This is a genomic window from Bacillus sp. LSHTCR4 (genome assembly GCF_057197025.1).
This window is the reverse complement of record NZ_JBXUNO010000004.1, coordinates 1-57,671: the sequence shown is the minus strand read 5'-3', so window position 1 is coordinate 57,671 and position 57,671 is coordinate 1. Positions and strand designations below refer to the sequence as shown.

Genomic DNA, 57,671 nt, shown 5'->3' with positions numbered 1-57,671 from the left:
AGTTATGATACAAAATTCCAAAATTATTCTCGTTATTTATTACAATATAAAAATGATTCGGTCAAACTAACAGCTTTGCTTACAAAGTTGAATGGTGAAATTTCACAGAATAAAGATCAAGTGACCAAATTAGTGGAGGACTTAAAAAGCTTTCGCGGCAAATTAGAAAAAGATACACAAAATTTAAAAGGGAATTCTGAAGACATTGTAAATATTTTAACTGGTCAAGAAGCTGGAATTCCACTGTTTCAGAAGCAAATCGAAACAAATAAAGCATTAATCGATGAGAATAACAAAATTTATATTGCATCGTCGGTTGCAACTGCTGCTGGTGCATATTTAGTTCTTTCACCTTTTGCGCCCATTGGTGCACCTATATTAGGAGGTGGGATATACGGAGTAGTTTCATCGCAGCAGCAGATAATCAAGGCACAAGAAGAAATTATAACGCTAACACAAAATATTTCAATGGCGCAACTACAGTCAGCTAGGTTAACGATAGTACAAAGTGATATTAAAAATTTAACAGATACAATTGATAAAGCTATTGTTTCTCTTGAAAATATAAAGACTGCGTGGGATGGAATGGGAACAAAATATGACTCATTGATTAAGAGTGCTAAAGCTGTTGACCCAGAATTCCTTGCTATGGATATAACAGCAGATCTGGATACAGCGAATGATCATTGGGAGCAGATTAGAAAGTATGCTGAAAATATTCAAAGTAGTGAGATTTCTTTCTTGAAATAATAATATTACTTCAAGAAATTGCCGAAGTAATGAAAAATATAATATACTGAGTTTCTCTTTTGAAGAACACATAATGTGAGTCTCCTGTTCAAGTTTGAGCAGGAGACTTCCTATATAGTTATGAAACTTAAATAAAGATTATAGAATAAGAAAGTACGAGAATCTCTATTTTAATATGTTGTTTTATTTGCAATAATCGTAATTCATTTGAAGTAAAGAATGGAAGCTTATGAATTTAATAAAATATGTGATGCATGTGAAAGAGTAGGTGAAAAAGATGAATAAGAATTTATATAAGAAAATTATTTTGTCAACAATCATTACGGGAATGGCAGCGAGTAATGTAATTCCACTTCATACTTTGGCAGCAGAACAAACTGTGTCCCAACAGCAAGAAAGTTTGAAGAACTATTCCCTTGGTCCTGGTGAATTTAAAGAAGTAATGGGAAAAATGGTGGCAAATATCCTTACAATGGATTCATATGCCAATACAATCAGTAATCAACAGCTGACAGATTTAAGTAAAATAAGTTCTATTAATGGTGATTTACAAGCAAACATGATTAAACATCAACGAGATGCAATAGAGAATGCCGACTTTTGGTTCATGTATTTTAAAACTCGTATTATGTACACGCATCAGAATATTGTAAGTTATAATGATACGTTTCAAGCAAGTTATAAGCTTTTACTAACTGCTATAGAGCAAAAAGATACAGAGAAATTAAAATATGAACTAGAAAATTTGTACAATAGTATTTTGTACAATAGTCAAAAATTAGATGTACTGTTAGAAAAATTGAAAAATTTTCAAGGTGAAATAGCAGAAAATACAAGAAATTTCAAAGAAGATTTCAATCAATTGGAGAATATTCTAGAAAGTACGAACGCTGGTATTCCGCTTCTACAACAACGAATTGAGAATTGTAATAATACAATTAAAGAAAACTATGATAAACGTGGTGGCTATATAGCTTTATCTGTATTTATGCCACCGATTGGTATACCATTGATTGTCACTACTGACAAGAATATCGCATCTGCACAACAAGAAATAGAACAATTAAAGTCCAGAATTTCTGGAGCAGAGGCAGAAGTAGTTATTTTGACTGATGCCAAAAATAAAACGGAACATATGGCTGCAACAGTTGGTACAGCTGTTACTGCTCTTGAAAATATAAAGACTCAGTGGGGGACAGTGGAGAAAAAATATAAATCATTGATTGACAGTGTTGACAACATTAATCTGGACTTGTTTGATGAGATTATAAGAGCAGATCTGAATACAGCAAAGGATAATTGGCAGGACCTTAAAAATTATACGGATAAATTATATGAAGGTGCTAAGATTGCACAAAATAAATAGATTGTACAAATAGGAAAACCGCAAATAGGACCGGATTGCAACTGAATACGTGTAAAATAACAAAATTAAAATTAAATAATAAAAGCTTATCGTAAACTAAAAGAAGCATAAGATGGACATTTTGGTCATCTTATGCTTCTTGTTACAGCAATATTGTCGTACCCCAACAGATTATTGACTCGTGCAACTTCAATATATTATTCATATAATTTGTTTGAGTATTTATTCCATGATTTTATAATTTTAAAGCTGCCATCATAATAATAATTTCCCCCGAGTTTCATAACCGCTACATAAATTTAGTTAATAACCAGAGTCTTCTGAAGTAAGATTATCTATCATTTTATAATCGTATTTTTGTAATGGTTCTTCAGCAGGCCCTTCAAGTACTTCCCCTGTATACAAGAATCGCGAACCATGGCATGGGCAATCCCAAGAACGTTCTCCTTTGAGGAAGGAGTCTTCTTGACTAAAATGATAAGAATGCACTATTTAATACAATGCGTACAGCAATTTAGATCCAATAATTTCGAAAGCGTTCGCACATATAAATAGTCAAAGAAAAGGCACTCCTAGGAGTGCCTTTTCTTTGACTTGAACCACGTTCCTATATATATTCCCCATCCCATAAAAACACTTCCTATAAAACAGAATCTTAGACATCAATAGACTTTATTTGAAAAATAGTTTACATATGTATGGGTATTAACAGTAACGCCACATCATAAATATGAGATGCGTTACGCCTTCTGGCCTAAGAACCTACTTTATAGAAAATACCTTTCTCATATATTTTACCACATGTAACATTGAGTTTGTTAAGTATTTAATTAATATGCACAATTACATAGTAAATACCGTTTAAATAGGAGAATAAAAAAATGAAAAATAAGTGTCTCTAAACATATTTCAGATAATCCCTAATTTTTTATTAAGTATTTATTTTGCGCTCAATCATCGAAGGAAGTACTGCTTGCATTCCATTTAACAAACCTGAAACATTCGCATCATATATTTATTTCCATAACCTTCACTAGGAGTTTGCGTTAATACGTGTTGCTAACACGGACTTGCAAACAAATAATGTATGTTTTCATACAGGCACAGCAGGCAACTATGATAGGGGTAATTAACGTTCCTCTGCAGCAACCTCTACCAGTACTAAATCATAACGTATAAAAAAAGGATAGTGAAGATTATAAATCTGCATTTGATTTAATCTCAAGGTCATTACAGAAAATAATATCCGAAGAAATGTCTCAATTAATATAGATACAAATGGAAAATCTAAAAATATGCGTAATATCATTAAGCGTTAGAGTGATTAGAGATGAAAGAGAAGGATAAATATCGACCATAAATAAATGATTCGAAATGAAATAGATACTTTACATGTTAGTCACTCCTTTAGGTGGAGGAGTTATTATACAAACTCTAGGGGGACAATGACGTAAATTGAATGTTATAACTATAACGCAAACTATAAGAGGTGTTTTTTACCTGTTACTACTAGGCCGCAAGCAAATGTCAGTATACCTATTATAGAGTTAGCATAAATGTAAATTGGGGCTTGATAAAATAGTTATTGTATGATGAATAAATAAAAGAATCCGTTTGCTATAAATGGGTTCTTTCCACACGGTGTGCAAGAAATTCAAGGAAATTGGACCTTAGAAATCTGTGGGTTCCTTGAGATAATAATGTACGGAATAGAATCAAAAAGGTGTATGAGAATAAAATAAAATCTGTATTTAAACAAAAAGAGCTCTAATCGAGAGCGTTCCTTATAGCTAATCATAAAACGAATTGAAGAACTGATATTATGTAGAAAGTAAGTATTATTTTTTGAGAAACTTGACAACAAGATTGAGATCAATTCAGCTACATGAATTATCTAATGTTATTGAACATAATAAATTCTTTTGCAATGATACATATTATTCTTATATAAGATGTTATTATTCAAACCCCCAAACGTAAAAGGAGGAGCTATTTGTGTCTCAACATATAGAGATTATTTTGAGAACTTTGTTATCTTTCTCGATTTTATTTATCGGAGCTAAAATATTAGGAAAACAAATTATCGCTGAAATGAATACCTTTGATTTTATTGGTGCTATCTCTATTGGAAGTATTATTGCAAATTTGGCATTTAATTTGAATGTAAAAACTCATCATGCAGTTATTGCTTTTCTTATTTTAGTATTTATCATTTTAATGGTAAGTTACATATCCATGAAAAGTCGAATAGGCAGAAAAATATTTGCAGGAAATCCAACAGTCATTATTGAAAATGGAAAAATTTTAGAAAATAATATGCGAAAAATGCGCTATTCTCTAGATTATTTAAATCAACAATTAAGAGAGAATGGTATTTTTAACATTGAAGAAGTTCTTTATGTCGTAGTTGAAACAAATGGTAAAATATCTGTTTTGAAAAAAACTGAATACCGTACTGTTACAAAACAAGATTTAAATATACCGACAAAAAAAGAGTGTAAGCTTCCCATCGAGCTAATCATGGATGGGGAAATTATGACAGAAAACCTAAAGCAAAACAATCATACGGGGTTAGAATTACAATGCGAACTAAAAAAACGTAACCTCAACTACACAGATGTTACGTATGCTGTACGTGCTGCAAATGGAAATATCTATATTGATACCTATAAAGATAATATAACGTCTCCAATGGACCAAGAATAGGCTATTTCTACTAAAAATACAGGTGAACATATCGTTGTGATTCTTCCGCAAATGCTTATAGTTCATTTTAAAAGATCTATAAGAAAACATCATTTTTTAATCAAACTTGTTTAGGGGGATTAAAGTTACTTAAGTTAATGGACACGTGGTGCCTCCCAGAATAACAAATGAATACGACCAAAACATTGATTAATGTTCTTCGTTATTAGCGACAGGATAGCTGTTTAAGGACAAAAAGGAATTCGCCAATTTTTTTGCAAAATGTAACGGGGGCTCTACCGATTGGATATGAACATACATAATTAAGGGATTCATGTATAACCAGTGATTATGTAAAGCACTGACAATAATCCCTTGTTGTACAATTGAATTCATAAATGCAGGGATCTCTTCCTGTAGAACCGCGATTTCACCTAGATTTAATGCATTACCATTTTGATCTAATGATTCAAAACTTACTCCGACGGGTACCACATAGGCACTTGGTTTTCCTTGAATAAACACCTTGAAATTGCGGTGAAAAGACACCGAACAACCACCTTGATTTATTTTACACTTGCCTTTAAGAATTGTAGCAAATTGATCAGAAATAAAATTAAAATTGGACATAAATTCAATTCCTTTCCCGTGCTAAATTTATTCATTTAGATATTTAATTTAAAAATTATATTTCCTCTTTTTAAAGAAAGGAACTACTTATAAACAACCTTGCTCTAAAATAAACAGACCGCGATATGTAATATGTACCCTATATATTTTAGAAGAGATATTAATGATATTCCCCAACGATCATAACTTAATAAACACTTTCTATATATCATTAAAGAATTCATAAAGTAGGCGATTGTACATTATTAGTTTATGTAGGTTAGATAAATATGTGCCTTAATAAGTCCATTTGTCTCTAATGGTACTAATTCATTTGATAGATTAGCATTATTTTTATATTTTTTAGTGCACAAAATTAATACTTACTTTTTCACATTGTTAGGATACTAAAAAGAATGGAGATTCTAAACTTATGAAATTAAAATCATCAAAATCTAAAGGGGTATGGAAGAAAAGAATGTTTATATCACTTACGATTGTTTTCGGACTAATTGTTGCAGGGATTAGTTATTGGAATCTTTCTCCTAATCCAAAAGCATTTCTTATAAAAAAGGCGTTTGAAGGTGGAATGTTTGTTCAATCCGATAATTATAAAAATGCTATAAACGAAACACAAATTGTTAGGGATATCAATTATAATTCTAAATTTCCTGATGGTACATTAGATATTATTTATCCAAAAATCCATAATGAAAAAACACCTGTTATCTTTTGGGTGCATGGGGGTGGATTTGTGGGTGGAGATAAGTCTGACATTACTGGCTATGCAGTAGAATTAGCAGCTAAGGGGTATACAGTGGTTAATATAAATTATGCTCTGGCTCCTAAAAGGAAGTATCCTACACCAGTACGCCAATTTGGTGAAGCTTACGAATATATAAAAGAAAATACGAAAAAATATCATTTAAAATTAGATCGCGTATATTTTGCAGGAGATTCTGCTGGAGCACAAATATCTGGACAATTCGTTAATATTCAAACCTCTCCTAGGTATGCAAATTTAACTAAAATTGATCCTATTGTTGAACCTTCAACAATTAAAGGTATATTACTATTTTGTGGTCCGTATGATATGCCTGCATTAGCTAAAATGGAAACAACTAAAGAAGTGCAAGACTTTATGCGTACCACTGGCTGGGCTTATTTTGGGAAAAGGGATTTTGAAAGCTTACCTGAAATAGAAATTGCTTCAATCTTTAAACATATAACAAAAGATTATCCACCAACGTTTATTACAGATGGAAATACAGCATCATTTGAAGAACAAGGCAAAGCAATGGCTTCTGCATTAGAAAGTAAGGGGGTACCTGTAGAAAAACTCTTTTTTGATAAAAATATTTCTGGAGAGTTAGCGCATGAATTTCAATTTAAAATGAATACACCTGCAGGTCAAGAAACTTTTAACAAAGCTCTTGAGTTTTTAAATACATACAAATAATATTTCTAACGTTGGTTAACAAATAAATAAGTTAAGCCTTTCTTTAAAAAATAAAGTGGATTTGTATGTCTATGTCTGTATTTGATGAATTACAATTAATTGTACAAGGGATTTATAATTTTTCATCCTAAAATTCCTTACTAAACCTAGCTGAAAATGTTGTTTTTTTCAATGAAGAAGTAAATTTGGAGCAAAAGACTTATTGGTTATATTATGTTTTTGTTAATTTCAAACATAACTCATATCTCGTAATCGCCATTATTTAAGGCTGTGTTCGACTGGCCAATCGAGTTAAATAATTCATCTGTTAGAGCTATCCTTAAAGAGGGATGGCTCTTTTCTAGTATATATTTCATTCTACTAACAGAACCTAGCTACAACCTATTGAAAGGAAAGTTAAGTGAGTGGAATTGTTAAAGTTGAAATTAGACCTCTGAAATCGATGGGACAAACAGTTGGACTTGTAATTAGAGAAGTGGCGGTGAATATAGGGATTGTAGATTCACTCTTAGTATTATTGTTTTACTTATTCCGATTAGTTTTGGACTGTATGGAATTATTTTATATCCTATTGCACTTACGATTTATATAACAAATTTAAAAAGTGTTGGTATTTCTTATATAACTCTTATTGCAAATACAATTTTTTAGATTGAAAAGAAGAATTTATCCGTCTGTCAAAATCTATGTTAACTGGCAAAACAGATTAATTTTAGATGTAAGATTTTATAAAAAATCTAGAGAAGCAAAAATAATTGAAATCATTTAAGCATGGAGATGAAAAACTTAGATAATGGGGACTTGGTTTTGCGCATATTCAACTAACATTGATGTAGGTACATTGTCTATGCCTAGAGATATTACTATGCAAGTTATATTTTCAGACAGTGGGATTATTTTGATTTTGATTGTATTGATATGAACTTTGTTGTGTTAACGCCTTTACTAGTTTTGATTGTATATAAGCTAAAATAAAGGAATGGTAGAAATGAAATGTCTTCGTGAACTACTCGCCACTTAGCAAAGCTTGAAGTGGGAGCTTCTCAGTTCCCCGACGAAAGTAACCTTTCGTCTCCCTGAGCGTTACTTCGGGGTGTTCCACCCCTAGTCCAACGCATGGATGCTCTTTTGGTACGGTTGATATTTTACGCAGGAACCGAATGGCTTGGTTTTCGCACTCTATTTTCTTCCTGCAACCTTCTATATCAAGTTATCAAAGAACTTCATATAGCTAGTTTATCAAAAGTTTTTGGCTATGCCAAACCGAAATTCATCTCCCACCTATCGTAGGGCTACGCCCTTCACACGCTTGAGGAAGGAGAATTCTTTCGGGGAATACGTTAAAATTATATCAATTGGCCTTATAGCTGGGGCTATCAGCGGTTGCTCTGAGTTAGCAGAGATAGAAGAAAGAGGATTTGTAGTAGGTGCGGCTTACGATATTGTTAAGGAAACGAAATCAAATCCAATTATGAAAGGGACCTATCAGATGGTACTTCCCAGTAAGTTAACGCAGCAAGGTGGAAAAGGTGCAGGAAATAATTATATTAATGTGAGTGCAAAAGCAGATAGTGTACTTGAACAAATACGAACTATCGCTAAAAAAATTAGTCGCGAATTATTTTTTCCGCATATACAAGTAATCATTTTTTCTGAAAAATTACTCACGAATCCTAATGTTTTACAAAATACGCTTGATCTATATATTCGTGATCATGAAATGAGAAGAAACATCCGTCTATTTGTTTCTGAAAAAAATGCAGAAGCTATCTTGAAACAAAGTGCAAAACCAGAAAATTTACCGGCACAGTATATTGATATGCTAGCTGAACATCCCCCGAAAAATGCTCAAATGATTGAGGCAGCAAGAATTGGTGACGTGCAGGAAAAGATAATTTCAAAACAAAGTTTTGTATTACCTGTCTTAAGGCCAACAAAACAAGGGATAGAAATGAATGGTGCTGCGTTGTTTCGCGGGAAGGATAACAAGTATGTTGGAATGTTAAACGGAGAACAGACAGTGGGAATGAACTTTGTAATTGGTGAAAAATTAGGAGGTTATTTTACCATACGTAAAAAGAATCAGCTTATTACATATGAAATTCATAAGCTACACCGAAAAATAAAGGTGTTTACTAAAAATACTACAAAACCGAAGTTTGATATTCATCTATTTCTCGAAGGTACTTTGGCGGAGTTGCATTTTAGTGATCATAAAAAATTTATGAATGAAAAACGCTTAACGAAGGATATTTCAAAAGAGATGGAGCAAAGGATTCAAAAATCAATAAAGCTTGTTCAAAAAAAATATAAGGTGGATGTATTAGCGTTAGGAGAAGTATATAAGCGGAATAATTATAAAGAATGGAAGAAAATAAGTAAGAATTGGGATCAAGGTGAAAATTATTTTAGTAATGCTGAATTTAATGTTCATGTTCATCCAGTAATTGAACATTCAGGCTCAGCTTTACCGAAGAGAGTAAAATAAGGTGACTCGAATAGTTAGCCAAAGCTCACTGTTATAATCAGGGATGTTTCTCTAGATGTAATTATTAATCGACTATCGTACTATAAATAGTATAGGTGGAGTTTGTTTTGGCTTATGTACATATGGATATAGCAAGTATAAAAGTGAAAAATTTGAATTATTTTTATTGATGTAGCGATAGACCCGATTGCATTTTTTCTTTAATAATCAGTACATGCTGTATAAGGGGTACCGCCACATACCCATCAACCTAAGATTTTAAAATATCCTCTACTTAAGGAATTTGTAAGTATCAAGTAAGAAAAAAGAGAGCTTTGTTTCCTATAATCAAAATATAAAGTGAAGGAAGAAAGATTATTTCTGAAGTTTATATGCATGTAGAAAAAGATAAATCTACGGTTTTTAGATTAATAATATCAGTGTGTCCAAGTTTTGGAGATTACTTGCAAATATTTTGAAGTTTTTGCACCAGAATTCTAATTACCATACCTGTTTTTTACCATCACATATTGGAGGTTAGAACATGAATAAAAAAAAGAAAATACAAAGATCAGTACTTACCTTTACCCTACTCTTTTCTTTTGGCATTGCATCTTTCCCGCTTACAACAGCTATTCACGCAGATACACGCGATGAACAATCTGTTGAAAAAAAACTAGTCTCTTTAACGGAGCGTACATCATTATTTTTTGAATATCTCCAGCAAGGTAAGTATGCAGAGGCACTCCAGTTGACATCTACTGCTTTTCAATCCAAGTTTACAGCAGCCACATTACAAAACTGGTGGACACAAAGTGGCTGGAGCGGGATAAAAAGCATGGGAACCCCCGTGATAAAAGAACGAAACTTGGTCCATCAGACGGTAGAAATTCCAGCAGCTACCGAAGGAACTACCATACCGCTACTCCTTAAATTCACACCTGGCGGGAAAGTAGATGAAATTGGAGAAAGGCCACCCGAGGAATCTTTTACCATCCCCCATCCTAGCTATGATCAACCTGACTCCTATCAAGATCGTGAAATCGTCATTGGAAATTCTACCTATCCGTTACCAGCGACATTAACAGTTCCGAAACATAAGCCTGGTGAAAAACTGCCCGTAGTTGTTCTTGTTCATGGTTCTGGTATCCATGATCGCGATAGCACATATATGGGAACAAAAATCTTACGCGATCTTGCGGTGGGCCTTTCCTCCAACGGAATTGCAGTGTTGCGCTATGAAAAACGTACCTTAGAACATGCATTAAAGATGGGTGCAGAACCAAGTACGTTAGACCGTGATACTACAGATGATGCCATCTATGCAGCAAAATCAGCAGCGCAGCAGGAAGGCATTGATCCAAGTAATATTTTCATTCTTGGACATAGTCTAGGAGCCGGTACAATGCCACGTATACTAAGCAAAGCGCCTTCCTCACTTGTCCGAGGAAGCATCTTACTCGCACCACCTGCACGCTCTTTGACTGACATTTTCATTGATCAGTATGAATACCTTGGGGCGTCAAAGGAAAAAATCACTGAACTAAAAAGACAGGTCGCTTTTATTAAGGATCCTACTTTCAATCCTGATTATCCTCCAGTTGGCTACAATTTGGGGTCACCTCATTTTATGTATGATGTTTCTAGGTGGCGTCCAGTTGAAGAGGCAAAATCACGAAAAGAGCCTTTACTCATTTTGCAAGGGGCACGCGATTATCAAGTAACAGTAAAAGGTGATTATACAAAATGGCAAGAAGGACTTTCAAACCGTGGAAATGTTCAGTTCAAAAAATACCCGAAATTGAATCATTTCTTCACGGAGGGTGACGGGGAATTAAGTCTTCCTAGTGAATACGAAATCCCTGCTAATGTTCCCGAGTACGTCATCCAGGACATTATTACATGGGTCAACGAAACAAAAAAATAAGAAAACATCAAAAGCCTTCATGCAATCATCATTGCGTGAAGGCTTTTTAGAAACTAGTGATTCAGACATACCTATTATGTTCGATATCATTTTATATAATATTTGCCCCAAAACAAAAAATTAGAGTCTATTATAGTAATGAAGTTCATGTAGAATTTCCCCTATTTTCTAAAATATAAGTGTAATTTCTTTAATAATCTGCACAAAAATTAAATTCTATACGTATATTTAAATTAGAACGACTGTACTAATTAAAGGGAGGAGAATGTATTTGAATAAAAGGCATTATGATAGTGAGATTACAAAAAAAGAAATCATGGAGCATGCATCACTTTTGTTTTCTCAAAAAGGATATAACCAAACATCTGTCGGAGATATCTCCAAATCCTCTGGTTACAGTAAAGGACATATATATTATCATTTTACAAACAAAGAACAGCTATTTGTTCTCTTAGCGCAAGAAACTATGCAAAATTGGTATGAAAAATGGATAGCAAAAGAATCTACTTATTCAACCGCAACTGAAAAACTATACGGCATGGCAATTCATGTCCTTTATAATTACCAAACGCCGTTATTAAAATCAGGTCAAGAGCTCGCTTCAAACCCAAAATCTAGTCCTGAATCGGTCCAGAAATTATTCGATTTATCAATTGTACCAATGAATACTTATCAAACAATTTTCAAAGAGGGGGTAGAAAAAAAGGAGTTCAAAGATGGTAATCTAGACGAATGGACTATATTGCTAGGAACTTGGCTTGGGGGATTATGTCAGCTCACGAATACACATGAGCTGACAACACTAGAACCGCTGTTTAACCAAGCGATTACAATCTTTTTAGAATCCATAAAAGACGGGGGAAATGAAAATGAAGATTGGATTAATCGGTGATAGTTTAACTGAAGGTCGTCCAGGAGTGTCCTTTGTGAACATATTAAAACGAAAATATCCAAGTATCACATTTTTAAACCTTGGTAAACCAGGGGAAACAGTTAAAAGTTTGCATACACGATTAACGAAAATCAAGTTGGAATCAAATTTTGATTTAATCTTCCTTTGGATTGGTACTAATGATGTTTATTCAAAACTGTTAAAAGTGCAAGCTCAACCAATTGTAGAAGACCATCGAGAATTTAATAATTATTTCAACAAAATACTAAATATAGTCATTCCTTTTTCAAAGTACGTTGTTGTGGTTTCACCAGCAATAGTGGGAGAAAACTTAAAAAATCAATCAAATTATGAGTTAAAGGGTTTGTCTTCTATTATTGAAAATATCTCGAGTCAATTTTTAAATGTTAGTTTTCTGGATATGCAATCAGTTTTTGAGAAACGGTTGGCTAACGTGAACAGTTCAGACTATATCAGCACAAGTGTGATGACAGTAATGAAGGATGTGTTTCTTTATAAGAATCCGATTCGAATTGATCGATTATCCAGTAAGCGAGGTCTCCATTTGACTTTAGATGGTATTCATTTAAATAGCAATGGTGCTTTGTGTGTGGCAGAAGAATATGCATCTATGATAAATCAACTTTTATTCGATAGCAGTGGTACCATTCAGTCACAAAAATAGATTAATTTATGGGGGGAACTGTAATGGGAGAAAATAAAAAGATTGCTATTGTAACAGGCGGTGCCTCAGGGATCGGCAGAGCTATTTGCAATGAATTATCGTCTCGAAATGTATTTGTAGTTATCGCTGATATTAATGAGAGCGAAGGAAAAGCGTTTGAAGAAAGGCTTAACCAAGACGTTTTAAATTCTAGGTTTACGTATTTAGATGTTACTGATTACAATTGTGTAGAACATGTAATCAAAGAGATATATGAAGAATTTGGCAGGCTAGACTATCTATTTAATAATGCTGGAATCTCTATGTACGGTGAATTGTATGATATGTCGTTAGAAAACTGGAAAGAAATTGTTGATATCAATTTATGGGGAGTCATTCATGGTACTCAAATGGGATATAAAATAATGAAAGAACAAGGGTTTGGACATATTGTCAACACGGCATCTGCTGCAGGGCTAGGTCCATCCCCAATAGCTTCGGCCTACTCCACAACTAAACATGCTATTGTAGGTTTAACAACCTCTCTTCATTATGAAGCGGAAGAGTTTGGTATTAAAGTAAGTACCCTTTGCCCGTCCTTCGTTGATACTCCAATATTTGATGCTGCAAAAGCAATAAATATCGATAAGTCTGCTATAACTAAACAAATGAAAAAAAACAAGATGATGTCTCCTCAAAAACTTGCGAAAATTGCTATTAATGGAGTTCATAAAAATAAACCTATAATATGCCCAATGCCACTACGTAAAACAATGGATGTCATATTTACAATATTCCCCCCAATGCATAATGCATTAGCGAGGTTTGTTTGTAAAGTGGTTAGAGAGGCCAAAGGTTCAACTGGCTAATTTTTATGATTCCTCGCAAAATAATCCAACAAAACTGGTTAAACAAAGTTAGTTCAAATGTTAATTGATTGGATAAATGATTTTTCTGAAATAGAATTATTTCAACCAGAACAAAGAAAATGGGCCACAACAAAAGCAAAGTAGCCTATTTGGAAATGGGTGCATATCAATACAGTTGCTCCATTCACGAATTTCAGAACTAAAATACGAAAATGGAAAAAAACAGTCTTATAAGTGATTTAAAAAAAGTAGATATCCAGACATTTAGACGAAAGATAATAAAGTCTATTTCTTATATATAGGTTAGCTTCAGAAAAATGTGGATTTACAACGTTAAGGAAATTCCAATATAAAAAAGCCTAACTTCTCAATTTAATGTGAAGAAATTAGGCTTTTTTATTTAGTGATGAAACCCATTATCACATTTTGTATCATGTGGCATAGGCCCATCCAGGGAATCCAGAAAAGCAACAGTCTGTTTGAGATTTCTCAAAAATAAATGCGCAAGATCCATGGAAAATCCATTTCGAACCACAACTCGCATAATTGTCACCTCTTCCATATCTGGAGGCAATGGATAGGCGGGTACTTGCCAACCGAACACACGCAATTGTCGAGATAAATCATAAAGGTTCCAGTTTGATGTGTAGCCATCTTTCAGTCGCCAAGCGAAAACCGGAATATCCGACCCATCGGACAAAAGTTCAAACGGTTCCATCTTCTGAATGGCCTTACTTAGAAAAAGAGCGACTTTCTGAGAAGCCTTTTGGACATCATAGTACCCACTTTTCCCTAAACGCAAGTAATTGTAATATTGCAGGAGCACTTGTGCACCGGGACGAGAGAAATTCAGGGCAAAGGTCGGCATATTCCCGCCCAAATAGGAAACGCGAAAGATTAGATCCTCAGGGAGATCTTCAGCTTCCCGCCAAATTATCCAACCCAATCCAGGATAGACTAATCCATATTTATGTCCGGATACATTGATAGACTTCACCCTTGGTAATTGAAAATCCCAGACTAAATCTGGTTGAAGAAACGGTGCTATAAATCCTCCCGAAGCTGCATCTACATGCATGGGAATGTCAAGACCAGTCTTCGCCTGTAAATCATCCAACGCTTTCGCAATGGCGGCAACCGGTTCGTAAAGACCGGTATAAGTCTCACCGAGAATCGGTACCACACCAATCGTATTTTCATCCACGGCTGCGAGGACCCCCTGAGGATCCAATTGAGGATGTTCAGGGCTAATCTTCACATAGCGTGGTTCAACCTCCCAATAATTCGCGAATTTTTCCCAAACGACCTGAACAGCAGAACTAAACACAATATTGGGACGATCTACCGGCTTTCCTTCGCTTTTACGTGCATTTTGCCAGCGTCGCTTTAAAGCAAGCCCACCGAGCATACATGCTTCCGACGATCCAGTTGTTGAAACGCCCATAGTCGTAAGGGGGCTGGGCGAATGCCAGAGGTTGGCTAAGATACGGACACACCGCTCTTCAATTTCAGCTGTCTGTGGATATTCGTCCTTGTCAATCATGTTCTTGTCAAATGATTTTGCATATAATTGCTCTGCGGCAGGCTCCATCCATGTGCTAACGAATGTTGCAAGATTCAGGCGTGCATTGCCATCAAGAGTAATTTCATCATGGACAATCTGATACGCTGTTTCTGGTAACATGCCTTCATCAGACATATGAAAGCGTGGAACGACGGATTCTCCTTCGCGGGCAAACAGAGGATTTACAGAAAATTCGTGAGGCAGCTCTTTTTGCATGTGATGCGGTAGAGACTGTGGATTATCTGGCATGTTCTCTTTTCCTTCATATGCATCGTTTTGAACCTCTGCTTTTCGATCCTGTGGCATATAAGCCCCCCTTAATTAATTGTTTAATAAACATATTATTTACAAAAAATCATTTGTTAAACAAAGGGGACGATTCTATTGAACGACCTAACACAATACCTACTTTAGCTTGGTTTTCGCAATTTCGGAAAATGAGGGGCGATAAAACGTTAAAGATTTTACGGTTGCAACGTTTTTCTGCAACCAACCTCATATCAATACTTTTATCTTCATTATATTAGTGATAGGTAGATTAAAAATATTGATATCTGTGCATAATTCAGCACCTGCTACACTTAGTGATTTTTTATTATACATGAGAGAAATAGAGAGAAGAAATTACGTAATTTCTTATATCAACTTTGTTTCTTAATTGTTTATTCCATTTAATAACACAAGTGATTTTATTAAAATAAGAGGAGAAAGACCCTTGAATAGAAAGGATATGTAGTAGAAAAATATTTAAAGAGAAAATATTTATCTTTAATTCAAATATCAGTACATGATTGATATTAGCAATACAGGAATAGTTATTTAATTCTAAGGGGAGGAACAATACTATGGCAAAAGTTCTAATATTTAATTTTCCAGGAGAAGGACATATTAATCCAACAATTGCACTTGTCGAAGAACTAATAAAAAGAGGCGAGGAAGTTATTTACTATTGCGTAGAAGAGTATAGAAGTAAAATAGAAAATACAGGAGCTTTGTTTCGACCTTATGAAAATTTCATATTACAAATAGACATGGTAAAAAGGATGAGTGGGCAAATAAATCCTCAAGAAATATTATTACACATAGTAAAATCTATGGATAAAATAATAGAGATAATTTTAAAAGAAATAAAAGGGGAAAAATACGATTATGTTATATATGATAATAATTTCGCTGTTGGATGGATCATAGCAGACATATTACAATTACCTAAAATTTCTTCATGTACAACATTTGCCATTACTAAAAAGATAGCTTCTACTCTTATGAAAAATCATGGAGAAGAAAATAAAAAATCTCCTTTATATCAGGAAGTCATGGGTATTTTTAAAAAATGGGAAGATATTTATGGCATTAAGCTTAATGAAAAACAAAATGTGATGACATGCCCAGGAGAAATTACTATTGTATATACATCAAAATTGTATCAACCAAATGTAGAGGAATTTGATGATTCTTATATATTTGTCGGGACTTCTATTGAACAACGTAAGGATGTAAATTCTGTTTCCTTAGAACAGGAAAAGGGAAACAAGTTAATTTTTATTTCTATGGGAACAGTATTTAACCAGCAACCAGACTTTTATCACACATGTTTTGAAGCATTTCGGGATAGCCAGGTTACTGTCATATTAGCTGTAGGGGAACAAAATGATATTAATCAACTAGAAAATATTCCTTCTAATTTTAAGCTATATAATTACGTTCCTCAATTAGACATTTTACAGCATACTGATCTATTTATTACACATGGGGGAATGAATAGTGTCAGTGAAAGCTTATATTTTGGTGTTCCTATGCTAGTTATTCCAGTTATGGGAGATCAACCTATAGTTGCTCAAAGAATAGAAGAATTAGAAGCTGGAGTGCAGTTAAATCGTAATTTGCTTACTCCAGAAATATTACGGAATACAACAATGCATGTGTTATCAAATGATATTTATACAAAAAACAGCCATAGAATTGGGAAATCTTTAAAAAATGCTGGGGGGTATAAGAAAGCAGTCGATGAAATTGAAACCTTTAAATTTAAAATGGGTATTAATTAAAGCAAAACTACTGTGACTTTAAAAATGAACTATGAAAATGAGCTATGTGGAGGGGACTAAAATGAAGCATTTAGAACAAAAATATCAAGAAACTAATTATCTACAATCTTATGAAAAAAGTCTAAAATTATGGCCAACTAGTTTTTCATCTTATTTTGTGGAAACATCTCAAGGAAAGACCCATATTATTGAAAGTGGTACTAAATTAGCACAACCTCTCGTATTACTCCATGGAGCGAAAATGAGTTCGACAATGTGGTATCCAAATATTTTACACTGGAGTAACCATTATAGAATAATATGTATTGACATTTTAGGCGATAAAAATAAAAGTGTTCCCCAAAAAGGCTTTACAGATCGCTTAAGTTACGCACTGTGGTTAAAAGAAGTACTACATACATTAGAAATTAATAACACAAACATTGTAGGGTTGTCATATGGTGCTTTGCATACTGTTAACTTCTTGACATTTTTTCCAGAGAAGGTAAATAAAGCTGTAATAATGAGTCCTGCAGCAACTTATATTCCTTTTCATCCATTGTTTTTTTCCTATGCTTCAGGAATGATGAATAGTAGGGAAGGTGTAGTAGAATTTTTAGATTGGATTTTTGATAATCGATACACTATTCATCCGTTTATTCAAGAACAATTAATAGCAGGAATGATGTGGAATAATTCAGTAAAAAAAGAAACAAAAATAGAACAGGGATTCCCATATGTTTTTACAAATCAAGAATTATCCGAAATTAAAACTCCTATGCTATTAATGTTAGGAGAGAATGAAGTAATGTATAATCCAATAGAAGCTTTCAAATATGCTGAAAATTCATCACCCAATCTAACTATAGAATTGGTGAGGGATGTAGGTCATTTGATGTCTATGGAGAATCCCCAATATATAAATAACCGTGTATTAGACTTTTTTAATAATTAAGGCGTTTCTAGTATCACATTGCAGATGCTACATTAGCTGCAACACTATAAGAACTGTAGTAGCTACACTAAAAATAGGTTTTTAGTTAATATAGGATGCTTGATCTTTCTAAAGCAACAATTAATGACATAGCAATCAAACTTGCTATGGTACTGTTTATACCGATATTCTTAGCATTACTTGTCAAAGTCATACTTATGAGATTTATAAGAGAATCGATTGCTGGCAGGCTAGCATATCTATCTTGTCTATTTTTTATACACTATGTATTTAAATCTGTTACAGAGCAGAAAGACATCTTTGGATGTCTTTTCTTTATAAATAAAAGTAACGTGGTATGTAAAGCTATACGTTCACACAAGATTACATGTATTTAGTTATGTAAATCTATAGAACTTCAGTTTGGATTTTCTTGTCCAATTAAGTTTTAAAAATGAAAGTAGGAACCTATTTTATATTGTAAAATGCTGAACTATTAACGGATACAGTTCATTTAGTACCCATTTTCTTGTCCACATATCAAGACAAGAAAATGGGTACTTCTTTAAACTAAGACACCAAAGTGGGAACTTTTTAAAAATAGCAAAACAGGCAACTTAATTTGTTATAATAAATATTACATTTGAATATTTGGAGGAAATAAATTTTGAACAAGAAATTATTAGCAGCTTTAACATGTAGCTCTTTATTAATGGGGATGACAGCGTGTGAATCTAATGATACTGCTAGCACAGCGGAAAAATCAAAGCAAGAGAGCACAAAAAAAACAAACGATAAACAGAAAAAAGATACAAAAGAAGATGTGCTGGTGAAAGAAATAAATACAACTATTAATGCGGGTTCCTATAGATATAGTCCTAATGGTCATAATGCCACAAATAATGAGCATTTCATAATTTATGATAATGCAAAATTCGAAGATAACTTTGACGGACTTAAAGTATCAATGAACCAACTATTTTTAAGTAATAAGAAAGCCGTTTATAAGGGGAAAGATGTTGGCTCTATTAGTATAGCCTTTACAATTGATAACACATCTAATTCCACTTTTATTCTTAATACTAGTAAGATACAGGCCACAACTGATCAAGGGCATCAAATGACACCAGATAAACCTATGAAAAGCGATAGGTTAAATCCAACTATGAAAATTGAGAATCCACAAGAAGATACACCCGAACTTGCACAGGATAATAGGGTTATATATGAGGTAAACGACACAAATTTTGAAGCTTTAAACTGGGTTGATTTTACTTTTGAAATCCATAAACAAAGCCCAGAAATGAAAATTGCAAAAACTAGAAAATATAAAATTAGATTTAATATAGATCAGCATTATACAGGGACTACCAATAAACAAGAACAACCTCAATCTTCTTCAGATAAGGATACTGTTACATACAAAAATGAAATTAAACCTAAAATTGATTCCATGATAAAAGAGTATAATGATATATGGAATCAAGAAGTAAAATCAGTTTTCAACAAAGAAGGGGAGACTCCAGCAACTGTAGACCAAAATACTTTACAAAAACAAATGGAGATTGTATCAACTAAATACAGGGAATTGTCAAAAGTGAATATCAATTTTAATGCTGCTGATAAAATAAATGACCCTGTTCTAAAAGAAAAAATAAATAAATTTAGAGAAGAGTTTGGTCTTGCGGCAAATTATAGAGAAAATGCAGCAAATGCTATATTGCAAGGAATACGAGGTGTAGCTCCAATGGAAGACAGAATGAAAGAAGCACGAAAATCCCGTCAACTTTCTGAACAAAAGTTTAGTAATGCTTCAACTAATTTAACTGAATTTGAAACAATTTTAACTAGTAAATAGCATAAAAAAGAGAGCATAGCTCTCTTTTTACCTCACAGTAAAACCTAATTAACCGTGAAGTTCGACTAAAATTTAATTCTAGATAAGTAACAAAAGACATTCATGAAGGATCTACTTTCTTGTCTAAAAGGTATCAATTTTCATATTCTCGTACAGTTATTCCTTTTATTGTTAAAAATATAGTTATCTAAATAGAATTCCTATTTGTATTTCATAAAAAAACATCATCACTTCCTTATTGTATTATATTAGGTTATTATAATAACTGGAGTAGTAATATTTACTAAGTTAATTATTGTAGGGAGAGAACTTAATAGTATGGACATTTTGATAACAATTTTAGTATTTGCTTCAATCGGTTTATTAGTATACTCACTAATACAGAAAATAAGAAAAAAACCAGCTATCATATGGCTTAAAATTGCTGCTATACCATTCGGTCTTGCTTTAATTGTATCTGGATTTTCTGTTGGAGTAAGAGGTGGATTTGCTGCAATAACGTTTATTATTGGAGCATGCGCTACAGTAAAACTAATTATACAATTTGTAAAAAAACAGTCGGGAAAATTAAAAACTTTCATTGTGGTTCTTATTGCATTTACCACATATACCATACTAGACAATGTAATTCCATATAGTACAAGTGTTGAAAGTAGCGATGGAAATGTTACAAGTCAAAAGAAACCTGCTGTAGATGTGGAGAAAGTAGATACAAAAGAAGAATCTAGAGAACCTACTCGCAAACAGTATAGTACGGAAGAAATTAAATCAATGTTTACTATCGGGATGAGTATAAAGGAATTTGAAGAAAAAAAAGAAGACAGTAAGATAAAAGTTCGAAACTATAACAATTACAACCCAGCCGGATTATACTCATTTGATACTAAAGATGGGCAAATTGTAGTAGTAGTATTAAATGCAAAAGAAGTTACTAAAATAGAAACATTAACTGATGAAGCTTCTTTAGGAAATTTCATTAAAGAAGAAGAAAATAGAATGAACGAAGAAAAAAGAATTGCTAAAGAAGAAGCTGATAAAAAACTAAAAGAAGCATACGAAAATAATAAACAAAAATTAGAAGGATCTGGTGATTCTGTCACAAATAAAGTCAATCTAAAGTCAGGTTTGGCATTTTTTGATTTTAATAATACAGGTTCAAGAAACTTTATTGTACATTTAAAAAATGCTAGTGGCAATGACGCTGGATTGTTAGTAAATACAATTGGTAGCTATAAAGGAGAAGTATCAACTACAATTCCGGCTAGTGGAGAATATTATTTAGAAGTGAAATCGAGTGGCAATTGGAATGTAGCAATAACGCAAGAAACACCACTTGTATCAGAATCGGTTCCAGGGACAATTAACGGGCATGGTGATGATGTAGTATTCATTAATATCCCAAGCGGAAATCATATTGTTAAGTTAAAACATACAGGTTCAAGAAACTTTATTATTAAAGTGAATGATCAGAATTTATTAGTGAATAAAATAGGTTCTTATGAAGGTTCTTCTTCTCACGTTTTCAAAGATTCAGGGATGTATAGTTTTGGAGTAAAAGCAGATGGAGATTGGAGCATTACAATAGAATAGTACTATAAGGGTGGACACAAATATAGTTATAGCTTTAAAATGAGGTTTAAATTAAAAACCTTCGTGAAATTTAATGAAATATTGATTTAAGAAGTTTTTTGGGAGTCTTAGATTAAACCCTTGTATAAAAAATAATTTTATATGACTAACACGAGAATCTATTTTGATTAATCTTTTTTCAAAATGGATTCTTTTTCTTTATCGTAAAATATGTTTTTATGCAGAAGGAAATGAAACTGGATACTAATTAATAACGTAAAATATCTAATTACCAATAAAGAAGATTCGTTTAATACTTGTTTTCTTGTCCAAAGAGTATCCATTTTCATGTCCTTATACATTTATGGAGTAAGAGGGGAAGTCTACTTCCCACAATGCAAGAGTTCGTTAAATTCACATTTAACGAACTCATGAATGATGGGAAATATATGATATAATCTATTTACTGAGATTTGGATGGGAGTGTTATTTTTTGACAAAAACCATTAATCCTCAAGAATACTCATACGCTTTTGAATTAGGAATATATGATTGTTTTAAAGTACGAACAGGTATTTGTTCTTTGCAATTAACCAATGAGCAGTATCATGAAATAAAAAAACGTGAACTAAATCAACATTTCAGTGAAGGATCAGTTGACTATTGTAAACTCTTAGCTGCACACATGACTAAACAAGATTGGTTCAATAAAAATACCAATATAAATGCCTATCTTTATAATTGCGGACATATATCATTTGGAGATGGCCAGCATCGCACTTGCATCGCAAAAAAATTAGGAAAAGAAAAACTAGTATTAAATAAATTTGAAACTAATGATACGATTTGTAGAGTTTGTTACTCTAGAGAAGTTGATAGCAAAAAGTCATTTATGAGGAAAATAATGAATATTTTTAAAAATAAAAAATATAATGATGAATTTATAGATGATGAACTCTGATTTATACGAAACTGAAGCATTATGCTGGATAGATCGAATTATGGCCCTAACAAACTGTTATTTAATATTATCCTATTAATATAGAGTTTAAATTCTAATTAAAGTAGAATTTAAACTCTATATTTTTTACATAATAAATTTCGAAATTAAGTAAATTTACCATAGATTTTAAATCTCTTCTCTTATCAAGGGAAATAATAAAAGTTCAGCAATGCAAAATTGCTGAACTTTTATTATTTATTCTTTCCTATTCTTCCTAGACTATCTTTAATAGTTGTTTCCCCAAGTTGAGTGTATAACAAAGCTGTATCTTGACTGGTATGCCCAAGTTGCTGCATCACTTGTAATGAATCTTTTTCTTCCATATATAATTTATTTGCCAATGTATGTCTTAATTTATGAGGAGACATTCTTTTTCCATAGGCCTTAGTATACTTTTCTACTATATCTTGGATAGCTCTAACTGAAAGAGGTTGTGCAGTATGTTTATATTTCGATAAAAACACATTTTTCAATTCTTTCCCTGGAGCATATTTGTTATCTCTGATTTCCATATACTTTTCAAGATCATTCAATGCAATTGGGGTAATCCATACAGAATCTTCTTTGTTTCCTTTTCGGATTACATCAATTAGTCTTTCTTTTAAGTTTATATCTTCCATACGAAGATCGGCCAATTCGCTTACTCGAATACCACTACCAAGAAAGAGGGAGAGAATAGCTACATCACGATCTTTATCTCTTAGGAAATAGAACAACTGATGTTTTGTTAAAGATTTTTCATGTTCATATTTAACATAATTCAAAAATTCTTGATCGTCATCATTATGGAATATTTTAGATCTCATACGCTTTGCACGAGCATTTAATGTTTCTTTATCTTTATGTATTTCTATTTTAGCCATTACATTTCTATAAAAATAACATTCTCCATCTTCATTCTCTGAAAGGGAGGTAAGATACTTAAATAAAGACTTTAAGGCCGAAATTTTTCTGTTAACAGAGGAATTCTGCATGTTTTGTTGTAATTTTAAGAATCTCATAAAGTTTTCAACATCTTTTTTCTTTAAATTCTCCAGATCAGAGAAGGATATGTCTTTAATAGGTTTTAATTCAATAATTTGTTCGGATAATAACCAATTAAAGAAGACTCTAAAATCATATACATAATTCAGTAGGGTGGAGGGAGAGGCATCATGCAATTCTTTGTACTCCACAAATTCTTCTATGTAAAAGGGCATTTCATTTAGATTCTCGTATAATTTTTTACGATGTACGGATTTTTGACGTTGCTTGCTGTAATCCATAAAAATCACCTCATATATACTATAACAGAAAATGAATGCGAACACAAGTTCGCATAAAATTCAATTTTTACACAAACTTATTTACATAATTAAATTATGAAATACTAAAGTATGCTCAAAACTGAATGGTATAGTGTAGTTAATCAAATGAAAATTATGGCTAACTAAGTGATAAATTTGTATAAAACCATAAAAATTAGTGCAAAAACTACATATAAATGTATGTAAAATAAACAATTTTTATATATAAATTCATGCAAAAAATCAATATATGAAAACAGTTTAAAATTCGTTATCTAACATGAATTGGTTAATTTAATCATAATTATGAGGAGTTAATTAGATCAACATAAGAAAAAATCTTATATAGTAAAAGGTAATTTACTATGAATAATTTCAATAAATTGTTCAGTATTTAATGATTCCTATATAAAATATGAATTATATAGACAGATGCCAATATACTAAGATTCATGTAATTGAGCTAGAAATCCCTAAATACTGTATTTGATTTTTATTTATACATCTTATTGTTCGTAAAATTGGTATTTCGTGCGAAGTTGTCATTTGTTTTTTTAGATTAAATAATCACACCCTTCTATTTACAAACTTCACTGTATTCATTTTGTAAAAATTTAAACACTCTATAATGTTCTATTATTAACTAATGGCTTGGAGTGTTTAAATTTTTATAACTTAAGCTTATCACTTAACATTTCCTAGTATTATTCATACGTTAATTTTGAAAAGCTCATTATTTGCACAAAAAGTTTATTTCAGAAACAACCAACTTTTTGTTTTTAATATAAAGAGAGAATAGATTATTCTATAGGGTATTTTTTCATATGAATTCTCTTATCTCATATTGATTCTGCCTTATACGAAATAAAAAAGAATTTATATAGTATAAATTCTTTTTTATTAAGATATTTTATTAAAGATCGCCATTAGTTCTAACTAGTTTGTCTTCAGCGATTCTAACCATTGAACCATTTGCAACTTCATTTCTTATGTGACTACTATATTGATTAATGCTCCATGAATAATTGTTGTAAGCAATCGTTCTACCAACTTCATTATTATACAGGTCCATTTCCTTATCAACGCCACTAGAATATTGCTCATGGGCATCTGTCCAAACTTTTGCTCTTGCAACACCCACATCACGACCTTTAATAGCACCTAATTCTTTAGAAAGGACTGCATTCCAAAAAGAGTGCCTAAAAGCATCACCATTTCCTTGATAAAGTGTTGAGTTGCTGTAGTATTTCTCTGAAGTTGTTTTCGCTAAAACGGAACAAGCCCCATAAGTTACAAATTCGAATGGATTTTTCTTGGCCAAATCAACTTCAGCATCAGTTAATGTTCCAAATCCAGGTATTTGAAATGAATATGCGGAGCGAAGTGATACTGATTGATTATTTTTAATCTTTTCAGCTACAATTCGATTTAGTTCGTCTTCGGATTTACTGACAGTAATGTTTTTCACTTCTTGATATATAGCATTTAAAGCAGATAGATTAATTGATTTAACTTCCTTATCAGTCAGAAATTCATTACTTTCTTTGGCATCAATATAATTCAATACTCGTCCTTCTGTAGGTTTGTTAGACGAAATTGATTGTACTTGAGTAATATCCCCTTCATCTGCATAAGAATTACTTGGTAGAATCCCTGCACCTAATAATCCCATAGTTAATGCCGTGACTCCTAAACGTTTTAAGCTTTGATTTTTTCTCATATTATCCCCAAAACCTTCCTTACATTCAGATTCATATAAATTCTAATATTGAACTGAAAAAATTTTAATATTGTTTGTAAAACTTTATTTCAAAAGTTACAAAATTAAGCAAGAAAAAAATACAAGAATTTTATATTTAATAAAATCCTGTCATTCTTATATTTAATTTTAACATTTATGCAACTTGTTTCCAATTGTTTTTATGGAATATTTCAAATATTTAAGACCAACAGAATCTCCATAACTACTTTTATACTTTCACGTTATTTTTGATGTGTAAATATGCTATAGAAAGCGATTAAAATGTAATTAACAATCACCCTAAACCTTCAATGGATTTAGTGAGAATCTTTATATATCTACTTTTCTCTCGATACTCTATTAAAATAGGGTCAAGATCAACTCCTCCTGATATTTCTGTAGATGCAACGTATGCACTGATTGTTGATAAACCTAGGCATGCTGCAAATGTTGCAACTAGCTTCTTCATAATTAAAAACTCTTTTTTATGTCTTTTTATCGTTTTCCTACAGAAGACTCCTTCCGTATTGGAAAGAGTCTATATAATAACTTATACATTTTTAAAACACGCCACTTTTAATAATTTATTTGGAAATTTGATACAACCATTCCCCTTGCAAACAATTCATTTCAATCTGCTTTTCTTTCTCTAATAAATCTAGTATTCCTACCGTTTCAGATAATGCTAAAAGAAACTGAATTTCGTAAAAACCTACAAATAATTTGGTGCATATTTCAAAAACTGTTTGAGGTTTATCATTTAGTATCCTAATTACTCTTTTCATTCTTTTTTTCTGTTTTTTCAATTGTTGTTCAATTAATGCATGCATATCAAGAATTTCCTCTCCATGTCCTGGAAGAATACTCTTTATTGGAAGTTGTTTTAGTTTTTCGACGGATTCATTATATTGAACAAGTAACTTAGGTCTTTCTGTTTCCGCTAAACCAGGCGGTTCAAGCATCGTATTTAAAAATACATTTTGGATTAGTATATCTCCACCAATTAATATTCCATCTTTTTCTCTATATAAACAAATGTGCGTAGACGAATGACCCGGTGTTTCTATAATTTTAAAATCCGGAATACTTGGTATTTCATCTCCCTCTGAAATAAAATTAGTGAGAGAACGATTACATGATAATGAAAGACTATCATTTATATGTAACAGTTTACTTTGAAAATTCTCAGGAATACCATATATACTTTTATAAGTATTAATAAAAGACTCAAATTGTTGATATAAAATAGTATCTCGATTAATCCAAGGATCGGTTTTAAAATGCCCATAAATTTTAATACCCTCTGGAAAATAATCTAACAAGCCGACATGGTCGGCATGATGATGCGTAAGAACAATATGTTTTATGTCAGAAGGACTATATCCTAGTTCCTCTAATTTTACCGTTAAAACTTCCCATGATTCTTTAGTATTAATCCCTACATCTATTAATGTAAGTTCTTTACCCTCTATTAAATAAATATGTACACTACCAATAGCCCCTGGAACTGGGAGAGTTATTCTATGAATTTTACTTATTTTACTCCTATATGTCATATCCAATTCATCCTTATCAATATCTATTAATCCTTTAGTTATTTTAAATATAATAAATATTATATTACAAATTATTGATTTTCTTTTTTCTTTCATAGAAAAGAAAACTAATAAACCCTAAAATTAATATAATCGGTGCACTTATTTTATATAAATCGGTAAAACTTTCTGCCATTTTATTTTCAGTATAATGATTCACATCATCAGAAAATTCATTGACCTGTTCTTTCATTATTTCCATTTTATTTTCTACTTCTTGAGTTACTTGTTTTGTTATTTCCTCTTTTTTAGCTTCTTGATACTGCACTGGTATTGTATTTAAAGTTGCAATCACTTTTTGTTCAATTAATTTAGACTTTTCTTCTTGGTTTAAAATTGTATCGTCTCTTTGCGACTCTTTTTGATCCCCTTGTTTAACACTTTTACTCTCGATTTTAGCTTTAGCTATTTCTAAAATTCTTCTTTGCTCTTCTTTGTCTACCTGTATCTTTTGTACTCGCTCATCTGCATACTTATATACCTTATCAGTATTAATTGAGATATTATGAGTTAAAGTTGATACAAAAACTGCAACAGCTAATACAATTCCAAATTGTCTTAACATTGAAACCACACTCTGTGAGACTGTTAACATCTCTCCTTCAAAAGAAGATGCCGCTAAAATAGTAATTGGCCCTACCACTAATCCGTAGCCAATTCCTAATAACATACAAGGAATAATTATTTCTTCATTAGTAGAATACACCCCAATAGTTTGTAACCAATAATAAGACATACTCATTATAAGAAAACCAGCAAAAACAACAGCAACCTTACCAAACCTTTTTAAAAGTAAAGGTGCTAATGGTGAAACAATAAAAATCATCCCTGAAATTGGTGTTACAAGAAAAGCCGCCTCTAATTCCGTCTTATTTTGTAATCTTGTTAAAAATGTTGGTAATAAAACAGTTACTCCTACTAAAAACATATTACTCAAAATTACTGCAAAAGAAGCGCCTACAAAAATGCGATCTTTAAATAATTGTAAATTTACCATTGGCTCTAAAACTTTCCGTTCAACTGTAATAAACAAGATAAGAGAAATAATACTAATTCCATAACAAATCAACGCTATATTACTTAACCAACCCCAGTCATTACCTTTAACCAAGATAAGGGTCAAAGAAAAGATAGTTGAACTACATAATACTAACCCAATCCAATCGATTTTTGCTTGAACACGTTCTTCATGTTTTATATTCAACATAATAAAGCATAAAACGATAGCTACTATACTAATTGGCACATTAACAAGAAATACCCATCTCCATCCTAATTGTTCTGTTATTACACCACCTACAGCGGGACCAATTGCTGCTGATAGCCCCTGCGTTACTCCTAAAATAGTAAGTGCCTTGTTTCTTTTTGTTAAAGGTACTGCTGAAACCCCAATGACCATGGCTGTAGGAAATAATATCGCTGCCCCTATGCTTTGTATAAAACGAAATAGAATTAAAAGTTCTCCACTATTTGCAAAAGCACATAACATAGATCCTAATCCAAAAATAAATAAACCAATTATATAAATTTTTGCTTTACCAAAAATATCAGCAATACGTCCCAACGGAATAGCAAATACAGCGATAGACATAGTATATACATTTAGAATCCACGACATTTTTTCTAAAGATGTATTAAGGTCTGACTGAATTGCAGGCAATGCAATATTCATAATTGTAGTGTCTATCATGCAAAGAAAAATCCCTAGACACATTAAAAAAACAATTTTAAACCCCTTTTTTTGTTCCATAAACAATCCACCTTTTTTATTCAAAAACGCTTTCTAGTTTTTTTTCATTACACTTTCTTCTAACAAATCGAGTTGTGCTAATTTTTCTTTTAAAGTTATAACCTGGGCTTGATATTGTGAAATTCCAACATCTAAACAAATTTCTTGAGCAAAAGTTAATCCTTTTTGCCATGTGCTATATTTAGTACGAAGATCCTCTATATTTTTTTCCTTTCTTTCTATCTCTTCCTCAATCCATTTTCTAATCTCTAATAAATTTTTATATTCTCCAAAATACATACGCATTAGAAAGTCAGAACATAAAATATCCTTTTCCACATTTGTTTCTAAATACTGATGAAACTCTTTTATCCCTTCCTCAGTAATAGAGTATAATTTCTTATTGGGCTTATCTTCTTGAGCTACAATCTCTTTTTTTATTTTTCCTTCTTTCTCTAATTGTCTTAAAGTAGGATAAATCATACCGAAGCTTCCATCAAAAAAATGAGAGAAAACATCTTCAAAAACAAGTTTTATATCATACCCTGACATTTTCTTTTTCATTAAAACACCTAAAACAACATCTCTTCCTTTCACATCAAACGCTCCTTATTAATAAATGTAATAGTACTAATTAACTCGATATTAACAACATTAATATTAACATTGTTTATATCGAGTTAATTATAACAACTTTTTTTGAATTTGTAAATCAAGTTATAGTAATTTAATTATAATAAATAAAACCCCATTCTTATACGTATGAATGAGGTTTAGTGATAATAAAAGATTTGATATGACCTATATTACAAGACTCATCCCTATTTGTTCAAAGGCATGACTTTCTTGCATTAGAATAACAGCCATAGAAAGGACCTGTACGTTATCATCAGTTAATAGTCCATATTCTTGCGTTAAAATTGAATAAAAAGCATTTAAATATTCATCTGTTAGACATTCATTCTTAAATGCTGTTATATAAACCCAAAGTAGCGCTTGAAATTTTTGTTCTTTAGACACTATTTGATTTATAAAAATTGAATTAAAAGGTTCTTGTAGTGTTTTTGTAATTTCTTTTTTTATTTCTCGCTCATTTAAAATATACATTTCTATTACCATATATATAATCCCCTTGCTATCATAGTATTTTTTCAATAATGACAAAGGCACCCGCAGTGGTTTTCGTATGAGTAATCGATAAATTCCAATTTACCCGAAATAACAACTTACTTTGAATCTCATCTGTTAAACATATAGTAGGTCTTCCTAGTTCATCATATAGTATTTCAATATCTGTAAATTTAACCAAAATTCCCAATCCTGAAGAAATCGCTTTTATAGCAGCTTCTTTCGCACTAAATCTTCCTGACAGCCATTCAAATTTCCTGTGTTCATTCATAATCTGATCAAAATAAACTTTTTCTTTGTTCGTAAGAAAAGTTTGTAATATTCTTGGTGATCGTTTATATATTCGCGAAACTCTCTCTATCTCAACTAAATCAAAACCAACTCCTAATATCATGATACCTTAAAGCCCCTTTATTCTGAAATGGTAAGAACTAATTCACCTTTTGCTACTATTTTACTTGAAGAAATAGAAACAACTTCAATCTTTGTTGTCATAAAACTCCCGATTGTTTTAACCATAGTTGCACGAACATTTAAACAATCACCAGGATACACAGGATTAATAAAGCTAAATTTATTCGTCCTCACTAAATAGCCAACTTGTGGTTCTTCCTCGTTCATCATCCCAAGAATTAACAACATACTTGCTTGTGCCGCCATCTCTATAATAAGAACTCCTGGAAGAATGGGCTTACCAGGGAAATGCCCGCTAAAATACGGTTCATTATAAGCTAAATACTTTGCACATAAAATTGATTCTGTATCACTCTCAAATTCTAAAACTTTATCAATAAATAAAAAAGGTGGTGCTTGTAACAACAGTTCATGTGGTCTCTTTGTTAGAACGCTATTCATCATTGTTTGTTCCATATATTTTTCCTCTTTCGAAATAATTAATATTTTATAAAACATATTAGAATTAGATAGTCGTTTCTATTCCAGGCGTAATATGTATGTTTTGACCGCTAATAAAAGTATCATCTAAAACGAGTACGTCGATCCCTTTTATTAACTCATTCATTTTTTGAATTTTTGGTTTCAAACCGAAGATTTCTAAACTTTTTTGTTTTTCTTTCTTTTCTAATCTACTAAATTCATTATCTGAATATCCTAAAGTCAAAGCGTTTATTTTAAGTTTAAACGCAGATATTTCCTTCGCTAAGCATTTCATCATGGATATTTTGGCATGATTTAAAATTGGAGAAGTAGGATAACCCACATATGCTAAAGTATCAAAAATTAATGGATAAATAATTTGTCCTCTTTTTTTAATCATCATATACGATACCGCGCACTGGTTAAACAAAAAGATTCGTCTCAAATGTTCAGAAATAACTTCACCAAATAAAATTGGTGCTTCGGCAAAAAATTGCGATTCATCTATTTCTTCGTTTCCATGAATTAATATATCCAATCCATCTAACTTTCCTTTAACTTCTTCAAACAAAAAATTAACTGTTTCTTCTGTAAATTCATTACAAATTAGCGGATAAAATTCTCCGTTCACTTGAATACTTTTTTGATAGCATTCACTAGTTTCTTGATTAGAAAATACCATTGCTACTGAATGACCTTTTTCCAATAAATGATTAGATAACAATTGGTTAAAATGAATATCTCCATTTGTTATAAGGAATTTCTTAATCATTTTACTTTACCTCCCTATCTACAAAAACCACCATCAACTTTTAATACAACGTCAGATACATAATCTGATAATTCACTTGATAAATATACTGCTGCATTTGCTACTTCCTTTGTTGTACCTACTCTTTTCAAATTCGTATATTGTAAAAAATTATCGATTTTATGTTCTGGAACAGTATCTATCATCTCAGTTTGAATTAAGCCAGGAGCAATTGTATTAAAATAAATACCTTCTTGTGCATAACGTCTAGATAATAACCTTGTTAATCCAATCATCGCTCCTTTGGAAGTCCCATAGTTTACTTGAGCTTCTCTCCCTACTACACCTGTAACAGATACCATGTTAATAACTTTCCCGTATTTTTGAGCCAACATATAAGGTATTACTTCTGTACAACATGTATATGTTCCTAAAAAATTTGTTTCTATAACTTTTTTCCAATCTTCTTCATTCATTTGAGTAATAAAATTATCTCTAGTAATCCCTGCGTTATTAATTAATATATCAATTTTCCCATATTTCTCTTTAACCTCATTAAAAACAAAATTAATATAAGAACGTTCCACTACTGATCCCTTATAAAAATCTACTGATAAACCTCTTTTTATAAAATCATTTTGGATTTTTTTTGCTTCCGTATCATTATTTGCATAGAGTCCAATAACCTTTGCACCTTCCTCAGCTAGGCGATACAAAATCTCTCTACCGATTCCTCTCGTTGCTCCAGTTATTATTGCTACTTTATCTTTCAATAACATATATTACCCCCCAATTCATACACAATTATTTTATAAAAGCCTAGGGTTCACAAATACCCCTAGACTTTTATTCAATTATTGTAAATTTATGCTGTTACAACCTCTTTTAATTGTGACTCAATAAATAAAGATAACTTTTCAACAGAATGAAAATGTTCTTGAATATCTTCATGGCTCATTCCTTGCATCTTCACACCAAACTCTTCCTCTACTCCTGCAACAACATCTAACGCTTCAATAGAGTCGAGACCTAAACCATCACCAAATAATGCCATATTATCATCAATTTCATCAGGTGTAATATCATCTAACTCTAATCTCTCTACTAAAACTTTTTCCTTAATAACTTTTTTAATTTCTAAGATTCCCATGATTTCCATACCTCCGAATATTATAAAAATAAAATATATATCAACTGCTTCAGAAAACTTGTTTATACTGCGCTCACTATCGCTGCAATACAATTCCCATTAGCAGATGTACCTATAACCAATCCTGTTTCTAGTTTATTAAACAACATCATTTCACTAGATGGTTCAATTAATTTATCTAAACATTCTATTTCACTTGTATATATAAGATCACTTGCTAAGCAAAGATGAGTTAAAGCACTTGATGATTCCCTATAACCCATAATATTATTTATACAAATTATAGGAGTTTCATTTTGATTAAACATATTTTTTAATACTGATTCATGATGCTCAACATCCTGCTGCCTTGGTGGTGCTGAATACATGACAAAATTAATATCTGTAATAGATAGCTTTGCATTCTGTAATGCTGCATCTATTGCTCGGAAAATAAAGTCTGATTCATCACATTCTTGACCATTTCTCATCACGGATCCAAAACCTTTTATCTCTGAATAAATTTTACGATTTTCTTTTTTTGCCTTTTCTAAATCTGCTAATACGGCAAAAGTGCTTCCTTCAGAAATCATAAAGGTATCGTTATCATATAAAAGTGCTTTATCTATTTCCTCAGATAAAGCTGAACATTCATCACCAGCTCCAACTAGACAATATGGTTGATTTCTATTTTTAATAGTTTCATAACCATACAAAGCACTCATCATTCCATCATTACCACCTGTACTAAGAGAACTTGAAAAGCCTTTTAGTTTCATAACTTTTGAAAGTTTTCCAGAAACAGAATTCAATACTAAATCCGGAAAATGAATTCCACTTGCAAATTCATGTCCTTTTTCTAATATTCCAGATAAATATTTTGTTGTGCTTTCAAGACTGCCTCTTGAAGTTCCATATATTAAACCAATACTAGTACCATTTGTAGTATCTACCTCTAGATTTGAATCTTTTAATGCAAGATCTGCTGCTCCAATGCTAAATTGGGTGATTTTATTTAATCTTCTTTCATATAAAGAAGAATCGTATTCCTTTAAATTAAAACTAGAATTTTCTTCATACGATTCACTTAATTTATGATTTAAAAACGAAGAAATATTCCCACTGCTATGTCCCTGATTATCAACGGTACCTAAACCGATAATTCCTACTCTTGCTTGTTTGTTGTCCTTCAAACCTACTGCAATTTCTTTTTCGTCCCAATATTTTGAAACAATTGATGCATTATGTCCTCCAAACGCTGAATTATTACATAAAAAATAATCTGGTAATTTTTCATGCATATTTTCTTGAATTAAATTAGCATCATTACATCCTTCGCGTACTGTCTCTACTCTAAGATTAGATGGCAAAAAACCTTCTTGTACTGATAACAACGTTGTAACATATTCAATAATCGCCGCAGCTCCTAGATTATGACCAAAATATGATTTCGTAGAACTAATAGGAATATTAGAAAATTCCTCTTTACCAAAAACATTTCGTAGACCCTTAATTTCAGCAGCATCATTTGCTTTGGTTCCTGTTCCATGAGTATTTATATATTGAATTTGACTTTTTGAAATTCCTGCATCTTTTATTGCTTGTTCTACAGCTAAGGAAATGCCTTTTCCATCTGGCTCAGGTGCTGTAATATGATGTCCATCATTACTTAAAGAATAGCCACAAATCTCGCTATAAATATGTGCTCCTCTTTTTAAAGCGTTGCTTAAAGATTCTAAAATAACAAATGCAGATCCTTCTCCTAAATTCAAACCGTACTTTTCACTGTAAGGTCCACACAATTCAGCATTCAAGGCTTTTAGTGCATTAAAACCTGCAAACACTGTCGGTGACATAGAATCAGTCCCTCCAACGAACATTAAATCAGCATGTCCATTTACAATCATATCCCTAGCAAAACCTAAAGCATTTCCACTAGCGGCACAAGCTGTATTTAACGTGTTCACAGGCCCCCCAAGTTCGAAGTACTTTGCAACCGAATCCGCTGGCTGAAAGAAAGGATACCTAGATAACATTTTAGAATCTAAATTTGTTAATTTCCCTTGATTTTCAAGGGAACTAATCCCAGCATTACATGTTCCCAAAGCTACTCCTATCCGATTTCTGTTTACGTCTACTAAGTTTAAAGCACTATCTTCTAATGCCTCTTTTGCAGCAATAATTGCATATTGGGTACAAACATCATACTGTTTTTGTTCTTCTGATGAAAAATATTTTGCAGGATTGTAATCTTTGACCTCTGCTCCAAGACTACTTATAAATTTTTCTGTAGGAAAACCTTCTATTTTAGTAATTCCTGTTTTTCCATCCCGCATATTAACTAATACTTCATCTTTATTGTGACCGATTCCACAAATAATCCCCATACCAGTTACAACAATTCTTTCACTCACTCATACTCACTCTCCAAAGTCACTCTTTTTAAGTTGTATATACAAATAAATGAATTATTTAATATCAACAACTCAAAATTCATATAGTTAATATTAACAAAATGAATATTATCATAATTAAACGATAGACGTCAAACATTAAATTCCAAATTTAATAAAAAAATCTAGTAAACTTTATATGCTAATTAAAAACATATATTAATAGGATATAAACCATATTTTTATCTTATATTTCTCTATGTCACTTAGTTTTAAAACAACCCTAAAAAATATATCAATATATTTTTGATCGTACTTATTTTGAAAAGTGATTATCATCAAATAAATCTTAAAATTTCAAGTAAGTATATCCCTTTTAAATTAATAAAATCTTTTATATAAGCACTATAAATAATTTAATATGAAGTGTTAGTAAATATAATGAAATGAATTTCTCCACATAAGATATTCCAGTTTATACTACTCCCTACATTCCCACACAAAATTATATTAATATATTTTATAAAAGCGGTATATCCTTATATCTGACAAAAAAACTTCCATTGTAGAATACAAAGATTGGATTATCACTAATAACCTTGAAACATAGACAAATTTAAAGAGCAAGTTTTGAAAAAGTTTAATCAAAACTTGCTCTTATCTAATTTAAGTAATTCATTTTTTATAAACATCCACACAATGAATGTATATTTGTTTACAACTATTTATAAACAAATATATTATTAATATTCCCCCAGTGTAAGCTATATAAAGCCTCCTTAATCTACCTTTATTTAAAGAAATTACGGACCGAATCAATCTTAAACTAACAAAAAAACTTACAACAGAACCACTACAATTATAATCTAATCATCACACTTCGATTCATAACCCTGTAATTCCTTGATAAAGCGATTAAACCCTGCTCTACCCTCTTTATTCACCTTATAAACACCAGCATCTTCTAACACACGTTCAAATTTCTTTGCAACTTCAGTTTGAAGAAATCTTTGGATGTTTTCCTCTGTATATCCACCTTGTTTTTTTAATTCATCTGCCCATTTTTGATGGATTTCTGGAACGTATTCCCCCTTATCTAACAAGTACAGCTCAATTTCATGAAGTTCCTTAATCAAACGTGGCGGAAGAATCGCAAGTCCCATGACTTCAATAAGTCCGATATTTTCTTTCTTAATATGCTGTACATCTTGATGTGGATGAAAAATTCCATCAGGATATTCTTCACTCACATTATTATCACGAAGTACAAGATCAATTTCATATTTCTCTTCACGGCGCCTTACAATTGGTGTAATCGTATGATGTTTTGTTCCATCTTTTGATTGTGCACAAATTTGTAAGGATTCATCCGAATAATTCTTCCAACTTTCATGGATATAGGTACTGGCATTAATGAGTTCTTCTTTATTTAGGGAAGAGAGACGAATCACACTCATTGGCCAGTTGACAATACCACAAGAAGTATTTGGATAAGCAGGTAATTCAAATGTTTTAAGAACGTTCGCCTTTGCCATTGGAAAGATATGGCGTCCGGCTTGATAATGATCATGGCTTAAGATAGAACCTCCTACAATAGGTAAATCCGCATTTGAACCAATGAAGTAATGTGGCATCGTTTCTACAAAACTGAACAAACGAGAAAATGTCTCACGAGAAATTTTCATTGGACGATGCTTTTTAGATAATACGATGGAGTGTTCGTTAAAGTATGCATATGGTGAATATTGAAACCCCCACTCTTCTCCATCTAGCTCAATATCAATGATTCGGTGATTACTTCTACCTGGGTGGTTCAAACGACCGAAATACCCTTCATTTTCAATACAAAGTAAACATTTGGGATAATTACTCGTCGATATATTTCTAGCTGCCATGATCTCTTTAGGGTCTTTCTCTGGCTTGGATAAATTAATGGTAATCTCCAGTTCGCCATATTTTGATTCTGCTACATATTGAATATTTTTTTCAATCGCACGTGTCTTTATGTAATCATTTCGTTTACTAAGTTCGAAGAAATAATCCGTTGCTTGTTTAGGACTTTTACGATATGCCTTCTGAAAATTCGCGTTAACTTTAGATGGAAGTGGAGTAATCACATCCATTAAAAGCGCTTCAAACATATCACGATTAACTTGATTTTGAGAGATACTTAGATTTTCCATCGCAATACCTAAAAGCGTATTTAACAGCACATGTGGGTTCGTTTCGACTACGCTAGTAATCCCCCCCATGTCTGATTCTCCAATCAAACGTAATAGTTGATTGTGGGTATAAATTCGATCAACTTCCTCGATAGCTCCATTATTAATTGCAAGTGTAGTAAAATCATATATTGCTTGGCTTGTTTTCATCTTTTTCACCCCATTCATCATCCAATTACAGTAGTTCCACTACCAATGTGTGCTACATAAAAGTCAGGTGCATATCCTATAACTTTAAGATATTCATCATAAACCTTGTTTTTAAAAGCATGGATTTCACTCTCTTTTACTAATGCGATGGCGCATCCACCAAATCCAGCCCCAGTCATACGTGCCCCAAGAACCCCCTCTTGTTTTTGAGCAGCGGCTACCAATGTATCTAATTCCAGCCCAGTAACTTCATAATCATCTCTTAAAGATGCATGAGAAGTATTCAATAGCTTTCCGAATTCTTCTAAATCATTTACAATAAGAGCTTCTTTTGCTTTTTTTGTGCGCTCATTTTCATAAACTGCATGCTTAGCGCGTTTAATTAAGATTTCATCCTCAATAAGAATTTGATTTGCATCAAATTCTCCTTTGCTTAGTTCTCCAAGTGCCTTGATTTCTAACTTTGTTTGGAGACATGCGAGTGCTTCTTCACATTCAGCACGGCGTTCATTATATTTTGAATCTGCTAGTTCACGGCGCTTATTAGTATTCATAATTACAATCGCATAGTCATTCAAAACCACTGGTACCATTTCATACTCTAACGTATTGGTATCTAGAAGAATTGCTTTGTCTTCTTGACCAAATCCAATGGCAAACTGATCCATGATGCCAGAGTTCACGCCAATAAATTCATTCTCAACTGTTTTACCCATTTTCACTAATTCAAGTCGCGTCACATCTAATTTGAACAGGTCTTCTAATATTACGCCTACAAGTAATTCAAGTGAAGCACTACTTGAAAGACCCGCTCCATTTGGAATCGTCCCTTCAACTAATAATTCAAAGCCAGAGTCTATTTTATGACCAGCTTCTTTCAACGTTAAAAGAACTCCTTTTACATAATTTGCCCAATTGTCATTTTTATCGTAATTTAGTTCATTCACGGTGAAGTCAATTACTCCAAGTTTCTCAAAGTTCGTTGAATAAACTAATACTCTGTCACCCTCACGACGCCTAGCCACTCCATAAGTCCCATATGTAATAGAAGCCGGGAATACATATCCACCATTGTAGTCTGTATGTTCCCCGATTAAGTTGATACGTCCTGGAGAAAAATATTGAGTTGTTTCTTGATTTCCAAATATCTCAGCAAATTTTAAAGCCAGCTCACGTTTCTTTTCCATAAATATAAACCTCCCTGTTGCATTCGTTTTAAATATAGAAATCATCCCGTTATTCATTCGACTACTTCTAACAGTTCAACATTATTTCTAGACACTACATCGTATTTTAAGTAAGTTGTGATAGCGGTATCTAATCCTTCTATACATGTTTCATATTTTAAGAGACTATCAAAAATATGCTCTCAAATAATATGAAATTCTGTCACCGTTTGATAAGTTGAATTCGCCCTAAGTACCATATCTCCAAAACCAGAAAACTGTTCAGCCCCTGGACAAACCTGTGTTTCAAAAGTAATTCCTCCATGATTTGCAAGTTGCTTACCATGCATAAGCGGTGTATTTCCACCGAAATTTGCTGTAAAGATGACGACGCTGGGTTCTTTTGTGGCTACTTCAATAGAAACCACTTCATCCGGGCTAGTGAGTTTCACTGAACTATGTGATAGTTCGGGTCGATTTAAGAAGAATGGATGATCAATTCCATCCACTAATTCCTTTTGAACAAAATTACTACTGAAGGTTTCCTTGAGTTTCACGGGCTTTCTAAAATCAAATGCAGTCCCTTCTACAGGTAACTTCACACCAATTGGAACACTTTCCAAATCTAATGGTGCAAATTGATCACTATCCACCCACAATGTGTGTTCATTTACGGGTTGTGCTACATCACCAGTTAAGTTGAAATATACGTGATTTGTTGGATTGAATAATGTATCTTTGTCACTTGTCGCTCTAGTTTCCACTTTCCAAACATTGGTGCTAGTCAATGTATAACATATCTCAATATCAAGGTTCCCCGGAAAGCCATTTTCACCATGTGGGCTCACCATATGAAATATCACTGAGGCCTCATCATTATTCTCGACGACACAATATCGCCACTTTTTACTTTCAAATCCTGGGGTACCGCCATGTAAAGTGTTTCCGGTTTTCACATCAACTTGTACTTTATAGATTTCCCCATCGATTTGAAAAGTTCCATTTCGAATCCGTCCAGCTACACGTCCGATTGAGGCACCAATATATAAATCCTTTTCAAGGTATTCCTTTGCTGTATCAAAACCAAGTATTATCTCACGTAAACCATGTGTTGTTGGTATCTTTAAACTTGTAATACGAGCTCCTAGGTCTGAAACTGTCAATTGAAGGCCGTTCAGATTGGTAATAGTGATACTCGTATAACCAGCACCGAAATCTTTTGTTGTAATGTTCATTTTAGATGTCCCCTACTCCTTTATTTAGAATGAGCATGTACAGTACTAGAATTAAAACCTTCTGCTGCTTTCTCACCATGATTTAGCCTTGCTTCTAATTCTTTGACAATTTGTACATGCTTTTTCTCTGTCAATGTGATCTTCCATGCGAAAATTATAGCGGAAAATATCATGAGTACTGCTGGAAGATAAAACGCATAAAGATGGAATGTCGAAACACCATTAGCAGTAATATCTGCTGCTGTAGCATTGCCAGTCATCCCAGAAGCAACAGCTACAAACCCTACGATTCCGTTTGATAAAGCTCCCGCAATTTTATCGAGTAATGGACGAATTGATAATGTCACAGCTTCATTTCGGGTACCATTTTTCCATTGTCCATATTCAACTGAATCCGTAATAGTCATTAAAGCTGAAAGAAAAATTAGCTGCTGAGGAAAATAGAAGAACACCAATCCCACAATGACTACCGGTAAACTTGTTCCAGCTAAAGTGAAACATACGTATGCAAAAAGCATCATTACAATACCGCCAATATATACAAAACGTCTTGAAATTAACTTCGTGAGCGTTGGGAAAAGCGGAACAGCAATTAAACCTAGTACAGCTGCAATTAGTCCTACAATCCAGAACTCACCTGAATTTCCTAAGATATATTTGAAGTAGAAGAATAACACCGCGGTAGTTGCAACATTCGCAATGGCATATGCAATATATGATAGTGCTAACCACATCAACTGATCGTTTTTCGCAATAGCTTTAAAAATATCTTTAAGAGTTGCTTTTTCTTGTTGCTGACGAATTACACTTTCATTTTCTTTTGTGCCAAACGCTGCAATAACGGCTGTCCCTCCAGAAATGACAGCTGCAATTAAGCCGAACCAAAACCAACCAGAGGCGCCTTGAGAATGTTCACCAGTCATCAAGAAAGTAAAGAAGGTGACGATTGGTACAACTGCGAGTGTAGTCCCGTTCGCACCAAGTGATGAGCCAAGTCGTGCAAATGTTGCTAATTTTTCTCGTTCCTTGGTTTGAGTACTTAACGCTGGAATCATCGACCAAAAAGCGATATCCTTAAATGAATAAAAACTATCGAGTAAGATATAAACAATTGCAAACAATATGATGAATAACGTAGTATTATGAATTGCAAGACCAAAGAAATTGGTAAATATACATACAAGAAGGATAGAACTAACTAAGCCACCAACTACTAACCAAGGCTTAAACTTCCCGAATCTCGTTTTTGTATTATCAATTATCCCTCCAATAATCGGATCAAAAATAATTTCTACCAAACGGATTACTACGATTAAACTTGTAACAATCCCAATCATCCTTCCAGCCGTTGCTTTATCAGCTCCAGTGAACATCGCACTTGTAACAAAGACCATAAAATATGTACTTAAAGTTACATAGAATATGTCATGACCAAATGCACCTAAGGCATAGGAAACACGTTGTTTTAATTTTTTATCCATTTTCATTCCCCTTTTGTGAAATTCCCCTCCACTTAGTTTTAATAAAAGAGAGAAAACGTTTTCAATGTTGTCCATAAAAAATGACGAATTATATTAATCTTCCTATGGTTTTCTTTTTCATGTATAGTTTAACAAGAAAGCGTTTTCTGTTTTATATCATTTTGTGACCTTGATTTAACCTTTTGTTGCGTTTCTTACTTCAAAAGGCATATTGGCTATAGTAATCTCGAAGAAGGGAGAAGCACATGGAACAAGCAGTATTTAAAAAAAAAGAACACCACCACTTCTCGAGCGAACTTTATTTTGATTTTTGCGGTTTTTCAAAAACACTACCTTTTCATGCATTTGGCCCTACTGTACGAAACAGCTACATTATTCATGTCGTGCTAGATGGAAAAGGGAAGTACTATGTAAAAGATAAAAAATATTCATTAAAGCAAGGTGATCTTTTTCTTATTCCTCCAGGAGAGTCTACCTTTTATCGTTCAGACGCAGAGGAACCATGGTTGTATGCATGGCTTTCTTTTGGTGGGAAGGTTGCAGAAGAAATTATTAATTTTTCAAATTTTAAAGGTGATAACTACGCTGTTACCTCAACTAATATTCAACAATACTTGGAGATTATCTTGGAATGTATGAATTGCTCGGACAGTACATTAGAAGATGAATTAAAGTTGAATGAGCTAACCTATCGTTTTTTAAGATTATTTCTTACAGATGTTAGTTCACTCTCACCAGGAGTAAAACAAAAATTTTCACGACTCGCAATTGAAGCCATGATATATATTGGAGAGCATTATATAGAGGAAATTACCGTAAGTGATGTAGCAAACCACCTTGCGGTCAATAGAAGCCATCTTTCTCGGGTATTTCAAAATCATTTTGGGATGAGCATGAAGGACTGGATTATAAGGATGCGTATTAATCACGCAGCATATTTACTTTCAATGACTAATGAATCGGTAGAAAATATATCTTATCAGGTTGGTTTTCATAGTTTAGCAGCCTTTAGCCGCATATTTAAAAAAGTGACTAAAGAAACTCCTACGCACTACCGAAAACGTATGTCAAAAGATAATTTCCAATCAACCTCTTTATCAAGCTTGAAGTTATTACTTGATAAACAAGATATTATTTCACGGGCCACCTAGGAAAATTGAAAATAAATTTTGTTAAGGTACTAAAATTACTTCATAAAAATTGCAAACTAAATGTTTAATAATTATTAGAATAAATTTTTTAAAATCCAAAACAAGATATGTATTGTGCGAACTGATACTCATTAAATAATTCAAGGTATATTTTAATATCATTTAGTCTTGCACCAGAATCATTAGTTGCGAGCATAATAAAAGTCAAGGCTATCAATATAGCACTTGACTTTTATTTATGTGATATATGGGAGCTATTACACAATCTGCACATCAAAATGTATTTTTTGACCTTTACTGTTCAAAATACACCTGAGAACTTTTCCCACTTTTATCCGAACTATCCATTTCTATTATCCAAGAGTTTGCATCTTCCTTAACAGTTATCTCGTCGTCCTTTTCTACTACCTTGTAACCTATTTTTTTAGGTATAGTAATGATTACTTTAGCTTGCTCTTTCATTGGATCAGCCATCACTACTTTTACACCATTATCTTTATAATTTATTGCAATTGCTCCCCTAGTTTTAGCCTCTACTTCATTTACCTTCCCTATCTCATAAAAATTCCCCATCCATATATCATCAGCATCATCATAAATCACTTGTTGCGTTGGTGTATTAGAAAGTATCGAAACATCCATTTCTTTTGCGTAAGTAGATGTCTCTTCTTGATTCTTACCAGGAAGAATTACATACACATACTCACCACCTGATGGCGACTTTCCATGAGGTATTGATAGTGTTGCGAACATGTTACTTACCTGATCGCTTGATCCCCCTTTATTTATATCAGACCACTTTCCACTTCGCTCTTTCTTTTCAGCATATATATTTTCAGATTGAGGGAACACATAACCAATATCAGACCCATTGTTTTTTCCTTTAAGGTGGGCCCAAGAAGCTCCCTTAAATAGGATACCTTGATCAAGAGCTACCTCTGTATTCTCCACCTCCAGAAGATTGGAACCATCTTTTTCTAATCTTCTATTCTCAACTATTGTCTCTGTATCAGCATTCTCTTTTGAATTGATCCCTGCAGCCATTGCTACAATTTTATCTTTGAGAAAAAACCAAGATTTTTTTGCTTCTAATGAGCTTCCAGTGACATTCTGCATAGTATAATACATGCTGGCAGAACCAATCTGTCCATCTGAAACGCCTCCTGACCAAGACTTAGGATTATTATAATTTTTCCAATCAATTAAATTTCCTAATTTATGATCTGTTGTTGTGCCAGGAAGTCTTGTCATATCTATAGTTGCCCAAAAGTCATTATCATATTGACCAATGTCATTGTTATATAAATACAACATTCCTGTTCCCATGTAAAATCCCTTCATATTTTCACCATTTCCATATTCAAAAGAACTGATTTGTTTACCAAATAAACTCAATCCAGCTGCAAAGTCCTTCTTTTGATGGGTCATCTGATTCATTGCGCTTAACATATTATTTGTATCTCTCACACCAAAATCTGGTTTAATTGAACTATCACTCATTAAACGTTGAAATGTTTGCGTTTTATGAATGGATAACCCATTATAATAACTTTCCGAATCGGTATGTTGAAATATAGCTTCTTTTACATAACATGCATATTTCCCCCGATATGATAAGTCTTGATTTTGTGAACTAATTACAAGTATTTCATACAGAATATTTCTCCCTACAATACTAGAGGAAGAATTTTGTCTAGACATGCCTCGGCCACGCGTCATATCAAATACTTCACCTTGTTTCATAACTGGTAAGTAGGTAGTTTCAATATACGTATATAGTTTTTTAATTCCTTGTACATTCGTTAGTCTGTCTGTTCCACTAAACAATTCATGAATATCAGCACTTCTCGCAAGTAACACTTCCCCATACCCACCCGTATACGGATTATATGTGTGTTGTATAAATGATCCATCTTTATAAAATCCATCGCCATTTTGAACTATTTTATACACATCATTTGTCGCATCTATTCCTAATTGAATTTTATTACTATTATTGTTCAGAATACCTCTCACCATGACTATAAAACTTTTATCTAGTAAATTAGCTCCCGTTTCTTTAATTCCATTTAATCTCTTTGTTGGATCAGGTACAAAACGATCTACTGCCATTATATATTTGCTTAGCTCCACCTCAGTTAAATCATCAAACATTAATACCAAAATGTTATTGTATGACTGCGGTGTCCCAATCTCCCAATCCCACCAATTTCCATACGTATTTTTAATTTTTTCATTATACATTTGATCATAGAAGTATTCTATTGCGTACATAATGTCTTTTTGTAATGTATCTTTTTGATAGTATATCGAATTAGGTGTTTGATAAAGTACCGCCATTTTCTCGATATTTTTCACTGTTTCTGTGATTTGTGCAGAATTCTGCTTCCAGTCTGGAAGATTGTTAAATAAGGAAGGACTTTCATTTTGTTTGTTTAGATTGCTTAACACATTATCTTGTAAATCCTTTTCTTTATCCCAAACGATATTTTTTAAAATTACATCATCATTTGTAAAAGGTTCACCGACAAGTACCCTTTTCCAATTTGATATCATTTTAGCGCTTTCTTCCGTTTCTGCGACCGCATTTAAACTGAAAGACCCTATAACAAAACTTAAAACAAATATACATAATATTATCCTTTTCATGAAACCGTTCTCCTTTATCACTTTAATAATGAATCGTTCATTCATTCCGTGTTTAAAGATTTCATTTCAAATAATACGTTTGCACATTACGAAAATTCAATCTGTGAAGCAGCTAAAACCGGAATAATCTACATAGAATTTTCTAAACTATACGCTTTAGCTAATTCCTTCATCAAAGCTGCCCATTATAACGCTAAGAAATATCAAACAAAATACTAGAAATGTTTATTTTATGTCTAAATAAATTGGATTTCCCCTTAAATAAAGTTCTTCCTCATAATTCCCTTCCGTTTCAAAGACAATCAACTTATTCTCTCCCTTGATTAATAAAGGAGCCGGGATATATAAATAACCCGTTGGACCTACATCCCAATACTTTCCTAAATTAAACCCATTCAAAACAACAAATCCTTTCCCCAACTTACTACAGTCTAAAAATGTATCTTTTAATTCTTGTACATTAAATGTGTATTCATAAAAGCTAGGTGTATTAGGTTCCCATTTACCGTTGAAATCAATCTCATCAAGATTATCAAATTCAAGGGCATAATGCTCCCAGTTTGATTGTAAATGTATATCAATCATTACACCTGAGGAGATACCTTTTCTTTGCGTTGGAGATAACAATCTTGCCCCATAATTAACACGTCCCATATTTTCTACTAAAATATCCAACGTATTTTCTTCCTTAGTTAAATCCAACGATACCTCTCTACCAATCTCATCCCTATACTGGGTGTCTACTAATTGTTCATTAAGGAACAAATGTACACGATCTCTAGCATCTACTACCTTACATTTTTCTATATTTTTTGGTCCTTTTAAAAATGTTCGATATAAAATATAACCATACTGCTGATCCATATCTTCCATTGTTAATGTATAAGAATTGTGTCTCTTCTTAGCTATTTTCTCTAACGTTGAAAACAGTGATACTTTACGACTCAATTTAATTTCCCCATAATTTGCACGTGGTAAAATGTGCGGTTCAAATTGGTCTACATCTGAACAAACTTCTTTAATAGCTCTCTGAACAGCATAATATTTTGGCGTTGGCTCTCCCCATTCTGTCAGTAATGCATCATAATCATATGAAGTAATTTGTGGTAAATCCACATTTCCCCTCGATGAACAACCATTCATAAATCCAAAATTAGTACCACCTTGAAACATGTAGAAATTAATACTAGCTCTCTTCAATAGTTCCTTGACTTCCTCTGCTAATTCACTGCCATCACGTCGAATAATTTCCATACCCCATCGATTAAACCAACCATCCCAAAATTCCATACACATTAATGGCCATTCTTTATTATTTTCTTTAATGAAACTTTCAAGTGCATTTAAATTTTCATTAGAGCGTGAGCCAAAATTACCCGTTACTAAAACATCGTCATCAATCAGGCTCCCTGATTCTAAAGCCTCTTGCCATGCACCATCTGAAGTGAAAAGTGGAACCGTAACGCCTAAATTTCTCATTATTTTTTTTATACTTCTTACATATTCTTTGTCGTTTCCAAATGAGCCATATTCATTTTCTACTTGCATCATAATAATTGGTCCACCATTCTCTACTTGTAATGGGGTTACCATTGGTAGGAGAACTTTATAAAAGTTTTCTACTTTATTTAGGAACAAGTTCGTATTACTTCGAACCCTTATGTCTTTATACTTTAGTAACCAAGCAGGTAATCCACCGAACTCCCATTCTGCACAAATATAAGGAGTAGGACGTAAAATAACCATTAATCCATATTTTTGAGCCAATTGTACATATTTCACAAGATCTGCTATACCTTCAAAATTAAATACCCCTTCTTTTGGTTCATGCATATTCCACGGAACATACGTCTCTACTGTATTACATCCTAGTGCCTTCAAGTTATAAAGACTATGATCCCAGTATTCTGGAACAATCCTGAAATAGTGAAGAGCACCTGATATAATCTTTATAGGCTCACCATCTAGCATAAAATCTTTCCCAATTTCAAATGATTTCATAGTTTATCCCCCAGTATTTCAAATCATGATACCTTAATAACTGTATTTTCATTTATACCTACCAATATGTTGCCCACGTTGGATTAAACATACGATACAACGCTTCTAAGTAAAAATAATCCCCCCATAAATTAGGTTCATTAATTCCTTTTCCTTCTGCGTATGCATAAACACCATGTAGTAAAATCCCTTCATTATCCTCATCACTTTTTATTGTGCACTGTTCCTTAAGGACTTGAATCATTCCACGAGCAATGGATGCAGATCCCTCATACATATTACTTGCTTGAGCTTCGAGTAAACCACATGCGGCAATTGCCATTGCAGAACTATCCAACGGCTGATTATCTTCATCTGTAAAAGTAAGATCCCAATATGGAACCAAACCATTCGATAATTTACTAATAAAATAATTTGTAATGTCTTCATATTGTTTTCGGTCAACATGATTAAGCATATAATTAACCCCCATAGGTAAACCTAAAATGGCCCATGCTTGCCCACGTGCCCAACAGGAAGAATTAGTATATCCTTGATGAGTAGCGCCATACGAAGCTTCACCTGTAACAGGATCAAAATAAAATGTATGATACGTGGATGCATCTTCCCTTATAATCGTTTTCGTTACTTGTTGAAAATGTTGTTCTGCTATATGTTTATAACATTGATCACCTGTCAATTTCGTTGCCATAAACAATAAAGGCAGGTTTAATAATGAGTCAATAATCAAACGGTACTCATCAGGATCATTAAGATTTCCCCAAGCCTGAATAAAATTCCCTTTGTCATGAAAACGACTTATTAGCTTATCAGCAGCTTGAATAATAATTGGGGTAAAAGATTCATCTAATGTCACCTTATAACCAGCAACAACTGATAAACTGTATAAGAATCCTAGGTCATGATGATCTACAACAAAATTCTTATCTAGTCTATCTTTAAAACTTTGAATGTTTTTTAGTGCTATTGATTTAAAAATATCTTTTTTTGAATATTCATAGGCAATCCATAGCATCCCTGTCCAAAATCCATTCGTCCAATCATCATTTCCCTTTATTCTATATTTTCCATTTGTTGCACAGGCAGATGGATAGCTTGTCCCAAAGCGTTCTATGTTCTTTTCTAGCTTTTCACATATCCAATCTAATTCTGCTTTTATACTATTTCGATCTAATGCCTTTCCTTTTTCTTTAAATAGCTCTATATTTTTCGATAGTATAGACATGTTAGTCTCCTCCCCAACAATTCAATCTTTACATCTAAACTCTCTTATCCTTTTAACCTCACTATGTGAAAACATCACTCATTTTTCATAAAACGAGTGATGTTTTTAGTTTTTATTTACCCTTACTTATTATTCAATTTAAAAACCCTTCAATACTTGCATCAGATTCTTCTGGAACCATCTGTGCAGTGACTTTTACACCTTGGCTTAATAACTGTTGCACAGCTACTTTTTCATTCTCAGTCATACTAATTGATTTTTTAATCTGAGTTGTTCCTGGACGACTAGACATATTACCAATGTTTACCTCTTTTAATGCTAATCCACCATTCATTAATTGCACTAAAATTTCAGGAGTCTTCACAATTAATAACACTCTTTGCCCTTTATAATTCCCATTTTTCACATTATTAAGGCCTTTTTCAAAGGTTAAAATGGACGTATTAACACCAGCTGGTGCTGCCATTCTTAAAATTGATTTCTCATCATCATTAACTGCGACTTTATCATCGATAATCATAATACGATTTACTCTTAAACCTGTTGCCCATCTTGTTGCAACTTGCCCATGAATAAGTCTATCATCAACTCTGATATGTACGATTCCTTCCATTACTAAACACTCCCCTTAAACGAAAATTTTTAAATTATAAGCAATAATTCCTATAAAAATCAATAAAAAGATAACACGAGTAGAATTCATTTTCTTTCTACCTAATAACCAATATGTTAAAAAGACTACAAGAGCTGGTGCTAGACCAGGCATAATTTGATTAGCAAGATCCTGTAATTTTAAAGTAACTTCACCTTTGGTAAACTCATAACCAAAAGTGGCCTTAACTACTGAAGGAATCAATGCTCCTACAACGGTGATTCCCAGTATATTTGCGGATTGAGTTATTTTTTTCAAACGATTCCCTAACTCACCAACAAGTTTTGCTCCTTCTTTATAACCTGTCCATACAAAGAATCTCATAAATCCCAATCTGACACATCCAAATAAGATCCATAAAATCAGAGCAATTGGATTTCCCTCTAATGCTAAATAAGACGCAATGGACCCAACAATAGTGGTAGGAATTACAAAGAATAAGGTATCACCAATTCCTGCTAGCGGTCCCATTAATCCAGTTTTAAGCGACGCTACTGTATCAATAGATTCAATCCCCTTCTCTTTTTCTAAGGCTACATCTAGGCCTAGAATAACGGGAGCTGTAGAGTTATTCGTGTTAAAAAACTGCAATTGATTTATTGCTGCTCTTTTTCTTTCTTCTTCCTCACTATATATGCTTTCTAGCAATGGATAAATGCTATAGTAATAGCCTAAGCCTTGCATTTTTTCATAGTTCCATCCTGTCTGACCGAAGAAATACCAACGCCAAAATACCTTGTTTAAATCTTTATCTACTATATTTTTACTCATCTCCCATTCCTCCATCATCAGTCGCATAATCGCTATCTTTCATAAAGGTTTGGAAATAAATTATTGCCATTGCTAACCCGATTAAAGCAACACCTAATACAGGTACTTTTAAATAAGCCGCTAAGAAGAAACCAATAATCAAAAAGGCGATATTTTGTTTTATAGGTAAGTATTTCAATAGAATTGCAATACCTAATGCAGGAAGCAATCCCCCAGCTACTTGTAAACCACCCATAAGCCACTTTGGAATATTATCTACAATTGCTTGAACAAATTTGGCACCAAATACTAAAGCTAGAAACACAGGTATCATTCTTGATAATGAAGTTGGGACAATTCCCCATAGATTCATATAGGAAGCCTTTTTAAATTTGCCTTCCGCTACTAATTTTTCAGCTTTATGCTGGAAAAAAGTATTCGTAAAACGAGCCAGAACATCTAATTGCACCATTAGTAGTCCAATAGGAATTGCCAGTGTCGCTCCAAATTTAGCATCTTGCCCACTCATAACTGTAAAAGCTGTTCCCAATAAAGCGCCTGTCATATAATCTGGTATAGAGGCTCCTCCAAAGTTACCTACACCTAAAACCAATAAGTTTAACGTTCCCCCTACAATTAAACCCGTTTGAATGTCCCCTAAAATTAGCCCTGCGAAAAATCCTGCCATTGTTGGCTTTACAAAACCAAACGTTGTATTGTTTCCATCATAAATGGCGAATCCAGAATATAGCGTTATTAAAACAATTTGCCACCATTCAACGCTTACCATTGGCTATTCTCCTCTCTATTCATCTAAAGCATTTACACTACCAATCTCTATTTCTGGTATATCAATTCCATTTTTCGCACCTTCTATTAATTCTTTTGACAGCTCTTCTAATGATTTTTCTTGATTACAATATATTGCTTCTATTACAATTGGTAAATTTACACCACTGATAATACTAATACGCTGATTCAACTTTAATTTTGATGCCCAAAATACAGCCTGATTAAAAGGTGTTCCCCCCTTAAGGTCAGCAAAAATAAGCAACTTATTCGATTGATTTTCACTCCATCTCTCCAAGAATTCTTGTAGTTGATCACTAAAAGAAGTAATTCCATTCTCTTCAGTTAATTCTAGAGCGTGTAAGTTTTTTTGTTCCCCTAAAATCATTTGTGCAGCTTTCTTCAACCCACTTGCAACACCAGCATGTGAAAGAATCAGTATATCCATAAATAACTTCCCTTCTAATCGACTAGTATTTTTTCAAATTCAACACTCTTGATAAAGTAATTCTAACCCTTATACTCATCAATATATTCAATTTACCGGCTCTACCCAACATAATGTATGCCCTTTCAAAAAGGTTCACAACTTATGTTCAGATGTTTCTAACAACCAAAGTGTTCTTGAATCACCCAAAAAACATTTGCTATAGAACGTAAAACTGATTAACGCACTAACCATCCACCATCAACAGCTAGAATATGGCCTGTTACATAATCTGACGCTTTACTTGATAAAAATACAGCCGTACCCATTAAATCGAATGGTACTCCCCATCTTTCAGCTGGGATACGATCTAAAATTTCTTTATTCCGTTGTTCATCCGCACGAATTGGGGCAGTATTAGCTGTTGCTATATAGCCAGGAGCAATTGCGTTTACTTGAATATTATATTTACTTAATTCGTTAGCAAATGCTTTCGTTAATCCTGCCACTCCATGTTTGCTGGCAGTATAAGGCGGTACAAATTTCCCTCCTTGGAAAGATAACATAGAAGCAATATTAATGATTTTTCCACTCTTTTGTTCTGCCATAACACGAGCTACTGCTTGACTTAGTAAATAAACAGTATTCAAGTTAATGCTCATCACGGCATTCCAATCTTCCTTCTTATATTCCAGCAATGGTGCACGACGAATTGTACCTGCATTATTAATTAAAATATCAATTTTCCCGAAATTGTCTAAACAACCTTGCACCACTTTTTCTGCTGCATCATCTTGTGTTAAATCTACTTGAATAAATTCTACTCGTTGTCCACATTCCTCAATCAATTGACGAGTTTCATCCCAATTGTCACCAGATGCTGCAATATATAGATCTGCCCCAGCTTTCGCTAATGCTACTGCATATCCTTGACCTAATCCTGTATTTCCTCCAGTAACAATAGCTACCTTGCCTTTTAAACTAAAGAAATCCATCGAAAATTCATTTAAGTTCATGTTCTAGTCCCCCTTTAATTGTATCAATCTACTATTTCAACTGATCCATCTCGACCATGTCCATATCACTATACGTAATGTTTTCTCCACACATTGCCCAAATAAATGTATAATCACTTGTACCAACACCAGAGTGAATTGACCAACTTGGAGAAATTGTCGCTTGTTCATTTTTCATTACCAAATGTTTAGTTTCATCAGGTTTACCCATAAAATGGAATACTCTTGTATCCGGTTTCATATCAAAATACAAGTAAGTTTCCATGCGTCGCTCATGGGTATGGCAAGGCATTGTATTCCAACTGCTTCCTGGTTCTAAAATGGTATACCCCATCTGTAGTTGACAACTTTCACAAACATTCGGATGAATATATTGATAGATCTTACGCTTATTTAATGTTGCAGAGTCCCCTGTTTCCATAGGTTTTATTTCATCAATGCTTATACGTACATTTCGATATTTATGATGTGCAGGTACTGAAACACAATAGAATTTCGCAGGATTTGACTGATCATCTGACTTAAAGACTACTTCCCTTGTTTCTTTTCCAATATAGTACCCATCTTGTTTTTTCATACTTTCTTCTGTACCATCAATTATGATAGATCCTGGTCCACCAATATTTATAACACCTAATTCACGGCGTTCTAAAAAATAAGAAACTCCTAACTCAGTAGACAACTCTATACTCAAAGGTTTATCAGTTGGCGTTACTCCCCCAAAAATCATTCGATCATTATGTGTATATGTAAGAATAACTTCTCCCGGTGCAAAGTTTCGCTCTACTAAAAATTCCTGTCTTAGTTGATCCGTAGAATAATGGCGAATATCCATTGGACTATGTGTATAACGTGTTTCCATAATATATCTTCTCCTATCATTTTTTAGTATTTTATCTAATAATACTTCCTGACTCATTTCTCATAAACTCTTCTACTTCCAGGATAGAAAACTGATTACAATCACCATGAATCGTATGCTTTAAACTAGATGCTGCGGTAGCAAATGAAACTGTATACTCTGGATCTTTTTCTTCCAATAATCCGTGTAAAATTCCAGCAACAAAAGCATCTCCTCCACCAACACGATCCACAATAGGATTAATGTGGTACACCTTCGAAGTATACAGAAAATGATTTTTCCATAATGTTCCCTGAAGATCATTCGAACTAGCAGAATGAACATCCCTTAATGTAGAGTAAAAGACTTCAATATTAGGATACTTGTTATGCATTTGCTCATAATAATATTCTAAATCTGATTGTTGCGTCTTATTTTCAGGTATCCCTATTAAATAGAGAGCATCCTTTTTCCCTGCAGAACAGTAATCTACATAAGGTAAAATTTTATTCAGTGTTTTCGATGCGCGTTCATAGTTCCATAAATTAGATCGATAATTAATATCAAAACTCACCTTAATTTGACGCTTTTTGGCCTCTTTGATTAATCCTAGAATGAGATCAGCCATTGAATCTGATAAAGCAAGACTAATTCCCGAAACATGAAATAATGATATATTGTTGAATAAATCATCTATATTCCACTCCACATTTTTCATCTGTGCAAAACTAGAATATGTTCGGTCATACAAAACCAATGAAGCCCTTTTACCTGTACCCCTTTCCAGATAGTACGTTCCTAAGCGTAAACCACCTTTTAATAAATTACTGGTATCCACCCCATAATTTTGTAAATGCTGTTGAACAGCTTTACCTAATAAATTTGAAGGTACCTTACTAGCAAAAGAAACTTGGTGATTAAAATTCGCTAAATTAATTGCTACATTAGCTTCGCTACCACCATAATGCGCTTTAAAAGAATTAGCTTCAGTTATTCTAGTTCCTTCATTAGTGGATAAACGAAGCATAATCTCACCTAGCGTTAAAATTCGCCCCATAATTAGGCACCCTTTCTGATCTCTGCTAACTTATCCACATACTCTCTTGCAAGTTCTGAGACTTTAGCATAATCCCCATTTTGAGCAGGAGCTAGTAAATCTCCTCCCACACCTATAGCTACACATCCACGTTCAAACCATTGATGCATATTCTCAATATTTATCCCACCAGTAGGCATAATATTAACTTGTGGCAGGGGACCCTTCACTGCATTTATAAAGTTTGGATTATACGAACTTCCTGGAAATAACTTTATAATGTCGACTCCTGCTTTTAATGCTGTACTTATTTCCGTAATTGTCATACATCCAGGTAAATATGGAACTTGATAAAGATTACAAATCTCTGCTGTTTCTTTATCAAATGCTGGACTGACAATATACTCAGCTCCAGCCAAAATGGCCATACGTGCTGTTATCGCATCAAGAACAGTCCCTGCACCAATCACCAACTCTTCATAATCACTATGTAGTTCCCTTATTTTACGAATGACCTCTTCAGCTTGTGGTACCGAAAAGGTTACTTCAATACCAGTAATCCCTCCATTAATGACTGCCTCAGTAACCTTAAGAGCCTCATCTTTTGTATGCGCTCTCAAAACAGCAATCACACCACTCTTTTTCAGTTTATTTAATACAGTAACCCTTTTCATAAAGTGCCTCCATTTTTTAGAGCTTGAGCTCTAAATTTCTTATTTGGAAATTAGTTTTCCTGAAAAGAAATTTACAAATAAATTATATGAATTATTTAAAAAGATTACAAGAATTTTTTTTTATATTTAATGAAAATTTTTTGAACATTATTAAATATTTTTCTAATATAGTAATCTGTTATTCAGCCGTAGTGCTTACTACATTAACAAGTCAGTTCCCATTCTTTTTGCTCCTATAAATAAAAAAAGAGCTCTAACAGTGAAAAATCACCATTAAAGCTCCTTAAAATGAATTTCTATATGAACACATGTAATTGTTTAAGTTCATTGAGAATATTTTGTTTAGTTTCTAGTATCAACTGAATCATTTTTTTCTTCAGGTCCTCTGTAACACGATACTTAGGCATACTCACACTAAATGCACCATATGTTTGTCCATTTAAAGTTAACGAAACTCCAATACAATATACTTCTTCTTCATATTCAGCATCATCAATTGCAAAACCAATTTGCTTTATTTCTTTTAAAGTTTCCTTTAAAACATGAGGATCAATTATAGTATTTTCATTAACTGGATTTAATTCTACCCTTGTTAAATAGCTTTCTAAATCTTGTTGAGAGAACTCTGCAAGCACAGCCTTCCCCATTGCCGAACAATACAAAGGAATACTCATTCCAATTCGTGAACTCATACGAATTATCGGTCTCTCTGGCTCTAATTTATTAATATAAAAAATTTTATCTTCTTCTAATATTCCTAAATGAACCGTTTCATCTAAATTACTTTGTAATTTTTGCAAATATGGAAATGTAATTTTAGTAATATCTAAATTCGCAAGATACTGATTTGCATAGTAAATTAAAGAGGTTCCTAAACCAAATCTTTTAGTTTCAGGATATTTTTTTGCATAACCTATTATAACTAACGTTTCTAATATCTTTAATGTTGTTGAACTTGTCATTCCTGTTTCCTGAGCTATCACATTTAAAGGCTGTGGTTTTTTGCTTTCAGATAAAAAATCTAAGATTTTTGCAGCTTTTATTAAAACTGTACCATATGGTTGTTTTTCTTTTGTCATACCGACTCATCCTTTAACAATCATAATAAACGATCTTATTTTTGAAATAAAACGTACCATCTAAAAGAAATTGTACTATAAAACAATTATATAAGAAAGGGAGGTACAGTCCACATTAATCAATTAAAAGGGACAAAAATTAAATACTAGTATGTATTCTGCTTCTTTCAATTTCATTCATCTATTTAGACATTTTCCCCACTAAAGTAAGAGCCCTCCTATTAAGGACGACTCTTATATTTTCTATAAATAAATTCAATTTTATGAACATATTTTTTTATGTTATACCCCTATAACTTTTCAAAATATTTATTTGATATAGATTGAAGTTCGCATTGTATTAAATGGAGCGTTAATAGATGTTTTTTGGTATTCAAATGTTCCTTGCTGATGCCCAGAAGCATCCCACTTATAATACCAACCAACGATTGGTTTTCCGCCAATTATAGTAGAGCCAATACTCTTCACATTAAAACCATTCATTTTCGCAAATGGATTTTGACCATATCCCATTTCCTTCGTAGTAATATATAAGTATTTTCCCCCGTGGTCACGTGTTGTGCTAAAACTGTTTGGATTAATAGTTTCTACTCCGCCCTGCTCAGATTCTACTTGCACTACATTTAGTGAAGTAAGTGGTGCTGCAGGTCCAGCAGAAGCTTCTGTTGCCATTCCTAATCCGACAAACGCAGTTATTGCTAACGATGAAATACCAAGTGCTACTTTTTTAAACATAATAACATCCCCTTCCATCTATCTATTATTTTCTCTTTCATTGCCAATATAATCCTATTACCTTTATATGTATATAGTTTGAAACTGTAGAAATATTAATGAGAATATTCTATCTTATGTTTCTGCAGTTATATAACATTCAATGATTTATAAAAAATACGAACAGATCATATAGCTTATTCAGATACGTTTCTAACCTATGAACCTATTTGATTTTGTTTTGATTCACCCCTTCATGCCCTAGTATGACCTTTATCACTAGGGACATACTAAGGCATGAAGAATAGAAAGCAGCAAGAGAAAAAATTTATGAGCGTATTGGATTAGAAAAGGATCGATAATGCAATATTACATTTTAAATTTATATATATTGATGTATAATAAAGGGGAACTAATCAACATTTTTCGTTAAATATAGTCTATTAACCTCTAACTCTAACTACCTAATGAACTCAAGTAAACGTATCTTAAGTCATTTTAAGAGGTATAAAAAACACCTTATAACTATAAGGTGTTTTTTATATTTCAGCTCTTTAAAATTCTTCTATTTCAACTGTAAAATGTGGATTGAATTTCATTTCACTTCAATTCTATTTCTTTTCCTTGAGTGTAAAGTGTATCATGACCCATTGTTAAATTAGTAAGAATCATTTCCCTACACATTGAGATTACAAGTTGTATAAGGGAGCTCTTCTTTTTTCCATGCAAGGAATCCTCCCTTTAGATTGACCACTTCCTTTATACCAGCTCTTTGTAAAATACTAGCTGCTTAAATAGATTTCCTAAGGGGATATGTATTGCATCATAAAGATGTCCTTCCTCCCGCTCTTTTTTACTACGCACGTCGATTACCTTAACGCTTCCATCTTTTATATGCGGATATAATTCAATTGATATTTTTTCTTTGTAACTTTCAAATCTATCAAGTCTTTGTCCTATCTTACTTTAATTACAGTTTCTCTCTACGCTCAAATCTATCTTTATCTCCTTTTTCCAAGAAAGTGCTTCTTCTAGGCCGTCTTCACCATTTACTTCATAGTTTACTTTCCAAGCTCTAATCGTTCCAGAATTAATAGAAAACTTTGCCGTAATGTCAGCTATCGCATGATAACCATCTTATA

Annotated in this window: 47 protein-coding genes and 5 pseudogenes (1 of these 52 running past the window's edge); 18 read left to right on the top strand and 34 right to left on the bottom strand. The window is 32.8% G+C overall.

The features are described 5' to 3' along the window. Both nheB and nheC read left to right on the top strand, forming a co-directional pair. A protein-coding gene (gene nheB / locus AC2CGR_RS22585; RefSeq protein ID WP_484481290.1) for a non-hemolytic enterotoxin subunit B crosses the window boundary here: on the top strand, positions 1–750 show its 3' portion. The gene continues 381 nt to the left of window position 1, outside the view; the window shows 750 of its 1,131 coding nt (coding positions 382–1,131); its start codon lies off the left edge, out of view; its stop codon occupies positions 748–750. A 277-nt stretch (positions 751–1,027) separates the two neighbouring features. Continuing rightward, on the top strand, positions 1,028–2,116 hold the full coding sequence (gene nheC, locus AC2CGR_RS22580) for a non-hemolytic enterotoxin subunit C (RefSeq protein WP_163247705.1): 1,089 nt from the start codon (positions 1,028–1,030) through the stop codon (positions 2,114–2,116). Positions 2,117–2,419: 303 nt separating this feature from the next. Here nheC and AC2CGR_RS22575 read toward each other — a convergent pair. Next, positions 2,420–2,566, bottom strand: a pseudogene (locus AC2CGR_RS22575) (Rieske 2Fe-2S domain-containing protein); the annotation flags it as partial. Positions 2,567–4,111: 1,545 nt separating this feature from the next. On the opposite strand from AC2CGR_RS22575, the gene AC2CGR_RS22570 reads away from it, so the two are divergent. Continuing rightward, on the top strand, positions 4,112–4,822 hold the full coding sequence (locus AC2CGR_RS22570; RefSeq protein WP_484481177.1) for a DUF421 domain-containing protein: 711 nt from the start codon (positions 4,112–4,114) through the stop codon (positions 4,820–4,822). 189 nt (positions 4,823–5,011) lie between these two features. Here the strand turns inward: AC2CGR_RS22570 and AC2CGR_RS22565 are convergent, their stop codons facing one another. Further along, complete coding sequence (locus AC2CGR_RS22565) at positions 5,012–5,431, bottom strand: DUF1259 domain-containing protein (protein ID WP_078386294.1); 420 nt, start codon at positions 5,429–5,431, stop codon at positions 5,012–5,014. A gap of 412 nt (positions 5,432–5,843) precedes the next feature. Here AC2CGR_RS22565 and AC2CGR_RS22560 point away from each other — a divergent pair, with 412 nt between their 5' ends. The 8 genes and pseudogenes from AC2CGR_RS22560 to AC2CGR_RS22525 all read left to right on the top strand — a co-directional run. Next, complete coding sequence (locus AC2CGR_RS22560) at positions 5,844–6,869, top strand: alpha/beta hydrolase (RefSeq protein WP_484481176.1); 1,026 nt, start codon at positions 5,844–5,846, stop codon at positions 6,867–6,869. A 424-nt stretch (positions 6,870–7,293) separates the two neighbouring features. Next, positions 7,294–7,522, top strand: a pseudogene (locus tag AC2CGR_RS22555) (spore germination protein); the annotation flags it as partial. A gap of 692 nt (positions 7,523–8,214) precedes the next feature. Continuing rightward, the gene (locus AC2CGR_RS22550) at positions 8,215–9,357 is read left to right on the top strand and encodes a Ger(x)C family spore germination protein (protein ID WP_484481289.1); all 1,143 of its coding nucleotides are present in this window, start codon (positions 8,215–8,217) and stop codon (positions 9,355–9,357) included. A 523-nt stretch (positions 9,358–9,880) separates the two neighbouring features. Beyond that, positions 9,881–11,263, top strand: a complete 1,383-nt coding sequence (locus AC2CGR_RS22545; protein WP_484481175.1) for an alpha/beta hydrolase — start codon at positions 9,881–9,883, stop codon at positions 11,261–11,263. 271 nt (positions 11,264–11,534) lie between these two features. Continuing rightward, complete coding sequence (locus tag AC2CGR_RS22540; RefSeq protein WP_484481174.1) at positions 11,535–12,155, top strand: TetR/AcrR family transcriptional regulator; 621 nt, start codon at positions 11,535–11,537, stop codon at positions 12,153–12,155. Beyond that, a complete protein-coding gene (locus tag AC2CGR_RS22535) occupies positions 12,133–12,840 on the top strand; it encodes an SGNH/GDSL hydrolase family protein (protein WP_179192548.1) in 708 nt (235 codons plus the stop codon). Before AC2CGR_RS22540 ends, AC2CGR_RS22535 begins: the two co-directional genes overlap by 23 nt. Positions 12,841–12,863: 23 nt before the next feature. After that, entirely contained in the window at positions 12,864–13,688 is an 825-nt protein-coding gene (locus AC2CGR_RS22530; RefSeq protein WP_484481173.1) for an SDR family NAD(P)-dependent oxidoreductase, read from the top strand. A 42-nt stretch (positions 13,689–13,730) separates the two neighbouring features. Beyond that, a pseudogene (locus AC2CGR_RS22525) lies at positions 13,731–13,922 on the top strand (ClbS/DfsB family four-helix bundle protein); the annotation flags it as partial. Positions 13,923–14,088: 166 nt separating this feature from the next. Here the strand turns inward: AC2CGR_RS22525 and gad are convergent. Continuing rightward, entirely contained in the window at positions 14,089–15,558 is a 1,470-nt protein-coding gene (gene gad / locus AC2CGR_RS22520; protein ID WP_484481172.1) for a glutamate decarboxylase, read from the bottom strand. A gap of 539 nt (positions 15,559–16,097) precedes the next feature. Here gad and AC2CGR_RS22515 point away from each other — a divergent pair. The 6 genes and pseudogenes from AC2CGR_RS22515 to AC2CGR_RS22490 all read left to right on the top strand — a co-directional run bounded on the left by AC2CGR_RS22515 (position 16,098) and on the right by AC2CGR_RS22490 (position 22,601). Next, positions 16,098–17,300, top strand: coding sequence for a macrolide family glycosyltransferase (locus AC2CGR_RS22515; RefSeq protein WP_484481171.1), 1,203 nt, complete (start codon positions 16,098–16,100; stop codon positions 17,298–17,300). Positions 17,301–17,361: 61 nt separating this feature from the next. After that, positions 17,362–18,234: an alpha/beta fold hydrolase gene (locus tag AC2CGR_RS22510; protein WP_484481170.1), complete on the top strand. Its 873-nt coding sequence runs from the start codon at positions 17,362–17,364 to the stop codon at positions 18,232–18,234. Positions 18,235–18,329: 95 nt separating this feature from the next. Continuing rightward, positions 18,330–18,518: pseudogene (locus tag AC2CGR_RS22505) on the top strand (hypothetical protein); the annotation flags it as partial. A 362-nt stretch (positions 18,519–18,880) separates the two neighbouring features. Beyond that, positions 18,881–20,071, top strand: a complete 1,191-nt coding sequence (locus tag AC2CGR_RS22500; RefSeq protein WP_484481169.1) for a ribonuclease — start codon at positions 18,881–18,883, stop codon at positions 20,069–20,071. 318 nt (positions 20,072–20,389) lie between these two features. Further along, positions 20,390–21,661, top strand: coding sequence for a tripartite tricarboxylate transporter TctB family protein (locus tag AC2CGR_RS22495; protein ID WP_484481168.1), 1,272 nt, complete (start codon positions 20,390–20,392; stop codon positions 21,659–21,661). A gap of 472 nt (positions 21,662–22,133) precedes the next feature. Then, positions 22,134–22,601 (top strand): hypothetical protein, encoded by a 468-nt coding sequence (locus tag AC2CGR_RS22490; protein ID WP_400502162.1) that lies wholly within the window; start codon positions 22,134–22,136, stop codon positions 22,599–22,601. A 233-nt stretch (positions 22,602–22,834) separates the two neighbouring features. Here AC2CGR_RS22490 and xerS read toward each other — a convergent pair whose 3' ends face one another. The 17 genes from xerS to AC2CGR_RS22405 form a co-directional block, all read right to left on the bottom strand. Further along, positions 22,835–23,908 (bottom strand): tyrosine recombinase XerS, encoded by a 1,074-nt coding sequence (gene xerS / locus AC2CGR_RS22485; RefSeq protein ID WP_061401921.1) that lies wholly within the window; start codon positions 23,906–23,908, stop codon positions 22,835–22,837. A 934-nt stretch (positions 23,909–24,842) separates the two neighbouring features. After that, positions 24,843–25,649 (bottom strand): DUF6973 domain-containing protein, encoded by an 807-nt coding sequence (locus tag AC2CGR_RS22480; RefSeq protein ID WP_484481167.1) that lies wholly within the window; start codon positions 25,647–25,649, stop codon positions 24,843–24,845. Positions 25,650–25,965: 316 nt separating this feature from the next. Further along, positions 25,966–26,139 carry a hypothetical protein gene (locus tag AC2CGR_RS22475; protein WP_484481166.1) on the bottom strand — a complete coding sequence of 58 codons (174 nt, stop codon included), beginning with the start codon at positions 26,137–26,139 and terminating at the stop codon, positions 25,966–25,968. A gap of 115 nt (positions 26,140–26,254) precedes the next feature. Then, the gene (locus AC2CGR_RS22470; protein ID WP_248139907.1) at positions 26,255–27,322 is read right to left on the bottom strand and encodes an MBL fold metallo-hydrolase; all 1,068 of its coding nucleotides are present in this window, start codon (positions 27,320–27,322) and stop codon (positions 26,255–26,257) included. Beyond that, positions 27,291–29,015: a DHA2 family efflux MFS transporter permease subunit gene (locus AC2CGR_RS22465; protein WP_484481165.1), complete on the bottom strand. Its 1,725-nt coding sequence runs from the start codon at positions 29,013–29,015 to the stop codon at positions 27,291–27,293. Before AC2CGR_RS22465 ends, AC2CGR_RS22470 begins: the two co-directional genes overlap by 32 nt. Before the next feature lie 33 nt (positions 29,016–29,048). Then, positions 29,049–29,591, bottom strand: coding sequence for a PadR family transcriptional regulator (locus tag AC2CGR_RS22460; protein WP_061401925.1), 543 nt, complete (start codon positions 29,589–29,591; stop codon positions 29,049–29,051). Positions 29,592–29,795: 204 nt separating this feature from the next. Next, the gene (locus AC2CGR_RS22455) at positions 29,796–30,113 is read right to left on the bottom strand and encodes a hypothetical protein (protein WP_000234215.1); all 318 of its coding nucleotides are present in this window, start codon (positions 30,111–30,113) and stop codon (positions 29,796–29,798) included. A 19-nt stretch (positions 30,114–30,132) separates the two neighbouring features. Beyond that, positions 30,133–30,516, bottom strand: a complete 384-nt coding sequence (gene acpS / locus AC2CGR_RS22450) for a holo-ACP synthase (protein ID WP_484481164.1) — start codon at positions 30,514–30,516, stop codon at positions 30,133–30,135. Positions 30,517–30,533: 17 nt separating this feature from the next. After that, positions 30,534–30,992, bottom strand: coding sequence for a 3-hydroxyacyl-ACP dehydratase FabZ family protein (locus tag AC2CGR_RS22445; RefSeq protein ID WP_243870342.1), 459 nt, complete (start codon positions 30,990–30,992; stop codon positions 30,534–30,536). A gap of 49 nt (positions 30,993–31,041) precedes the next feature. Beyond that, positions 31,042–31,770 carry an SDR family NAD(P)-dependent oxidoreductase gene (locus tag AC2CGR_RS22440; protein WP_000591615.1) on the bottom strand — a complete coding sequence of 243 codons (729 nt, stop codon included), beginning with the start codon at positions 31,768–31,770 and terminating at the stop codon, positions 31,042–31,044. A 14-nt stretch (positions 31,771–31,784) separates the two neighbouring features. Further along, on the bottom strand, positions 31,785–32,528 hold the full coding sequence (locus AC2CGR_RS22435) for a 3-oxoacyl-ACP reductase family protein (RefSeq protein WP_000924699.1): 744 nt from the start codon (positions 32,526–32,528) through the stop codon (positions 31,785–31,787). 86 nt (positions 32,529–32,614) lie between these two features. Further along, positions 32,615–32,899 carry a phosphopantetheine-binding protein gene (locus AC2CGR_RS22430; protein WP_248139905.1) on the bottom strand — a complete coding sequence of 95 codons (285 nt, stop codon included), beginning with the start codon at positions 32,897–32,899 and terminating at the stop codon, positions 32,615–32,617. A 62-nt stretch (positions 32,900–32,961) separates the two neighbouring features. Beyond that, entirely contained in the window at positions 32,962–35,292 is a 2,331-nt protein-coding gene (locus tag AC2CGR_RS22425; RefSeq protein ID WP_484481163.1) for a beta-ketoacyl synthase N-terminal-like domain-containing protein, read from the bottom strand. A gap of 845 nt (positions 35,293–36,137) precedes the next feature. Continuing rightward, positions 36,138–37,661, bottom strand: coding sequence for a UDP-glucose--hexose-1-phosphate uridylyltransferase (galT, locus tag AC2CGR_RS22420; RefSeq protein ID WP_484481162.1), 1,524 nt, complete (start codon positions 37,659–37,661; stop codon positions 36,138–36,140). Further along, positions 37,661–38,830: a galactokinase gene (locus AC2CGR_RS22415; protein ID WP_484481161.1), complete on the bottom strand. Its 1,170-nt coding sequence runs from the start codon at positions 38,828–38,830 to the stop codon at positions 37,661–37,663. The genes galT and AC2CGR_RS22415 overlap by 1 nt, the downstream gene beginning before the upstream one ends. Positions 38,831–39,012: 182 nt before the next feature. Further along, a complete protein-coding gene (locus tag AC2CGR_RS22410) occupies positions 39,013–40,044 on the bottom strand; it encodes a galactose-1-epimerase (RefSeq protein ID WP_484481160.1) in 1,032 nt (343 codons plus the stop codon). Positions 40,045–40,064: 20 nt separating this feature from the next. Then, positions 40,065–41,525, bottom strand: a complete 1,461-nt coding sequence (locus tag AC2CGR_RS22405; RefSeq protein ID WP_472264485.1) for a glycoside-pentoside-hexuronide (GPH):cation symporter — start codon at positions 41,523–41,525, stop codon at positions 40,065–40,067. A 245-nt stretch (positions 41,526–41,770) separates the two neighbouring features. Here AC2CGR_RS22405 and AC2CGR_RS22400 point away from each other — a divergent pair, with 245 nt between their 5' ends. Next, on the top strand, positions 41,771–42,676 hold the full coding sequence (locus AC2CGR_RS22400) for an AraC family transcriptional regulator (protein ID WP_274450665.1): 906 nt from the start codon (positions 41,771–41,773) through the stop codon (positions 42,674–42,676). A 294-nt stretch (positions 42,677–42,970) separates the two neighbouring features. Here AC2CGR_RS22400 and AC2CGR_RS22395 read toward each other — a convergent pair whose 3' ends face one another. The 14 genes and pseudogenes from AC2CGR_RS22395 to AC2CGR_RS22330 all read right to left on the bottom strand — a co-directional run. After that, complete coding sequence (locus tag AC2CGR_RS22395) at positions 42,971–45,325, bottom strand: polysaccharide lyase 8 family protein (protein ID WP_484481159.1); 2,355 nt, start codon at positions 45,323–45,325, stop codon at positions 42,971–42,973. Positions 45,326–45,550: 225 nt separating this feature from the next. Further along, positions 45,551–47,326, bottom strand: a complete 1,776-nt coding sequence (locus AC2CGR_RS22390) for a glycoside hydrolase family 35 protein (protein WP_484481158.1) — start codon at positions 47,324–47,326, stop codon at positions 45,551–45,553. A gap of 58 nt (positions 47,327–47,384) precedes the next feature. Beyond that, positions 47,385–48,551 carry a glycoside hydrolase family 88 protein gene (locus tag AC2CGR_RS22385; protein WP_484481157.1) on the bottom strand — a complete coding sequence of 389 codons (1,167 nt, stop codon included), beginning with the start codon at positions 48,549–48,551 and terminating at the stop codon, positions 47,385–47,387. 133 nt (positions 48,552–48,684) lie between these two features. Next, on the bottom strand, positions 48,685–49,164 hold the full coding sequence (locus AC2CGR_RS22380; RefSeq protein ID WP_000398545.1) for a PTS sugar transporter subunit IIB: 480 nt from the start codon (positions 49,162–49,164) through the stop codon (positions 48,685–48,687). A gap of 15 nt (positions 49,165–49,179) precedes the next feature. Beyond that, positions 49,180–49,974, bottom strand: coding sequence for a PTS system mannose/fructose/sorbose family transporter subunit IID (locus tag AC2CGR_RS22375; protein ID WP_000041901.1), 795 nt, complete (start codon positions 49,972–49,974; stop codon positions 49,180–49,182). Next, positions 49,967–50,743: a PTS mannose/fructose/sorbose/N-acetylgalactosamine transporter subunit IIC gene (locus AC2CGR_RS22370; RefSeq protein WP_000255370.1), complete on the bottom strand. Its 777-nt coding sequence runs from the start codon at positions 50,741–50,743 to the stop codon at positions 49,967–49,969. Before AC2CGR_RS22370 ends, AC2CGR_RS22375 begins: the two co-directional genes overlap by 8 nt. Positions 50,744–50,758: 15 nt before the next feature. Next, the gene (locus tag AC2CGR_RS22365) at positions 50,759–51,190 is read right to left on the bottom strand and encodes a PTS sugar transporter subunit IIA (protein ID WP_431169079.1); all 432 of its coding nucleotides are present in this window, start codon (positions 51,188–51,190) and stop codon (positions 50,759–50,761) included. A 218-nt stretch (positions 51,191–51,408) separates the two neighbouring features. Then, complete coding sequence (gene kduD, locus AC2CGR_RS22360; protein ID WP_001052291.1) at positions 51,409–52,185, bottom strand: 2-dehydro-3-deoxy-D-gluconate 5-dehydrogenase KduD; 777 nt, start codon at positions 52,183–52,185, stop codon at positions 51,409–51,411. Between the two features lie 31 nt (positions 52,186–52,216). After that, positions 52,217–53,047: a 5-dehydro-4-deoxy-D-glucuronate isomerase gene (gene kduI / locus AC2CGR_RS22355; RefSeq protein WP_061401939.1), complete on the bottom strand. Its 831-nt coding sequence runs from the start codon at positions 53,045–53,047 to the stop codon at positions 52,217–52,219. Between the two features lie 31 nt (positions 53,048–53,078). Next, positions 53,079–54,083 carry a sugar kinase gene (locus tag AC2CGR_RS22350; RefSeq protein WP_484481156.1) on the bottom strand — a complete coding sequence of 335 codons (1,005 nt, stop codon included), beginning with the start codon at positions 54,081–54,083 and terminating at the stop codon, positions 53,079–53,081. Between the two features lie 2 nt (positions 54,084–54,085). Next, a complete protein-coding gene (locus tag AC2CGR_RS22345) occupies positions 54,086–54,736 on the bottom strand; it encodes a bifunctional 4-hydroxy-2-oxoglutarate aldolase/2-dehydro-3-deoxy-phosphogluconate aldolase (RefSeq protein ID WP_061401941.1) in 651 nt (216 codons plus the stop codon). 296 nt (positions 54,737–55,032) lie between these two features. Next, positions 55,033–55,815, bottom strand: a complete 783-nt coding sequence (locus tag AC2CGR_RS22340) for an IclR family transcriptional regulator (protein WP_000159567.1) — start codon at positions 55,813–55,815, stop codon at positions 55,033–55,035. A gap of 309 nt (positions 55,816–56,124) precedes the next feature. Next, complete coding sequence (locus tag AC2CGR_RS22335; protein ID WP_000475217.1) at positions 56,125–56,550, bottom strand: DUF4879 domain-containing protein; 426 nt, start codon at positions 56,548–56,550, stop codon at positions 56,125–56,127. Positions 56,551–57,205: 655 nt separating this feature from the next. After that, a pseudogene (locus tag AC2CGR_RS22330) lies at positions 57,206–57,492 on the bottom strand (rhodanese-like domain-containing protein); the annotation flags it as partial. Positions 57,493–57,671 lie beyond the last annotated feature (179 nt).

What these genes read in the sequence shown, in the direction of transcription:
- AC2CGR_RS22475 (WP_484481166.1), bottom strand. Translation starts at nt 26,139, where the DNA reads ATGAAGAAGCTAGTTGCAACATTTGCAGCATGCCTAGGTTTATCAACA.
- AC2CGR_RS22465 (WP_484481165.1), bottom strand. Translation starts at nt 29,015, where the DNA reads ATGGAACAAAAAAAGGGGTTTAAAATTGTTTTTTTAATGTGTCTAGGG.
- acpS (WP_484481164.1), bottom strand. Translation starts at nt 30,516, where the DNA reads ATGATATTAGGAGTTGGTTTTGATTTAGTTGAGATAGAGAGAGTTTCG.
- kduD (WP_001052291.1), bottom strand. Translation starts at nt 52,185, where the DNA reads ATGAACTTAAATGAATTTTCGATGGATTTCTTTAGTTTAAAAGGCAAG.
- AC2CGR_RS22455 (WP_000234215.1), bottom strand. Translation starts at nt 30,113, where the DNA reads ATGGTAATAGAAATGTATATTTTAAATGAGCGAGAAATAAAAAAAGAA.
- AC2CGR_RS22440 (WP_000591615.1), bottom strand. Translation starts at nt 31,770, where the DNA reads ATGATTAAGAAATTCCTTATAACAAATGGAGATATTCATTTTAACCAA.
- AC2CGR_RS22415 (WP_484481161.1), bottom strand. Translation starts at nt 38,830, where the DNA reads ATGGAAAAGAAACGTGAGCTGGCTTTAAAATTTGCTGAGATATTTGGA.
- AC2CGR_RS22395 (WP_484481159.1), bottom strand. Translation starts at nt 45,325, where the DNA reads ATGAAAAGGATAATATTATGTATATTTGTTTTAAGTTTTGTTATAGGG.
- AC2CGR_RS22435 (WP_000924699.1), bottom strand. Translation starts at nt 32,528, where the DNA reads ATGTTATTGAAAGATAAAGTAGCAATAATAACTGGAGCAACGAGAGGA.
- gad (WP_484481172.1), bottom strand. Translation starts at nt 15,558, where the DNA reads ATGCCACAGGATCGAAAAGCAGAGGTTCAAAACGATGCATATGAAGGA.
- AC2CGR_RS22365 (WP_431169079.1), bottom strand. Translation starts at nt 51,190, where the DNA reads ATGGATATACTGATTCTTTCACATGCTGGTGTTGCAAGTGGGTTGAAG.
- AC2CGR_RS22375 (WP_000041901.1), bottom strand. Translation starts at nt 49,974, where the DNA reads ATGAGTAAAAATATAGTAGATAAAGATTTAAACAAGGTATTTTGGCGT.
- AC2CGR_RS22390 (WP_484481158.1), bottom strand. Translation starts at nt 47,326, where the DNA reads ATGAAATCATTTGAAATTGGGAAAGATTTTATGCTAGATGGTGAGCCT.
- AC2CGR_RS22345 (WP_061401941.1), bottom strand. Translation starts at nt 54,736, where the DNA reads ATGAAAAGGGTTACTGTATTAAATAAACTGAAAAAGAGTGGTGTGATT.
- AC2CGR_RS22470 (WP_248139907.1), bottom strand. Translation starts at nt 27,322, where the DNA reads ATGAAAGAAAAAAGAAAATCAATAATTTGTAATATAATATTTATTATA.
- AC2CGR_RS22445 (WP_243870342.1), bottom strand. Translation starts at nt 30,992, where the DNA reads ATGGAACAAACAATGATGAATAGCGTTCTAACAAAGAGACCACATGAA.
- AC2CGR_RS22405 (WP_472264485.1), bottom strand. Translation starts at nt 41,525, where the DNA reads ATGGATAAAAAATTAAAACAACGTGTTTCCTATGCCTTAGGTGCATTT.
- AC2CGR_RS22560 (WP_484481176.1), top strand. Translation starts at nt 5,844, where the DNA reads ATGAAATTAAAATCATCAAAATCTAAAGGGGTATGGAAGAAAAGAATG.
- nheC (WP_163247705.1), top strand. Translation starts at nt 1,028, where the DNA reads ATGAATAAGAATTTATATAAGAAAATTATTTTGTCAACAATCATTACG.
- AC2CGR_RS22545 (WP_484481175.1), top strand. Translation starts at nt 9,881, where the DNA reads ATGAATAAAAAAAAGAAAATACAAAGATCAGTACTTACCTTTACCCTA.
- AC2CGR_RS22565 (WP_078386294.1), bottom strand. Translation starts at nt 5,431, where the DNA reads ATGTCCAATTTTAATTTTATTTCTGATCAATTTGCTACAATTCTTAAA.
- AC2CGR_RS22400 (WP_274450665.1), top strand. Translation starts at nt 41,771, where the DNA reads ATGGAACAAGCAGTATTTAAAAAAAAAGAACACCACCACTTCTCGAGC.
- AC2CGR_RS22430 (WP_248139905.1), bottom strand. Translation starts at nt 32,899, where the DNA reads ATGGGAATCTTAGAAATTAAAAAAGTTATTAAGGAAAAAGTTTTAGTA.
- AC2CGR_RS22370 (WP_000255370.1), bottom strand. Translation starts at nt 50,743, where the DNA reads ATGGTAAGCGTTGAATGGTGGCAAATTGTTTTAATAACGCTATATTCT.
- galT (WP_484481162.1), bottom strand. Translation starts at nt 37,661, where the DNA reads ATGAATGGGGTGAAAAAGATGAAAACAAGCCAAGCAATATATGATTTT.
- kduI (WP_061401939.1), bottom strand. Translation starts at nt 53,047, where the DNA reads ATGGAAACACGTTATACACATAGTCCAATGGATATTCGCCATTATTCT.
- AC2CGR_RS22335 (WP_000475217.1), bottom strand. Translation starts at nt 56,550, where the DNA reads ATGTTTAAAAAAGTAGCACTTGGTATTTCATCGTTAGCAATAACTGCG.
- AC2CGR_RS22480 (WP_484481167.1), bottom strand. Translation starts at nt 25,649, where the DNA reads ATGAGAAAAAATCAAAGCTTAAAACGTTTAGGAGTCACGGCATTAACT.
- AC2CGR_RS22350 (WP_484481156.1), bottom strand. Translation starts at nt 54,083, where the DNA reads ATGGGGCGAATTTTAACGCTAGGTGAGATTATGCTTCGTTTATCCACT.
- AC2CGR_RS22510 (WP_484481170.1), top strand. Translation starts at nt 17,362, where the DNA reads ATGAAGCATTTAGAACAAAAATATCAAGAAACTAATTATCTACAATCT.
- xerS (WP_061401921.1), bottom strand. Translation starts at nt 23,908, where the DNA reads ATGGATTACAGCAAGCAACGTCAAAAATCCGTACATCGTAAAAAATTA.
- AC2CGR_RS22410 (WP_484481160.1), bottom strand. Translation starts at nt 40,044, where the DNA reads ATGAACATTACAACAAAAGATTTCGGTGCTGGTTATACGAGTATCACT.
- AC2CGR_RS22495 (WP_484481168.1), top strand. Translation starts at nt 20,390, where the DNA reads ATGGACATTTTGATAACAATTTTAGTATTTGCTTCAATCGGTTTATTA.
- AC2CGR_RS22515 (WP_484481171.1), top strand. Translation starts at nt 16,098, where the DNA reads ATGGCAAAAGTTCTAATATTTAATTTTCCAGGAGAAGGACATATTAAT.
- AC2CGR_RS22535 (WP_179192548.1), top strand. Translation starts at nt 12,133, where the DNA reads ATGAAGATTGGATTAATCGGTGATAGTTTAACTGAAGGTCGTCCAGGA.
- AC2CGR_RS22530 (WP_484481173.1), top strand. Translation starts at nt 12,864, where the DNA reads ATGGGAGAAAATAAAAAGATTGCTATTGTAACAGGCGGTGCCTCAGGG.
- AC2CGR_RS22380 (WP_000398545.1), bottom strand. Translation starts at nt 49,164, where the DNA reads ATGGAAGGAATCGTACATATCAGAGTTGATGATAGACTTATTCATGGG.
- AC2CGR_RS22340 (WP_000159567.1), bottom strand. Translation starts at nt 55,815, where the DNA reads ATGACAAAAGAAAAACAACCATATGGTACAGTTTTAATAAAAGCTGCA.
- AC2CGR_RS22385 (WP_484481157.1), bottom strand. Translation starts at nt 48,551, where the DNA reads ATGTCTATACTATCGAAAAATATAGAGCTATTTAAAGAAAAAGGAAAG.